Origin of the sequence: Bradyrhizobium sp. LCT2 (assembly GCF_009931255.1) — a bacterium.
Lineage (GTDB): Bacteria > Pseudomonadota > Alphaproteobacteria > Rhizobiales > Xanthobacteraceae > Bradyrhizobium > Bradyrhizobium diazoefficiens.
Genome location: NZ_CP034432.1, coordinates 7,920,078 through 7,977,748 on the forward strand (window position 1 = coordinate 7,920,078; position 57,671 = coordinate 7,977,748).

47 protein-coding genes and 1 pseudogene (2 of these 48 cut by a window edge) are annotated in these 57,671 nt (G+C 66.5%); 21 read left to right on the forward strand and 27 right to left on the reverse strand.

Annotated features, from left to right (window positions below):
• Positions 1-44, forward strand: partial view of a benzoylformate decarboxylase gene (gene mdlC / locus EI171_RS37410; RefSeq protein ID WP_161536257.1) — the 3' portion only. Its footprint begins 1,579 nt before the window's first position; the window shows 44 of its 1,623 coding nt (coding positions 1,580-1,623); its start codon lies off the left edge, out of view; the stop codon is at positions 42-44.
• Between the two features lie 173 nt (positions 45-217).
• On the opposite strand, the gene EI171_RS37415 is transcribed toward mdlC, so the two are convergent.
• On the reverse strand, positions 218-994 hold the full coding sequence (locus tag EI171_RS37415) for an SDR family NAD(P)-dependent oxidoreductase (protein WP_161536258.1): 777 nt from the start codon (positions 992-994) through the stop codon (positions 218-220).
• A 75-nt stretch (positions 995-1,069) separates the two neighbouring features.
• Between EI171_RS37415 and EI171_RS37420 the strand changes: the two genes are divergently transcribed.
• Positions 1,070-1,531 carry a MarR family winged helix-turn-helix transcriptional regulator gene (locus EI171_RS37420; protein WP_161536259.1) on the forward strand — a complete coding sequence of 154 codons (462 nt, stop codon included), beginning with the start codon at positions 1,070-1,072 and terminating at the stop codon, positions 1,529-1,531.
• A 168-nt stretch (positions 1,532-1,699) separates the two neighbouring features.
• Here the strand turns inward: EI171_RS37420 and EI171_RS37425 are convergent, their stop codons facing one another.
• Together EI171_RS37425 and EI171_RS37430 are read right to left on the reverse strand one after the other, a co-directional pair.
• Positions 1,700-2,494, reverse strand: coding sequence for an SDR family oxidoreductase (locus tag EI171_RS37425; RefSeq protein ID WP_011089986.1), 795 nt, complete (start codon positions 2,492-2,494; stop codon positions 1,700-1,702).
• A gap of 84 nt (positions 2,495-2,578) precedes the next feature.
• Positions 2,579-3,274 carry a hemolysin III family protein gene (locus EI171_RS37430; protein WP_011089987.1) on the reverse strand — a complete coding sequence of 232 codons (696 nt, stop codon included), beginning with the start codon at positions 3,272-3,274 and terminating at the stop codon, positions 2,579-2,581.
• A 179-nt stretch (positions 3,275-3,453) separates the two neighbouring features.
• Here EI171_RS37430 and EI171_RS37435 point away from each other — a divergent pair, with 179 nt between their 5' ends.
• Complete coding sequence (locus EI171_RS37435) at positions 3,454-4,923, forward strand: YcjX family protein (protein ID WP_161536260.1); 1,470 nt, start codon at positions 3,454-3,456, stop codon at positions 4,921-4,923.
• A complete protein-coding gene (locus tag EI171_RS37440) occupies positions 4,920-5,951 on the forward strand; it encodes a YcjF family protein (RefSeq protein WP_028172938.1) in 1,032 nt (343 codons plus the stop codon). The genes EI171_RS37435 and EI171_RS37440 overlap by 4 nt, the downstream gene beginning before the upstream one ends.
• A gap of 114 nt (positions 5,952-6,065) precedes the next feature.
• Here the strand turns inward: EI171_RS37440 and EI171_RS37445 are convergent, their stop codons facing one another.
• On the reverse strand, positions 6,066-7,631 hold the full coding sequence (locus EI171_RS37445; RefSeq protein WP_246740650.1) for a glycosyltransferase family 39 protein: 1,566 nt from the start codon (positions 7,629-7,631) through the stop codon (positions 6,066-6,068).
• Positions 7,632-8,105: 474 nt separating this feature from the next.
• Here EI171_RS37445 and EI171_RS37450 point away from each other — a divergent pair, with 474 nt between their 5' ends.
• The 4 genes from EI171_RS37450 (at position 8,106) to EI171_RS37465 (ending at position 12,081) form a co-directional block, all read left to right on the forward strand.
• Positions 8,106-9,836, forward strand: a complete 1,731-nt coding sequence (locus EI171_RS37450; RefSeq protein ID WP_161536261.1) for an adenylate/guanylate cyclase domain-containing protein — start codon at positions 8,106-8,108, stop codon at positions 9,834-9,836.
• A gap of 326 nt (positions 9,837-10,162) precedes the next feature.
• Positions 10,163-11,362: a molybdopterin-dependent oxidoreductase gene (locus tag EI171_RS37455; protein ID WP_161536262.1), complete on the forward strand. Its 1,200-nt coding sequence runs from the start codon at positions 10,163-10,165 to the stop codon at positions 11,360-11,362.
• A 12-nt stretch (positions 11,363-11,374) separates the two neighbouring features.
• Complete coding sequence (locus EI171_RS37460) at positions 11,375-11,683, forward strand: sulfite:cytochrome C oxidoreductase subunit B (protein ID WP_028172935.1); 309 nt, start codon at positions 11,375-11,377, stop codon at positions 11,681-11,683.
• Between the two features lie 197 nt (positions 11,684-11,880).
• A complete protein-coding gene (locus tag EI171_RS37465; RefSeq protein WP_008563500.1) occupies positions 11,881-12,081 on the forward strand; it encodes a cold-shock protein in 201 nt (66 codons plus the stop codon).
• A 172-nt stretch (positions 12,082-12,253) separates the two neighbouring features.
• Here the strand turns inward: EI171_RS37465 and EI171_RS37470 are convergent, their stop codons facing one another.
• Entirely contained in the window at positions 12,254-12,715 is a 462-nt protein-coding gene (locus EI171_RS37470) for an Lrp/AsnC ligand binding domain-containing protein (protein ID WP_122401136.1), read from the reverse strand.
• Between the two features lie 114 nt (positions 12,716-12,829).
• On the opposite strand from EI171_RS37470, the gene putA reads away from it, so the two are divergent.
• Both putA and EI171_RS37480 read left to right on the forward strand, forming a co-directional pair.
• Positions 12,830-15,829, forward strand: a complete 3,000-nt coding sequence (putA, locus tag EI171_RS37475; protein ID WP_161536263.1) for a bifunctional proline dehydrogenase/L-glutamate gamma-semialdehyde dehydrogenase PutA — start codon at positions 12,830-12,832, stop codon at positions 15,827-15,829.
• Positions 15,830-15,941: 112 nt separating this feature from the next.
• A complete protein-coding gene (locus tag EI171_RS37480; RefSeq protein WP_038965460.1) occupies positions 15,942-17,147 on the forward strand; it encodes a CaiB/BaiF CoA-transferase family protein in 1,206 nt (401 codons plus the stop codon).
• Between the two features lie 6 nt (positions 17,148-17,153).
• On the opposite strand, the gene EI171_RS37485 is transcribed toward EI171_RS37480, so the two are convergent.
• The 5 genes from EI171_RS37485 to EI171_RS37505 form a co-directional block, all read right to left on the reverse strand.
• Positions 17,154-18,689 (reverse strand): hypothetical protein, encoded by a 1,536-nt coding sequence (locus tag EI171_RS37485; RefSeq protein WP_161536264.1) that lies wholly within the window; start codon positions 18,687-18,689, stop codon positions 17,154-17,156.
• Positions 18,690-18,782: 93 nt separating this feature from the next.
• Positions 18,783-19,772, reverse strand: a complete 990-nt coding sequence (locus EI171_RS37490) for a hypothetical protein (protein ID WP_161536265.1) — start codon at positions 19,770-19,772, stop codon at positions 18,783-18,785.
• Positions 19,773-20,183: 411 nt separating this feature from the next.
• A complete protein-coding gene (locus EI171_RS37495) occupies positions 20,184-20,681 on the reverse strand; it encodes a TPM domain-containing protein (protein WP_060910642.1) in 498 nt (165 codons plus the stop codon).
• Positions 20,682-20,686: 5 nt separating this feature from the next.
• The gene (locus EI171_RS37500; RefSeq protein WP_161536266.1) at positions 20,687-21,574 is read right to left on the reverse strand and encodes a YgcG family protein; all 888 of its coding nucleotides are present in this window, start codon (positions 21,572-21,574) and stop codon (positions 20,687-20,689) included.
• 132 nt (positions 21,575-21,706) lie between these two features.
• Positions 21,707-22,315, reverse strand: a complete 609-nt coding sequence (locus EI171_RS37505; protein WP_028172928.1) for a LemA family protein — start codon at positions 22,313-22,315, stop codon at positions 21,707-21,709.
• Positions 22,316-22,600: 285 nt separating this feature from the next.
• Here EI171_RS37505 and EI171_RS37510 point away from each other — a divergent pair, with 285 nt between their 5' ends.
• The 3 genes from EI171_RS37510 to EI171_RS37520 are packed head-to-tail and all read left to right on the forward strand — an operon-like array spanning position 22,601 to position 25,823.
• Positions 22,601-23,455, forward strand: coding sequence for an enoyl-CoA hydratase (locus EI171_RS37510; RefSeq protein WP_028172927.1), 855 nt, complete (start codon positions 22,601-22,603; stop codon positions 23,453-23,455).
• Positions 23,456-23,460: 5 nt separating this feature from the next.
• Complete coding sequence (locus EI171_RS37515) at positions 23,461-24,609, forward strand: acyl-CoA dehydrogenase family protein (RefSeq protein ID WP_161536267.1); 1,149 nt, start codon at positions 23,461-23,463, stop codon at positions 24,607-24,609.
• 17 nt (positions 24,610-24,626) lie between these two features.
• Positions 24,627-25,823, forward strand: a complete 1,197-nt coding sequence (locus EI171_RS37520; protein WP_161536268.1) for an acyl-CoA dehydrogenase family protein — start codon at positions 24,627-24,629, stop codon at positions 25,821-25,823.
• A 245-nt stretch (positions 25,824-26,068) separates the two neighbouring features.
• Here the strand turns inward: EI171_RS37520 and EI171_RS37525 are convergent, their stop codons facing one another.
• The 3 genes from EI171_RS37525 to EI171_RS37535 all read right to left on the reverse strand — a co-directional run bounded on the left by EI171_RS37525 (position 26,069) and on the right by EI171_RS37535 (position 30,514).
• The gene (locus EI171_RS37525) at positions 26,069-28,393 is read right to left on the reverse strand and encodes a xanthine dehydrogenase family protein molybdopterin-binding subunit (protein WP_161536269.1); all 2,325 of its coding nucleotides are present in this window, start codon (positions 28,391-28,393) and stop codon (positions 26,069-26,071) included.
• 223 nt (positions 28,394-28,616) lie between these two features.
• The gene (locus EI171_RS37530) at positions 28,617-29,492 is read right to left on the reverse strand and encodes a dihydrodipicolinate synthase family protein (RefSeq protein WP_161536270.1); all 876 of its coding nucleotides are present in this window, start codon (positions 29,490-29,492) and stop codon (positions 28,617-28,619) included.
• 56 nt (positions 29,493-29,548) lie between these two features.
• The gene (locus EI171_RS37535; protein WP_011090008.1) at positions 29,549-30,514 is read right to left on the reverse strand and encodes a VOC family protein; all 966 of its coding nucleotides are present in this window, start codon (positions 30,512-30,514) and stop codon (positions 29,549-29,551) included.
• A gap of 183 nt (positions 30,515-30,697) precedes the next feature.
• Here EI171_RS37535 and EI171_RS37540 point away from each other — a divergent pair, with 183 nt between their 5' ends.
• Positions 30,698-31,564 (forward strand): S1C family serine protease, encoded by an 867-nt coding sequence (locus EI171_RS37540; protein WP_161536271.1) that lies wholly within the window; start codon positions 30,698-30,700, stop codon positions 31,562-31,564.
• Entirely contained in the window at positions 31,561-31,932 is a 372-nt protein-coding gene (locus EI171_RS37545) for a response regulator transcription factor (RefSeq protein WP_161536272.1), read from the forward strand. Before EI171_RS37540 ends, EI171_RS37545 begins: the two co-directional genes overlap by 4 nt.
• A gap of 10 nt (positions 31,933-31,942) precedes the next feature.
• Here the strand turns inward: EI171_RS37545 and EI171_RS37550 are convergent, their stop codons facing one another.
• The 5 genes from EI171_RS37550 to EI171_RS37570 all read right to left on the reverse strand — a co-directional run bounded on the left by EI171_RS37550 (position 31,943) and on the right by EI171_RS37570 (position 38,305).
• Complete coding sequence (locus tag EI171_RS37550) at positions 31,943-33,184, reverse strand: amidohydrolase family protein (RefSeq protein ID WP_246740343.1); 1,242 nt, start codon at positions 33,182-33,184, stop codon at positions 31,943-31,945.
• A gap of 29 nt (positions 33,185-33,213) precedes the next feature.
• Entirely contained in the window at positions 33,214-34,305 is a 1,092-nt protein-coding gene (locus EI171_RS37555) for a HAMP domain-containing sensor histidine kinase (RefSeq protein ID WP_161536274.1), read from the reverse strand.
• Positions 34,292-34,984 (reverse strand): response regulator transcription factor, encoded by a 693-nt coding sequence (locus EI171_RS37560; RefSeq protein ID WP_011090013.1) that lies wholly within the window; start codon positions 34,982-34,984, stop codon positions 34,292-34,294. The genes EI171_RS37555 and EI171_RS37560 overlap by 14 nt, the downstream gene beginning before the upstream one ends.
• 100 nt (positions 34,985-35,084) lie before the next feature.
• Positions 35,085-35,630 carry a hypothetical protein gene (locus EI171_RS37565; RefSeq protein ID WP_161536275.1) on the reverse strand — a complete coding sequence of 182 codons (546 nt, stop codon included), beginning with the start codon at positions 35,628-35,630 and terminating at the stop codon, positions 35,085-35,087.
• A gap of 338 nt (positions 35,631-35,968) precedes the next feature.
• Positions 35,969-38,305 (reverse strand): Tex family protein, encoded by a 2,337-nt coding sequence (locus tag EI171_RS37570; protein WP_161536276.1) that lies wholly within the window; start codon positions 38,303-38,305, stop codon positions 35,969-35,971.
• A gap of 297 nt (positions 38,306-38,602) precedes the next feature.
• On the opposite strand from EI171_RS37570, the gene EI171_RS37575 reads away from it, so the two are divergent.
• Positions 38,603-39,715, forward strand: a complete 1,113-nt coding sequence (locus EI171_RS37575) for a ring-opening amidohydrolase (protein WP_161536277.1) — start codon at positions 38,603-38,605, stop codon at positions 39,713-39,715.
• Positions 39,716-39,842: 127 nt separating this feature from the next.
• Entirely contained in the window at positions 39,843-41,312 is a 1,470-nt protein-coding gene (locus tag EI171_RS37580) for an amidase (protein WP_028172915.1), read from the forward strand.
• 39 nt (positions 41,313-41,351) lie between these two features.
• On the opposite strand, the gene EI171_RS37585 is transcribed toward EI171_RS37580, so the two are convergent.
• Positions 41,352-41,669: a hypothetical protein gene (locus EI171_RS37585; protein WP_028172914.1), complete on the reverse strand. Its 318-nt coding sequence runs from the start codon at positions 41,667-41,669 to the stop codon at positions 41,352-41,354.
• Positions 41,670-41,816: 147 nt separating this feature from the next.
• Here EI171_RS37585 and EI171_RS37590 point away from each other — a divergent pair, with 147 nt between their 5' ends.
• Together EI171_RS37590 and EI171_RS37595 are read left to right on the forward strand one after the other, a co-directional pair.
• Positions 41,817-42,740 (forward strand): PaaI family thioesterase, encoded by a 924-nt coding sequence (locus EI171_RS37590; RefSeq protein ID WP_011090019.1) that lies wholly within the window; start codon positions 41,817-41,819, stop codon positions 42,738-42,740.
• Positions 42,741-42,808: 68 nt separating this feature from the next.
• Positions 42,809-43,174, forward strand: coding sequence for a hypothetical protein (locus EI171_RS37595; RefSeq protein ID WP_028172912.1), 366 nt, complete (start codon positions 42,809-42,811; stop codon positions 43,172-43,174).
• On the opposite strand, the gene poxB is transcribed toward EI171_RS37595, so the two are convergent.
• The 3 genes from poxB to EI171_RS37610 all read right to left on the reverse strand — a co-directional run bounded on the left by poxB (position 43,171) and on the right by EI171_RS37610 (position 46,550).
• Complete coding sequence (poxB, locus tag EI171_RS37600; protein WP_161536278.1) at positions 43,171-44,907, reverse strand: ubiquinone-dependent pyruvate dehydrogenase; 1,737 nt, start codon at positions 44,905-44,907, stop codon at positions 43,171-43,173. The two genes, EI171_RS37595 and poxB, sit on opposite strands and share 4 nt — an antisense overlap.
• A gap of 80 nt (positions 44,908-44,987) precedes the next feature.
• Positions 44,988-45,620 (reverse strand): 2-dehydro-3-deoxy-6-phosphogalactonate aldolase, encoded by a 633-nt coding sequence (locus EI171_RS37605; protein ID WP_161536279.1) that lies wholly within the window; start codon positions 45,618-45,620, stop codon positions 44,988-44,990.
• A 15-nt stretch (positions 45,621-45,635) separates the two neighbouring features.
• Positions 45,636-46,550, reverse strand: a complete 915-nt coding sequence (locus EI171_RS37610) for a 2-dehydro-3-deoxygalactonokinase (RefSeq protein ID WP_161536280.1) — start codon at positions 46,548-46,550, stop codon at positions 45,636-45,638.
• Positions 46,551-46,766: 216 nt separating this feature from the next.
• Between EI171_RS37610 and EI171_RS37615 the strand changes: the two genes are divergently transcribed.
• Positions 46,767-47,864 (forward strand): LLM class flavin-dependent oxidoreductase, encoded by a 1,098-nt coding sequence (locus EI171_RS37615; protein WP_161536281.1) that lies wholly within the window; start codon positions 46,767-46,769, stop codon positions 47,862-47,864.
• Positions 47,865-47,921: 57 nt separating this feature from the next.
• Entirely contained in the window at positions 47,922-48,476 is a 555-nt protein-coding gene (locus EI171_RS37620) for a flavin reductase family protein (protein WP_028172907.1), read from the forward strand.
• 183 nt (positions 48,477-48,659) lie between these two features.
• Here EI171_RS37620 and EI171_RS37625 read toward each other — a convergent pair whose 3' ends face one another.
• The 5 genes and pseudogenes from EI171_RS37625 to EI171_RS46855 all read right to left on the reverse strand — a co-directional run.
• Complete coding sequence (locus EI171_RS37625) at positions 48,660-50,528, reverse strand: sigma-54-dependent Fis family transcriptional regulator (RefSeq protein ID WP_161536282.1); 1,869 nt, start codon at positions 50,526-50,528, stop codon at positions 48,660-48,662.
• Between the two features lie 220 nt (positions 50,529-50,748).
• Entirely contained in the window at positions 50,749-54,054 is a 3,306-nt protein-coding gene (locus EI171_RS37630) for a carboxyl transferase domain-containing protein (protein ID WP_161536283.1), read from the reverse strand.
• Positions 54,055-54,066: 12 nt separating this feature from the next.
• Positions 54,067-55,788, reverse strand: a complete 1,722-nt coding sequence (locus tag EI171_RS37635) for an AMP-binding protein (RefSeq protein ID WP_161536284.1) — start codon at positions 55,786-55,788, stop codon at positions 54,067-54,069.
• 148 nt (positions 55,789-55,936) lie between these two features.
• On the reverse strand, positions 55,937-56,608 hold the full coding sequence (locus EI171_RS37640) for an aspartate/glutamate racemase family protein (protein ID WP_161536285.1): 672 nt from the start codon (positions 56,606-56,608) through the stop codon (positions 55,937-55,939).
• Positions 56,609-56,620: 12 nt separating this feature from the next.
• Positions 56,621-57,671, reverse strand: a pseudogene (locus EI171_RS46855) (methyl-accepting chemotaxis protein); it runs 631 nt beyond the window's last position.

A 57,671-nucleotide genomic window follows, 5' to 3' on the forward strand; every position in this document is an offset into this window, starting at 1 on the left:
TCGTGGATTCGGCGGTGCCGGTGCTGTACGGGCAGAAGCATTAGGGACGCGCTGTATCTCCTCATCGTCGTCCCGGCGAAGGCCGGGACCCATAACCCCAGGGAGTAGTTGTGGTGCGAAGGTGCCCACTACCAGTCTTCGTCAAACTCCTCCCTGTGGGTATGGGTCCCGGCCTTCGCCGGGACGACACCAAATTTGTCGCGTCACCACCGCAAGGCTACGACGCCAGAAATCCCCCGTCCGCGGCCAGCACGTGCCCGACCACGTAGGACGCGGCGTCGGACGATAGCCACACCACCGCTTCCGCCACCTCCTCCGGGCTCCCCATCCGCCGCAACGGCAGGCCTGCGGCTACCGTCGCGACGTCGCCGACGCCGGCACGCAGCATCATGTCGGTGACGACGCGGCCGGGGGCAATGGCGTTGATGCGGATGCCGCGCGGGGCGTTCTCCATGGCGGCTGAGCGCGTCAGCGAGATCGCCGCGGCTTTCGAGGCCGAATAGAGCGAGAAGCCGGGATTGGGATTGCGCACACCACTGACGGAGGCATTGACGACGATGCTGCCGCGACCTTGCGCCAGCATCGCCGGCAATTGATGGCGCAGGCACAGGAACAGCGCGCGGACATTGGTGTCGAACACGCTGTCGTAGATCTCCGTGCCCTGCTCTTCCAGCGGCGCGCGGCGCTCCTGGAAGCCGGCATTGTTGAAGGCAACATCGAGCCGGCCGCAACGCTCGACGGCGGTTCCGACGAGGCGCGCGACGTCGTCCTCGCGCGTGATGTCGGTCTTGAGCGCGATCGCGGCCGCGCCGACCTCGCGGCACGCCGCAGCGGTCGCCTCGATCTCGGCTTCGCGCCGGCCCGCAATGATGAGCGCTTCCGCGCCTTCGGACGCCATCCGTAGCGCGGTGGCGCGGCCGATGCCGCTGCCGCCGCCCGTCACCAGACAGACCTTGCCCCTCATCCGCTGACCAGCCGGCAAAGTTCCGCTCATGGGCCACTCCAAAAGGCTTGCGGGCGCCGCTGCACGCATATAGTTGTATGATACAACTATATGCCGGGAGTCAAGATGGCCGGGCTTTCTCTGATCGACGACATCCGCGCCGCCTCGCGCCTGATGGTGCGCGAGCTCGGCTTCATGGATGCGACGGTGGCGGCGTCGGACTATCCGCCCTCAGCCGTGCATACCATTCTGGAGATCGGCATCCGCGGGCCGATGACCTCGGGCGAGCTCGGCGATTTCCTGCGGCTGGAAAAATCCAGCGTCAGCCGCCTGGTGCGCAAGCTGATCGATTGCGGGGAACTGAAGGAGACGCCTGACGGGCTAGACGCACGCAGCAAGCTGCTGTCGCTGACGGCCAGGGGCCGGCGCACGCTGGAGGCGCTGCATGAATTCGGACGGCAGCAGGTGCGCGGCGCACTGGCGGCATTGACGGAGGCCGAGCAGCGCACGGTGCGCGAGGGCATGATGCTCTATGCCCGGGCGTTGCGGCAGAGCCGGGCGGAGGATGGGGCGGAGTCGGCGGCGTAGCCCGAGCCTCGCCATCGTCGTCCTGGCGAAAGCCAGGACCCATTACCCCAGGGAGTAATTTGGCGAAGACTCGTCGTTCGGTACGACGACCTCCCACAATAGATAGATCACGCGGTATGGGTCCTGGCTTTCGCCAGGACGACACCGAGATGGCGGCACCAGCCTTCCCTATTTCCCGAACTCTTCCCGCATCTTCGCCTGGATCTTCGCCATGCCGCCGATCCAGCGGTCGTAGTTCTCGGTCTTCTTGCGCATGTAGCCGAGCACCTGGGGGTGCGGCAGGATCAGGAAGGTTTCCTGCGCCAGGCCCGCGAGCACGTCACTTGCGACCTGCTCGGGCGTGAGATCGCCGTCGCCGGATTGCGGGCCCTTCGGGATCGAGCGCAGCATGTTGGTGTCGACGCCCTGCGGGCAGAGGATCGAGACCTTGATGTTGTCGGCCTTGTGCGAGATCGCGAGGTTCTCGGCAAAGCCGACCGCGGCGTGCTTGGTGGTGGAATAGGCGGGGCTGCCGACCTGCGACAGCAGGCCCGCGGCCGAGATGGTGTTGAGGAAATAGCCGCCGCCCCGCGCCTTCATCCGCGGGACCAGATGCCGGGCCGCGTAGACATGGGCCATGACGTGGATCGCCCAGCTCCGCTGCCACGGCTCGTCGGAGGCGCCGCCGGCATTGACCGACATCGGATCGAAACCGCCGCCGATGCCGGCATTGGAGCAGAACAATTCGATCGGGCCGAACTGCCGCTCGGTCTCCTCGATGACGTGGGCGATCTCTTTTTCCTGCGCGACATCGCATCTGAAGGCTGCACCATCAACCATGGCAGCGACGGCCCTGGCGTTGGCGGCGTCCATGTCCGCGACGACGACCTTGGCTGCGCCCGCCTTGTGAAACGCCTCGCACAGCGCCTTGCCGATGCCATTTGCGCCGCCCGTGACGACCACGACCTTGCCGGTCACCTGCATGCGACGTCTCCTCTTTTCTTATAGCGCTTCGCTTGTCTTATACGCTCTTATACCGCTTGGCTTATTCCGCGTCGCGGGTCCTGCTCAGCTCAACACGAGGTCGAGCACCGCGGTATAATGGCACGCCGCACCGGCCAAGACAAAGCCGTGCCAGATCGCATTCTGGAAGCGCAGCCGCCGCCAAGCATGGAAGATCACGCCGAAGCTGTAGAGCAGCCCGCCCGCAAGTATGAAGCCCAGCACCAGCGCAGGCAGCGCCTTGACCACGGCGTCGTAGAGCATCACGCCGCTCCAGCCCATCGCGAGGTAGATGCCGACCGCGACGCGGTCGAACCGGCCGGGATAGCGCAGCTTCAGCACGATACCGACGATCGCCACGCACCAGACGCAGACGAGCAGCGCCAGCGCGAAGACGCTGGCTTTCAGCTCCAGGATGAACGGCGTGTAGGTCGCGGCGATCAGGAGATAGATCGCCGAATGGTCGAAGCGCCGCAGCAGCCATTTGACCGGCGAGACCGGCCAGAGATTATAGGTCGCCGACAGCACCAGCATCGAGAGCAGGCCGGCGACATAGATCGAGACCCCGACGATGTCGGTGGCGTCGGCATAAAGCACCGCAAGCACCACCAGAACGGTCGCGGCGACGGTACCGGAGAACACACCAACCGCATGGATGATCCCGTCGGCGATCAGCTCGGCCCGGTCGTAGTTCCAGCCGATCGCGTCGGCTGCAGCATGGACGGAGGTGGATGCAAACTGTTTCAATTGGAAGACGGTCATGGCAATCCGCAAGGCAAGACAATGCCCTTGTTGTATGGGTCTTTCGGGATCGGCGCGTCGTTCAAACGGCTGATTTACCGACAAAGGCGGTGGAAGTATGAAGCTTGATTTTCCTCATGCAATTGCCACCTTTGTGAACAGCTTCACTTTTCCGCCCGCCGAGATCCCCTAACGTTCACATGGCATTCAGTTTCCAGGATATGGTCGAAGAGGCGCGCCTGTCGGCCCGGGCGCTGATCGACTATGGCGAGCACTTCTTCAATCCGACGGTGCGGCTCGGGGTCACCGGCCTGTCGCGGGCCGGCAAGACGGTGTTCATCACCGCGCTGATCCATGGGCTGACGCGCGGCGGCCGGTTTCCGGTATTCGAAGCCTATGCCTCGGGCCGGATCGCGCGGGCGCACCTCGCGCCGCAGCCGGACGATGCCGTGCCGCGCTTTGCCTATGAGACCCATCTGCGCGCGCTGGTCGAGGAACGGCACTGGCCGAATTCGACCGTCGACATCAGCGAGCTTCGGCTCGTCGTCGACTACCAGCGCCACAACGGCGCCGATCGCACCCTGACGCTCGATATCGTCGACTATCCCGGCGAGTGGCTGCTCGACCTGCCGCTGCTGCAAAAGAGCTACGAGCAATGGTCGGCGGAGAGTCTTGCGCTCTCGCGCGAGGCGCCACGCGCTCATCTTGCCGCCGGCTGGCACGCGCATCTTGCCACGCTCAAGCCTGACGCGCGCGAGGACGAGCAGGCGACACTGACAGCCGCAAAGCTCTTCACCGATTATTTGCGCGCGTGCCGCGAAGAACGCTTTGCCATGAGCCTGCTGCCGCCCGGCCGCTTCCTGATGCCCGGCAATCTCGCAGGCTCCCCGGCGCTGACCTTCGCGCCGCTCGACGTGCCCGTCGGCGGCCAGGCGCCGGACGGCTCGCTGTGGGCGATGATGGTGCGCCGCTTCGAAGCCTACAAAGACGTCGTGGTGCGTCCTTTCTTCCGCGATCACTTTGCGCGCCTCGATCGCCAGATCGTGCTGGCCGATGCGCTCGCCGCGTTCAACTCCGGACCCGAGGCGCTGCACGATCTCGAAGCCGCGCTCGCCGGCATTCTCGACTGCTTCAACATCGGCCGCAGCACCTTCCTCACCAGCCTGTTTCGGCCGCGCATCGACCGCATCCTGTTCGCGGCGACCAAGGCGGACCACCTGCATCATTCCAGCCACGACCGTCTCGAGGCCGTGCTCCGCCGCGCCGTGACGCAGGCGGTGGCGCGCGCGGAAAATACCGGCGCGCAGATCGACGTGGTGGCGCTCGCCGCGGTGCGCGCCACGCGCGAGGCGCAGGTCGCCCACGGCCGCGACAAATTGCCGTCGATCCTGGGAACACCGGCGGCGGGCGAAAGCGCCGGCGGCGAGTTCTTCGACGGCAACACGGAGGTTGCGACCTTTCCCGGCGACCTGCCCCTGGATCCCGAGCCGCTGTTCAACGGCACGGATGCCTTCCGCGGCCTCTCGACCGAGGCCGCCGAGAAGAGCGACTTCCGCTTCCTGCGCTTCCGCCCGCCAAAGCTCGCGCGCGAGGGTGACGGCGAGCCGGCGCTGCCACACATCCGCCTCGACCGTGCCTTGCAGTTCCTGATCGGAGACAAGCTCTCATGAACGAGCGATCCCCGCCGCGGCGGCCGGCGACGTTCCGGCTCGACGATCCCGGCGTCGTCGTCACCGAAGCCGACGAGACGGCGCGGCTCGGCCGCGGCACCATCCAGATCACGCCGGAGCACGATCCAGCGACATTGCCGGTGCCGATTGAAGCCGTGCTGCCCGCACGACGCGGCCTCCCCTGGGGCGCGCTGTTCTGGTCCGGCCTTGCCGGGCTGACGCTGCTCGGCGTCGGGCTCGGCGTGGTTCATCTGATCGAGGATTTGTTTGCGCGCAGCGAAAGCCTCGGCTTCGTCGGGCTCGCCTTCGCATTCGTCACCGCGCTTGCGCTCGCGGTGGTGATCGGGCGCGAGGCGTATGGACTGGCGCGCCTCGCGACGATCGAGAAACTGCATCAGCGCGCAGCCGCAGTCCTTGCCAGCGACGACCGCAAGGAGAGCCGCGTCATCGTGCAGGACCTCCTGAAGATCGCGCACCAGAATCCGCAGCTCGCACGCGCCCGCGCCACGCTGGAGAGCCACACCGGCGAGATCATCGACGGCGCCGACATGATCCGCCTCGCCGAGCGTGAATTGATGTCGCCGCTGGATGCGGAGGCGCGACGGCTGGTGTCGTCAGCGGCGCAAAAGGTCTCGATCGTCACGGCCGTTTCGCCCCGCGCGGCGATCGACGTGATGTTCGTGTTCGTCGCCGCGCTGCGTCTGATCCGCCAGCTTGCGTACCTGTATGGCGGACGGCCCGGCGCGCTCGGCATGATCCGCCTGCTCCGCCACGTCATCGCCCATCTCGCCATCACCGGCGGCATGGCCGCGAGCGACAGCCTGGTGCAGCAGATGCTGGGCCACGGGATTGCAGCGAAGCTGTCGCAGCGGCTGGGCGAAGGCGTGCTCAACGGATTGCTGACGGCGCGGCTCGGATTGGCCGCGATCGAGGTGACACGCCCGCTGCCCTTCGCGGCGCTGCCGCCGCCGAAGCTGTCGGATCTCGCGACGGATCTGCTGCGGAAGAAAGAGGGCGAGGAGGAGTAGCTTCTTCGCCTCTCCCCGCTTGCGGGGAGAGGCCGGAGCGCATCGCCAGATGCGATCCGGGTGAGGGGGACTCTCCGCGAGTCCAACTGTCACCTCCTCCGCGGAGACTCCCCCTCACCCCAACCCTCTCAGCGCGAGCGAAGCTCGTCGCGCATCGGCCTTCGCCAAGGCTTCGGCGGACAAGAGCGGGGAGAGGGAGAGGAAAGCCAGCACCCGCCACTGGAACAGCGGCGAATCCTTCGGCGGGGACAGCTCCGGGGTCCAGCCGGTGAGCTTTTCAAGCACGTAGGTATCGGTCAGAACACCGCGCCAGCGGCGTTCGACCCGACCGAGCTGCTCGCGCTTGGCGGGAATGTCCTCCCACAGCGATAAACGATTGTCGGGCTCGCGCCCGACATAGATGCCGGCGCGGCCCTTGATCCGATCGATGCCGGGATCGCGGAAATCCTGGAAGCGGCCGCGCTCGTTGATCTCGATGACAGGCACGCGGCCCCTGAACAGCCAGCGCATCATGGCATAGGTGCGGTAGTCCGTGGTCGCGATCCAGGTCGCGCCGGTCTCGTCCAGCGCAGCCTGCGCGCGCGCTGCAACCTGCTCGTAGCCGGCTTCGGCGCCGATCGGATCGATCTTGCCGAGGAAATTCCAGGGCGCGGCGACGTAGTAGAGGAACACGATGACGACGAAGGCGATGCCCGAGACGATCGCCGTATTCGCCCAGAACAGGCTCGACCGGATCATCCGCGCCGACCATTTTTCACGCGGCAGCATGGCGAGGTTCACCGCCGCAGCCGCGGAGCCGACCGGCCACATGAACATCGGCCAGGTGTCGCCGACCCGGAGCGTCAGCGATTTCGCGAGGAAATAGAGGAACGGCACCAGCACCGCGGTGGACAGCAGGATCGCGACCGGCTCGCGCGTGCGATAGCCGCGCCATGCCGTGATGACGAGGCCCGACAGTACCACCGGGAACATGACGAAGCCGACGAGACCGAATTGCAGGCCGATGTAGTCACCGACGGTGCGGAGCGAGATGCCGTAATTGGCGGTGGCGCGCACGCCCTGGAACCGGAACGAGGCCCAGTCATGCTGCGCATTCCAGATCAGCACCGGCGAGAACACGGCGATCGCAACCAGCACGGCCAGATAAGGGTAAGGACTGCGCAGCCAGCGCCAGCGCCAATCCGGCACGAGAAGAAAAGCGGCCACCGCCGGCGCGAACATGATCACGGTGAATTTCGACAGCATCGCCAGCCCGGCGAACAGGCCGGCCGCCAGCCACCAGCGTCCATCATCGCTCTGCGCCAGCCGCACCAGCGACCACATCATCGCCACCGCGAACGGGATCATCGCGACGTCGGGGGCGACCTTGGCCATCAAGAGGCCGTAGTAGAGCGCAGCCTCCGGCATCAGCACCGCCAACACGACCGCACGCGCATCATGGGTGAGGCGGCGGACGATGTCGGCGAGCAGGAGTTGCGTCACCAACATCGCGACGATGCCGCCGAAACGAACGCCGAGCGCAGTGTCACCGAAGATCGCGGTGCCGAAACGGATGAGCCAGGCGATGCCCGGGGGATGATCGAGGAAGCTGAGCGCCGCCTCCTTCGACCAGGTCCAGTAGTAGGCCTCGTCGGTGCGCAGCTCGATCGCGGAGGCGTAGACGATGCGCAGCAGCGTCATCGCGGCGATGACGAGCACGGCAGCAAGGATGAGACGGCGTTCGGCGCCGTCTGGCTTCGCGGAGATGTCGGGAGCGATCGTCACGGCCGCGCTTTTCCCCGACTTGGGAGGGGGAGTCAATGTGGGGGATATTGCCGCCATCTGCTGTCGTCCCGGACCAACGAGCGAAGCGAGTGCAGATCCGGGACCCATACCCACAGGGAGGGGTTTGGCGAAGACTCGGAGTTACCAGCCTGCCCGCAACTACTCCCTGTGGTATCGCGACGAGCGCAAGCGCTCGCGCGGGGGACCCGGATCGGCGCGCGCCTGTGGGCGCGCTTGTCCGGGACGACAGCGGAGGCTGACCGCGGCAGCGCGCCTTTGCCCACCCTACGGTTTCGTAACCTTGCCGCGCATGTGATCCCGAAAACTGTCCACCGCTGGAATTAAACGCTAGGCTGGCTGTTCTCCTTCATGAACTGATACAACCGAATCATGGCCACCGCTCCTGTCCACATGCCCGAACTCGTCCGCGCGACCAGCGTGCGGCAGGTGCGGCTTGTCTGCGGCGTCATCCTGTTCTCCTATGTGATCAGCCATTTCCTCAACCATGCGCTCGGCAACGTCTCGGTCGATGCCATGGAGGTCGGGGTCTACTACCACACCGCATTCTGGCAGTTCCTGCCGGTCGCGATCGTGTTCTACGCCGCCGCGCTCACCCATATGGGGCTCGGCATCTATGCGCTGTATCAGCGGCGGCAGTTCCGCTGGCGAACGATCGAGCCGCTCCAGCTCGTGCTGGGCTTGAGCATCCCCGCCCTGGTCATGGCGCACGTGATCGGTGTGCGGCTCGGCCAGACGCTGTACGGACACCAAAAACTCTATCCGCAGGAACTCTACCTGTTCTTCGTCGCGTCGAACCGCATCTGGACCATGACGATCCTGCTGATCATCGCCTGGATCCACGGCTGCATCGGCATTTATTTCTGGCTCCGCCTCAAGCCATTCTTCACGCGCGCCGCGCCCTATCTGCTCGCGGCCGCAGTGCTGATCCCGACGCTGGCGCTGCTCGGCGTCTATCAGGGCGGCCGCAGCGTAGCGATCGAAGCCGACGACGGGGAATGGCGCACGCACAATCTCACCCGCCGCCAGGTCGGCACGGTCGCGGAAGCCGACACGCTCGACCGCATCACCGGCGGCCTCACCATCGGCTATGTCGGCCTGCTCGGACTGGCGCTGGCCGCGCGCGGCGTGCGCGCCTTGCGCGAGCGGCGCGGCGGCATGATCGCGCTGTCCTACGGCAACGGCAAGACGGTGCGGGTCCCCAAGGGCCTCTCCGTGCTGGAAGCGAGCCTGCGCCACAATGTGCCGCATGCCAGCGTCTGCGGCGGCCGCGCCCGCTGCTCGACCTGCCGCATCCGCATCATCGGCGATCATGGCGCCCTGCCCGAGCCGTCACAGCGCGAGGCCTTCGTGCTCACCCGTGTCGGTGCCACCGACCCTTCGATCCGCCTCGCCTGCCAGCTGCGGCCGACGTCGGATCTCTCCTTCTTCCAGCTCTTTACGGCCCATACGCTCTCAGCGAGCGGGCAGGCCTCGACGCCCGCCAGGATCGGCCAGGAGCGCTATCTCGTCAGCCTGTTCGTGGACATGCGCGGCTCGACGCAGCTGGCCGAAAAGCGGCTGCCGTTCGACACCGTCTTCATCGTCAACCGCTTCCTCGGCGCGGTCTCGCAGGCCGTGGTCGAGAGCGGCGGCCAGCCGAACCAGTTCGTCGGCGACGGCATGCTGGCGCTGTTCGGGCTGTCGGCCGATCCGCAACAAGCCTGCCGGCAGGCGCTGAAGGCCGCCGCTAGCATCGCCACGCATATCGACGAGCTCAACGAGCTCCTGAGCCACGATCTGCGCCAGCCGATCCGCTTCGGCATCGGTATTCACGGCGGCGAGGTCATCATCGGCGACATCGGCTATCGCGATCACATCGTGTTCACGGCGCTGGGCGATGCCGTCAACGTCGCCGCCCGCCTCCAGGACATGACCAAGACGCTGGCCTGCGAGGCCATCGTCTCGGAGGAGGTCCGCCGCACCGCGGGCCTCGCCGACGACGCGCTGCCGCAGCAGGAGGTCGCGATCCGCGGCCGCGACGAGCCGATGGCCGTGCGCGTGGTTGCGGACGCCAGGGAGCTGGCGATGCTGGTCGATCGCGGCGCGCGGGTGGCGGCGTAAGACAACAACGAGCGCGGTGCGCTCCCTCTCCCGCTTGCGGGAGAGGGTTGGGGAGAGGGTGTCTCCGCAACGGGACAGTCCCCTAGAGGAAAGAGCCCTCACCCGCGCCTTCGGCGCGACCTCTCCCGCAAGCGGGAGAGGTGGAGCGCACCACCGTCGCGGCGACAGCTCGACTCTCATTACGAACGCAACACCGGCTTGCTGCAACGCAGCGGCATGGGCCTGCTGCGAAAGCACGAATTGACTTCATCGGCATCGTTGCGACAGATGAATGCAGGATCGCGGTGATGACCGCGAGCCACCGAAAAGCTCCGGGAGGGGACCAGATGTTCGATCGACGCGACCTGCTCAAGGGAGCGGGGCTTGCCGCCATGGCGGCCACACTGAATTCAACCAAAGCGCTGGCGCTGGACACCGCCACCCTGCCCTTCGCCAACGGCGAACGGCCGCTGGTGAAATATCCGCAGAAGCGGCCGATGATCGGCCTGACCAGCCGGCCGCCGCAACTCGAGACCCCGTTCGCGGTGTTCAACGACGGCCCGATCACGCCGAACAACGCGTTCTTCGTGCGCTATCACCTCTCCGACCTGCCCTACAATCTCGACCCCGACAAGTTCACGCTCGAGATCAAGGGCAAGGTCGACAAGCCGCTCAAGCTGTCGCTCAAGGACATCCGCAAAATGAAGGCGACCGAAATCGTCGCCGTCAACCAGTGCTCCGGCAACAGCCGCGGCTTCTTCGAGCCGCGTGTCGCCGGCGGCCAGCTCGCCAACGGCGCGATGGGGAATGCACGCTGGCGCGGCGTGCCGCTGAAGACCGTGCTCGATATGGCGGGCGTGCAGGCCGGCGCCAAGCAGGTCACGTTCAACGGCATGGACGGCCCGGCCAGCGACAAGACGCCTGACTTCGTCAAGGCGCTCGACATCGACCACGCCAGCGACGGCGAGGTGATGCTGGCCTACGGCATGAACGGCGAGGACCTGCCGTTCCTCAACGGCTTCCCGCTGCGCCTGATCGTGCCCGGCTATTACGGCACCTACTGGGTCAAGCACCTCAACGAGATCACCGTCATCGACAATGTCTATGACGGCTTCTGGATGAAGTCGGCCTATCGCATTCCTGATACCCCGAACAATGCAATCGAGCCGGGCACCACGCCGAAGGCGACGATCCCGATCAACCGTTTCACCATCCGCTCCTTCATCACCAGCGTGCCTGACGGCGCCAAGCTGAAGGCGGGAGCTACGACGCTGCGCGGCATCGCCTTCGACGGCGGCAAGGGCATCAAGGACGTCGCGGTCTCCACCGACGGCGGCAAGACCTGGACGAGCGCGAAGCTCGGCAAGGATCTCGGCAAATACTCGTTCCGCGAATGGAAGCTGCCGGTGAAGCTCGCGGCCGGTTCTTACGAGCTAAAGGTCCGCGCCACCGGCAATGGCGGCGAGACCCAGCCGGACACGCCGCGCTGGAACCCGGCGGGTTATTTGCGCAACGTCGTCGAAACCGTCCGCGTGACGGTGGCCTGAAGGAGAATGATCATGCAGCGCACCGTTCTCCTCGCCATCTCGCTCGCTCTCGCCGCCGGCATCACTGCCGCGACTGCGGCGCCCGTCAATTACCAGCTGCCGGACGAGGTCGCCGCCTTCAAGCCCGGCCCCAATCTCGAGGTCGTGCAAGGCAATTGCAGCGCCTGCCACTCGGCCGACTACATCAACACGCAGCCGCCGATGAAGGACAAGAAGGGCTTCTGGCAGGCCGAGGTGACCAAGATGATCAAGGTCTATGGCGCACCGATCGACGATGCCGATGTCGGCAAGATCGTCGATTACCTGGCCGCGACGTATTGACGGAGCGCGGGCCGATTGACCGCGAAACGGGCAAAACCGGCAAAAACGCCGCGAAGTTGAGCGGAATTCGGCAAAAGGCTGATGTGGTTTGAGCTACCAAGCCTGCCACAATCCGCGTATCCTGTTAGGACCGAACCGGCCGGTTGGCGGGGACTGGCGGTTCGAGATCTTGGAGGAAGACCCGCGGAGAAGTCGTGATGGCTAAAGGTACGGTCAAGTGGTTCAACCCGACGAAGGGTTATGGATTTATCCAGCCTGCGTCGGGCGGCAAGGATGTGTTCGTGCATATCTCGGCAGTGCAGAAAGCCGGTCTGTCGACCCTCAACGAGGGACAGACGGTTGAATACGAAGAGATCGCAAACCGGGGCAAGACCTCCGCAGAAAACCTCAAAGTATAAGCCCGCCAGCGTTTCGCTGCCTCCCGGATCAAATCCGGGAGCGAGGCCAAGAAAATTTAGAAGACGGCCAGTGCATTCGACGACGGGCGTTGCGACTGCACACGGATAGCTATTTTTCCCGCGAAGACCGCTCATTCAACGCCACGGCAATGACAATCGCGACGGCACTTCCCTAGCCCACCGGCAACGGTGCGTCGCGCTTGATCTCCTCCATCACCGCGTAGGTCCGCGTCTCGCGCACGCCCGGCATCGACAGCAGGGTCTCGCCGAGGAAACGCCGATACGCCGTCATGTCCGCAAGCCGCGCCTTCACAAGATAGTCGAATCCGCCGGCGACCATGTGACACTCCAGGACTTCAGGCGCGAGTTTCACCGCGCGCGCAAAGCGCTCGAAATTGTCCGGCGTGGTCTTGTCGAGCAGCACCTCGACGAACACCAGAAGCCCGAGGCCGAGCCGGTGCGGATTGAGTCGCGCGCCGTAGCCTTCGACAAAACCCTCGCGCTGCAAGCGCTTCAGCCGCTCGCCGATCGATGTCGGCGACAAGCCGATGCGTTCGGCGAGCTCGACATTGGCGATTCGCCCATCCTCCTGCAAAATCGAGAGGATTCTCCGGTCTATTCGATCAAGTTCCATATTTTATCTGGCTAAAACGGTATCTACCTTCATTTTCTAAGGCAAATCGACTAACTTGTCTATCGAACTCCGGTAACGCGGGCCTTATCCTGGATTTGAGCCACAGGACACGCCATGCCGAACATCCCGCCTCCCTTCACCGCCCGCTGCGCGCCCGATGATGCCGAGATCGCCGCGCGCCTGTTGCCGGCGTCGCATCTCAGCCCGCCGCAGGAGGCGCGGATCGACCGCACCGCGACACGGCTGATCGAGGCGATCCGCAAGCGCGACGACCGGCTTGGCGGGGTCGAGGACATGCTGCGGGAGTTCGCGCTCTCGACCAAGGAAGGCCTCGCACTGATGGTGCTGGCGGAGGCGCTGTTGCGCGTGCCGGACGCGCGCACCGCCGACCAGTTCATCGAGGACAAGCTCGGCGAGGGCGACTTCATCCATCACGAGACCAAGTCCACCGCCTTCCTGGTCAACGCCTCGGCCTGGGCGCTCGGCCTGTCGGCGCGGGTGATCCAGCCCGGCGAGACGCCCGACGGCACCATCGGCCGGCTGGTGAAGCGGCTCGGCGCGCCGGCGGTGCGCACCGCCACGCGCCAGGCGATGCGGCTGATGGGCAATCATTTCGTGCTGGGTGAGACCATCGAGCAGGCGCTGGAGCGGGGTAAGCCGCGCTCTGGCCAGAAGACGCGCTACTCCTTCGACATGCTCGGCGAAGGCGCGCGCACCGCGGCGGACGCCAGGCGTTATTTCGACGCCTATGCCAGCGCGATCGAGACGATCGGCAAGGCGGCCGGCAACCATGCCCTGCCCGACCGGCCCGGCATCTCCGTCAAGCTCTCGGCGCTGCATCCGCGCTTCGAGGCGATCAGCCGCGCGCGCGTGATGGTCGAGCTGGTGCCGCAGCTGCTCGATCTGGCGCAGCGCGCCAAGGCGCATGATCTCAACTTCACCGTCGATGCCGAAGAAGCGGACCGGCTGGAATTGTCGCTCGACGTGATCGCGGCAACGCTGGCCGATCCCTCGCTCAAGGGCTGGGACGGTTTTGGGCTCGCGATCCAGGCCTATCAGAAGCGCGCCAGCGCAGTGATCGACTATGTCGACGCGCTCGCCCGCGCCCATGACCGCAAGCTGATGGTGCGGCTGGTCAAGGGCGCCTATTGGGACACCGAGATCAAGCGCGCGCAGGAGCGCGGGCTCGACGGCTATCCCGTGTTCACGCGCAAGGCGATGACGGATCTGAACTACGTCGCCTGCGCCTCGAAGCTGCTGGCCCTGCGGCCACGCATCTTCCCGCAATTCGCCACCCACAACGCGCTGACGGTCGCGACCGTGCTGGAGATGGCCGAGGGCAGCAGCGGCTTCGAATTCCAGCGCCTGCACGGCATGGGCGAGGCGCTCTACGAGCAGCTCGCCAAGGATCACGCAGACATCCCCTACCGCACCTACGCCCCGGTCGGCAGCCATCGCGACCTGCTCGCCTATCTGGTGCGGCGACTGCTGGAGAACGGTGCCAACTCCTCCTTCGTGGCGCAGGCGGCCGATTACCGCGTCCCGGTCCCGGCGCTGTTGCAGCGTCCGGCGGATGCGATCGTCCGGCCGCAGGCGGCGGCCCATCCCAGGATTCCGCTCCCCTGCGATCTGTTCGCGCCGGAGCGGCGCAATTCGCGCGGCGTCGAATTCGGCGCGCGCACCGCGCTCGACCAACTGCTGACCGACGTCAAGGCCGAGACAGGCGACCTCAAGCCGATCGCCGATGCAACGCCGGACCAGGCCCACGCAGCGGTGGCCGCAGCGCGCGCGGGTTTCGCCGGCTGGAGCCGGACGCCCGCGGGCATACGCGCGGCGGCGCTGGAGCAGGCCGCGCACCTGTTGGAGAGCCGTAGCGCCCATTTCATCGCGCTATTGCAGCGCGAGGGCGGCAAGACGCTCGACGATGCGCTCTCGGAGCTGCGCGAGGCCGCCGACTTCTGCCGCTACTATGCCGCGCAGGGCCGCAAGCTGTTCGGCAGCGAGACGGCGATGCCAGGCCCGACCGGCGAGAGCAACGCGCTCACCATGCGCGGCCGCGGCGTCTTCGTGGCGATCTCGCCGTGGAATTTCCCGCTGGCGATCTTCCTCGGCCAGGTCACGGCGGCGCTGATGGCCGGCAACAGCGTTGTCGCAAAACCCGCCGAGCAGACGCCGCGCATCGCGCGCGAGGCCGTAGCCCTGCTGCACGAGGCCGGCATCCCCAAGAGCGCGCTGTATCTCGTCACCGGCGACGGCCGCATCGGCGCGGCGCTGACCGCGCATCCCGACATCGCCGGCGTCGTCTTCACCGGCTCGACCGAGGTCGCCCGCAGCATCAACCGGGCGCTCGCGGCCAAGGATGGGCCGATCGTGCCCCTGATCGCGGAGACCGGCGGCATCAACGCCATGATCGCCGATGCCACCGCGCTGCCGGAGCAGGTTGCCGACGACGTTGTCACCTCCGCGTTCCGTTCCGCCGGCCAGCGCTGCTCGGCACTGCGGCTGCTGTTCGTGCAGGAGGACGTCGCCGACCGCATGATCGAGATGGTCGCGGGTGCCGCGCGGGAACTGAAGATCGGCGACCCCAGCGATGTCGCAACCCATGTCGGGCCGGTGATCGACGTTGAGGCCAAGCAGCGCCTCGATGCGCATATCGCGCGGATGAAGACGGAGGCGCGGCTGCACTTTGCCGGTCCCGCGCCGGAGGGCTGCTTCGTCGCGCCGCACATCTTCGAGCTCACGGAGGCCGGCCAGCTCACCGAGGAAGTGTTCGGCCCAATCCTGCATGTCGTGCGCTATCGGCCCGAGAACCTCGAACGCGTGTTGCGGGCGATCGAGCGCACCGGCTACGGGCTCACGCTCGGCGTCCACTCCCGCATCGACGACAGCATCGAGGCGATCATCGACCGCGTCCAGGTCGGCAACATCTACGTCAACCGCAACATGATCGGCGCCGTGGTCGGCGTGCAGCCGTTCGGCGGCAACGGCCTGTCCGGAACCGGCCCGAAGGCCGGCGGCCCGCACTACCTCGCGCGCTTTGCCACCGAGCAGACCGTAACCATCAACACGGCTGCGGCCGGCGGCAATGCTGCGTTGCTGGCTGGGGAGGAGTGAGTCCCGGAAGGAGCGTTGCATCCCGCCGAAACATCGGTCTAATGCAGCCTTGATCCGACCCGCGCCAATTCCAGCGCGCGGGAAACAACAAGAGCGAGGGAGCAACGCCGCGATGGACAAGGGCATTTTTGCGGGGCTGAAGGTTCTGGACTGCGCGAGCTTCATCGCAGCGCCCGCGGCCGCGACCGTGCTGTCGGATTTCGGTGCCGACGTCATCAAGATCGAGCCGCCCGGCGCCGGCGACCCCTACCGCAATCTGCCCAACCTGCCGGGCTACCCGACCGGCGAGCACAATTTCGCCTGGCTGCTGGAGGCCCGCAACAAGAAGAGCCTCGCGCTCGATCTCTCCAAGCCGGAGGCGCAGGCGGTGCTCTACAAGCTGGTCGAAGAGACCGACGTCTTCATCACCAACATGCCGCCGCCGGTGCGCACCAAGCTCGGCATCACCTATGACCACCTCGCCCATCTCAACGATCGGCTGATCTACGCCTCCTTCACCGGCTATGGCGAGAAGGGCGAGGAAGCCAACAAGCCCGGCTTCGACAGCAACGCCTATTGGGCGCGTTCCGGCCTGATGGACCTCGTCCGCGCCGATACCGATACGACGCCGGCCCGCTCCGTCGCCGGCATGGGCGACCACCCCTGCGCCATGGCGTTGTACGGCGCGATCGTCACCGCGCTCTATCAGCGCGAGAAGACCGGCAAGGGCTCGCATGTCGCTTCCAACCTGATGGCGAACGGGGTGTGGGCGGCGAGCGTGCTGGCGCAGGCAAAACTCTGCGGCGCCAAGTTCGGTGAACGGCGCCCGCGCGAGCGCGCGCTGAATGCGGTCGCCAACCACTATCAATGCAAGGATGGCCGCTGGCTGATCCTGTCGCTGCTGAGCGAGGAGAAGCAGTTTCCGACGCTGGCCAAGTGCCTTGGCCGCGAAGACCTGATCACCGATCCACGTTTTGCCACCAAGCCCGACCGCCACGCCCGCTCGGTCGAGCTGATCAAGATTTTCGACGAGACTTTCGCCACCAAGGACCTTGCCGAATGGCGCAAGATCCTCGACGGCAACGGCCTCGTGTTCGGCATCGTCGGCATTCTGGACGACATCCCGAACGACAAGCAGATGCTCGACAACGAGGTGCTGGTGCCGTTCGAGAACGACACCATGCTCACCATCTCCAGCCCGATCTGGGTCGACGGCACCAAGAAGGTGCAGCCGCGCAAGCCGCCCGGCGTCGGCGAGCACAGTGACGAGATTTTGCGCGGAGCGGGATACGACGAGGCAGCGATCAAGCAGCTGCGGTCAAACGGGGCGGTGGGCTAGGACGCGCTAATGTGTCTTGATGAAGCACATGCCGATGCGGCGCGAGGCCGCGGCAGCCTGACAGGTCAAACCTTTGGCACAGCTCCATGACGTAAAACTCTTGTCCGGCGTTCCCGATCCCGCATCTTGCAAGGAACAATGCGCTCCCCAGCCGTCCTGATATTCGGTGCCGGCCAATTCCTGGCTGCCGCGGGTCTGCGGTCGGCTGGCGAATCCGCGTGAGAAATCAGGCCGCTGTCCGGCCGCGAACGCGGTCAGGATGTCGCGGCGGCGAAGCTGGTCGCCAAGGAAATGCGGCGAGGCCGGCACGATGGTGGCATTGGACGGCTTGTCCGCCAGCCAATCCACGCCCGGAAAATGGAAGCCGCCGATGCCGCGGGTCTGGTGACAGCCGGCGCAAGTGACGTCGTTGAGACGGCGCTGGAAGCCCGCGACCGAGCGGATGTTCTGCACGTCAGCGCGCGCGGTCGCCTGCTTCAACGCGCTAACCACATCACTGTCCGTGAAGACGGGATTGTCCTTGCCTTCGCCTTGCATCATGCCGAACTCCGGCTGCAACGCGGAGGCATCGAGGCCGGCCGGTGTCGGCACCACCGCGGCCTTGGCCAAAAATTTCTCGGGGATCAGCACCGTGCCGCGATCGAACTCGCGCAGATGGTCGGGCGCGAGCAGCCACTCTTTGAAGTCGCGCCGGAGATCATTGTCCGCAAAAATCCGGTCGCGATCGATCTGGTTCTCCAGCGTCGATTCCTCGAACGTCTTCGTCGCGGCGTCGTACTTGAACACCTTGAGCAAATAGTCCGAGCGGAAGTCGTGCAGCGCCGATTTCGGCGCGATCGAGACCTGGATGTTGGTCTCGATGCGATCGAGCATGGCATCGTAAGGATAGAAGCCGCCGCCGATCAGCCCCTGCCAGTCGCCATTGTCGAGCCAGCGCCGCGCGACCTCGGCGCAGGTGACCGGCTTGCCGTTCGAGGCGATCTGGCGGGCCTCACGCGCCTTCAGCACCAGGTTGAACGTCATCGGCAGGCGCGTCGCCGTCTTGCTCCCGTCCGGTCCGGCGTCGAAACGGGTGAGCCGATAGATCAGGCGGATCTCGCCGCAGGAATCCTCCGCGACATAGGCGCGGTCCATGCGGTTGACGATGCCGGCCAGCACGAAACGCGTGTTGGGGGATTTCAGCGCGGCCCGATCGAACAGCTGCACGTCAAAGCCTTCGCCGACGCCGATGGTCTCGCTCGGCCATGCCGCCTTGTGTCCCGCGATGTAGCGATCGAACTCCGCGTCGATTGCCGGCGGAATTGGCGCAAGCTGCGGCATCGAGGAGAACAGCAGATCGTTCGTGAGCGGAAAGTTCGCGTTGCGCTCCGGCCATAACAGGCGCGAGATCGTGAGCGCATCGTTCTGGTCGAGCCTGCGCAGGACATCGGGATCGGTGATCGCCGTGCCGCGCGTGAGCTGTGCATTCTCCGCTGCCGATAGCGACATGGCGCCACCAAGAAGCACGACGACAGCAAGGAGAATTCGCAACACGCGGCTCATGCCTTCAGTAACACCGCGCAAGGACCCCTATTCAAGAAAAAAGGCGCTTCACATGGTGGTGAAGCGCCTCTTCGAAAGTCGAATTCCGACAGCTTAGCGCGCGACGATCAGGCCCTTGCTGGTAACAACCACCCAGCGGCCGTCCTGGCGGCGGATCGCATCGACGCGGCCAACGCCGGGAATGGGATCGCCGGCATAAACCTCGTAAAGGCCGCCCCGGCCCTCGATCAGCGCGCCGCCATTGGCGACGTCGCGCAGGACCCAGCCCTCGATCGTCGGGAGCCGGCCGACCTCGGTCTTGGGCGCGGCGGGCACCGGAGCCGGTGCGGCGGCAGCGGTCGCAACCTGGGTCGGCGCGATCGAGCCGGTGGTCTCCCTGGCGGGTGTGGCGGCAGCCTGCGCGGGGGCTGCGGGCGGCGTGGCACGGAGCTTGTCCACGGTCTCGGACAGTTTTGCGATCCTGGCCATCGGCTCGGCCTGCGCCTTCTCGAGCTTGTCGAGACGGTCGTTGGCCCGGTTGAACTGGTTGAGACCGGTCTTGGAGGTGTGCTCGACATTCGCCTTGAGCGCGACGAGGTCGGCATCGATCCGCGCGACGGAGGCATCGAGCGCGCTGGTGTCGGCGACCTGCGCTGGCGCCGGAACCGGAGCTGCAAAGTGCATCATGCCGGCGGTCGCGAGCACGCCGCTGATCGCGCCGACGCTGGCGGCAATCGCCACCACCGCGGCCATCGCCGACAGGCGACGCTTGCCGCCGGCCTCGCGCGGCTCGTCCGCCTTCACGTGGGGGGCGAAATCCTCGCGGTCCCAGGCGCGATCCGAGGGGGGCATGACGATGAGCTTGCCCGGCTTCGGCTCGGGCCTGGATTCAGCCTGCGGCGTGGCGCTGAACTTCGGCACCTCGATCCTCGAGGCTTCGATCCTGGGCGGCTCGACCTTGACTGGATCGGCTTTGGGCGGCGTCTCATGGTCGGGGGCAATCGAAGGGGCCTCGATCCCGGCAGCCTCGACGGCCTGCGGCGCGGTCGCGGCGGCTTCGACGCTCGTCTGTTCGCCGGTCTCTTGGGCAGCCTGATCAGCCATTGGTTCGCTCACGGCTCAAATACTCCACGCTGGATTGACCTTTTGGTAACTTTCATTGCTTGCGAAATCCTTACCTTCGGACCCGCTTACCGAAATTTTAGGAAGTCATCAGGGGCCGAATTTGGCCGGGAAAGTGGAACCGGTGTGGCGGGCGTGAAACAATTTGTAACCAGGGGAAGATGAACGGCAGGGCAACGGTCGGGCCGCCGCCCTTCGAGGACAGCCGAAGAAGCGGCCGCCTCGAGCGACAACCGCTTCGCGGTTGCGCGGGGGTGACGGTGAGAGAGTTGGGCGCGCAATCTCGACCTCGTCATTGCGAGCGTAGCGAAGCAATCCAGACTGCCACCGCGGAAAGACTCTGGATTGCTACGCTACGCTCGCAATGACGGCGTGCGGATTACTGGCAGGCGCTCACATCGTCACGGGCGCATCCGGCAGCTCGTTGCGATGCGGGCCCTGCGGAGGAAAATGCTTTGCCAGCTCGCGCGACACGGCTGCGATGCCTTCGATCACGCCGCGCTCGAACTGGCCGGACCTGAACTCCGCCTCCATCGCGCGGCAGATGGTCTCCCAGCCCGCCGCCCCCACCTTCGCGTCGATGCCGCGGTCGGCGATGATCTCGACGTCGCGATCGGCGAGCAGGAGATAGATGAGGACGCCGTTGTTGTGCGCGGTGTCCCAGATGCGCAAATGCGAGAACACGTCGAGCGCGCGCTCGCGCGCCGGCTGGTTGCGGAACAGGGGGCCGCCGTCGAGCGCGCCTTCGACGACGAAGCGGACCTGGCCGGAATGGGTGGTCTCACCCTGCTTGATCGCCTGCTCGATGCGGGTGAGCACCTTTGGCGGAAAAATCCGCTTTGCCCGCCAATGATGCTGCACCAGATGTCTGGCAATGCGCTTGATGCTCATGACCGCTACCAGCTCCCCGAGGCGCCGCCGCCGCCAAAACTGCCACCACCGCCGCTGAAGCTGCCGCTGTCGCTGGACGACGAGCCGCTGCTCCAGCCGCCTCCCGAGGATCCGCTCGACCACGAGCCCCGACGCGACGACCCCGTACTTGGTCCCATCGCGGAAACCACATCGGCGATGAATCCGATGATGAAGCCGGCGACGCCGAGCACCATGGCAAGCCCGAAAGAACCGAGAATGAGCCAGGTCAATGCTGCGATGATGCCCCCGGTCGCCAATGATCCGAGCAGCCGCCCCAGCATGGCCCGGAAGAACCCGCCGACCCCGATCGAGGCGAACACCGTCACGAAGAAGAGCGGCCCGATGTCGTCCAGATTGCCGAAATTCACGCTGGGCGAGGGAACCGGCAGCGGCTCGCCGTCGATGACGCGGATCATGCGATCGACGCCATCCGAGATGCCGCCGCTGAAATCGCCCGTTCTGAATTTCGGTGTGATGATCTCGTCGATGATCCGCCGCGAGGTGACGTCGGTGAGCGCGCCTTCGAGGCCGTAACCGACCTCGATGCGCAAATGCCGGTCGTTCTTGGCAACGACGAGGATCGCGCCATCGTCGACCTTCTTGCGGCCGACCTTCCAGGCCTCCGCAACCCGGATCGAGAACTGCTCGATCGTTTCCGGCTGCGTGGACGGCACGATCAGCACGGCGACCTGGCTGCCTTTGCGCGTCTCGAAGTTGCGCAGTTTTTGCGTGAGCGCAGCAATGTCGCCGCTGGAGAGCGTGCCGGTCTGGTCGACCACGCGGCCGGTGAGCTGCGGCACCGCGACGTCGGCCGCGGCGGGGAATGCGAAGGCGAGGAGGAGTGCGAAGACGAACCACACACTCAGTGTCATCGCCCGGCTTGACCGGGCGATCCAGTATTCCAGAGACGGCAGCGAGATACGGAAAGGCCGCGGCGTACTGGATTCACCGCTTCCGCGGGGAATGACAGTGGTGGGCGTGGCGCGCATGAGAGGCGAACGCACTTACTTCGATGGCGCGGGCGCAGGATTGAAATCGACCTTCGGCGCGGTCGAGATCTCCTTCTCGTTCTCGACCGAGAAGTTCGGCTTCTCCTTGTAGCCGAACGTCATCGCGGTGAGGTTGGTCGGGAACGAGCGGATGGTGACGTTGTAATCCTGCACCGCCTTGATGTAGCGGTTGCGCGCCACCGTGATGCGGTTCTCGGTGCCCTCGAGCTGGGACATCAGGTCCTTGAACAGCGCGTCCGACTTGAGCTGCGGATAGTTCTCGGTGACGACCAGGAGGCGCGACAGCGCGCTGGAGAGCTCGCCCTGGGCGGCCTGGAACTTCTGGAAGGCCGCGGGGTCGTTCAGCACCTCCGGCGTTGCCTGGATGCTGCCGACCTTGGCGCGCGCATTGGTGACGCCGAGCAGCACGTCCTTCTCCTGCTGGGCAAAGCCCTTCACCGAGTTGACGAGGTTGGGCACGAGATCGGCGCGGCGCTGATACTGGTTCACGACCTCGGACCAGTTGGCCTTGATCTGCTCGTCCTCGCTCTGGATCGCGTTGTAGCCACAATTGGTGAGGCTGAGCGAGGCCAGCGCCGCCAGCACGGTCAGGATCTTGCGCATCAAAATTTCTCCCGGTGGAATCCGGCGCAAACTATCAGAAGGGCCCTGGCGAGTGTCGAGATTTCTTCTCGTCATTCCCGGGCGATGCGACGGGACCGCGCAAGCGCGGCCCGGAGCATCGAAGAATCTCGAGATTCCGGGTTCGCTTGGCGCCCCGGAATGACTGCAACAAGCATATGCGCGCCCCATCGCCAGCCGATTGACGCAAGCCCCTTGCCTATCACCGGCCAACATAGTCAACTCAACGAAACAATAAGACCAAACGGAAACGCCAGGGGGAACGCGATGTCCTCGTTCGAGACCATCCTCGTGGAGCGGCCGGAGCCGGCGATTGCCCGGGTCGTCATGAACCGGCCCGATGCGCGCAACGCGCAGAACCTGCAAATGACCTACGACCTCAACGCTGCCTTCGATGCCGCGGTGCAGGACGACACGGTCAAGGTGATCATCCTTGCCGGCAACGGGCCGCATTTCTCCTCGGGCCACGATTTGCGCCCGGGCGGCAAGAATGAAGCGGGCGTCGATTTTCCGCCGATCGGAAATTGGGGCGGCTTCGCCGAAGCCAACGCGCACGGCCGCTTCGCGCGCGAGCAGGAAATATATCTCCAGATCACGCGCCGTTGGCGCAATCTGGCAAAGCCTGTTATCGCCGAGGTGCACGGCAAGTGCATCGCCGGCGGCTTGATGCTGGCCTGGGCCTGCGACCTCATCGTCGCCAGCGACGATGCGCAGTTCTGCGATCCCGTGGTCGCCATGGGCGTCTGCGGCGTCGAATGGTTCGTGCATCCTTGGGAGCTCGGGCCGCGCAAGGCCAAGGAATTCCTGTTCACGGCCGACAGCTGGAGCGCGCAGGAGGCGCATCAGCTCGGCATGGTCAATCAGGTCGTGCCACGCGCGGAGTTGTCATCGCGCGTGCTGGAGCTGGCGCGCCGGATCGCATCAAAGCCGTCCTTCGCGCTGAAGCTGACCAAGGAGGCGGTCAATCGTTCGGTCGATGTGATGGGCCAGCCGGCTGCAATCGACCAGGCCTTTGCCCTGCATCAGCTCTGTCACGCCCATAACCTTCAGGAGTTCGGCATGATCGTCGATCCATCGGGCCTGCATCCCTCCGTGCGCAAGCCGCCGGCGGCCGCGGAGTAGACGCGATGGACCTCAATCTGAGCGACGAGCAACGGCTGCTGCGCGAAAGCGCGGAACGCTTCGTGGCCGAGAGCTACGATGCCGATCATCGCCGCAAGATGGCGAACGATCCGCTCGGCTTCAGCCCGGCGGTATGGACGCAGTTTGCCGAGCTCGGCTGGTTGGCGTTGCCGATCCCGGAGCAGTTTGATGGGCTCGGCGGTGGTGCGGTCGACATCGGCATCTTGATGGAAGCCTTCGGCCGCGGGCTAGTGTCGGAGCCTTATGTCGCGACGGTCGTGCTCGGAGCCGCGCTGATCGACAGATGCGGCAGCACGGCGCAGAAGCAGGCGAGCCTGCCGAAGATCGCGGACGGGTCGTTCAAGCTGGCGCTTGCGCATTCCGAACGCGCAGCGCGGTTCGATCTCGCCAAAGTTGCGACCGCAGCCAACAAGACCGCGCAGGGCTGGCGTCTTGCCGGCAGCAAGATCGCCGTGCTCGACGGCCATGCCGCCGACGAGATCATCGTCTCCGCGCATATTCACGATCATCGGGGGCCATCGGGGCGGATCGGCCTGTTCCTGGTGCCGGCAACGGCGCCGGGCCTCTCGATCTCCGACTATCCGCGCCTCGGCGGCGGGCGCGCCTGCAATATCGAGCTGCCCGACGTGCATCTTCCGGAGGATGCCCTGCTCGGCGACGGCAAGGATGCGCTGCCCGCAATCGAATGGGCCGTCGACCGCGCCATGGCCGCGCTCGGCGCGGAGGCCGTCGGCATCATGCAGATGCTGCTGGAGACGACGCTGGAATACACCAAGATCCGGAAGCAGTTCGGCCGGCCGCTGTCCGCCAACCAGGTGATCCGCCACCGCCTCGCCGACATGGCGATGCAGGTGGACGAGGCGCGCTCGATGGCGCTGCGCGCCGCGCTGAAGGCAGACAGCACGCCGATCGAGCGCGCACGGGCCGCGTCGGGCGCAAAGGCGAAGATCGGCAAATGTGCGCGCTTCGTCGGCGAGCAGTCGATCCAGCTTCACGGCGGCATGGGCGTCACCGAGGAGCTCGAGGTCGGCGCCTATTTCAAGCGGCTCGTCGCCTTCGACACGCTGTTCGGCGGCAGCGCGCACCACTATGCCCGCCACGCCCGGCTTGGCCGCGCCGGCGTGCCGGCCTGAACCGAAAGGAGCGCATCATGGACCTGTCGTTCAATGCCGAGGAGCGCGCCTTCCAGGACGAGGTGCGCGGCTTCATCGCCAAAAATCTCACCGAGGAGATGAAGCGCGCGACCGCGCTGACGCCGTCGGTGTTTTCCGATCCTGATATCGGCATGGCCTGGCAGCGCGCGCTGCACAAGCAGGGCTGGGGCGCGCCGGGCTGGCCGGTCGAGTATGGCGGGCCGGACTGGACGCCGGCGCAACGCTGGATTTTCGAGACCGAATCCGCACGCGCGGGGGTACCGAACGTCAACGTGATGGGCGTGAAGATGGTCGGGCCCGTCATCATCGGCTTCGGCAGCCCTGAGCAGAAGAACTTCTATTTGCCGCGGATTCTCTCCGGCGAGGATTATTGGTGCCAGGGGTACTCCGAGCCGGGCTCCGGCTCCGATCTATCTTCGCTGAAGACGCGCGCGGTGCGCGACGGCGACCACTACATCATCAACGGCACCAAGATCTGGACCACGCATGCCCACCACGCCAACCGCATGTTCGCGCTGGTGCGCACCAGCGACGGACCGCGGCAGCAGGACGGCATCAGCTTCATCCTGATCGACATGAAGACGCCGGGCATCACGACGCGCCCGATCCTCACCATCGGCGGCGACCACGAGGTCAACCAGGTGTTCTTCGACGACGTGCGCGTGCCCATGGCCAATCGGGTCGGCGAGGAAGGCAAGGGCTGGACCTACGGCAAATACCTGCTCGAATTCGAGCGCGGCTCGGGCATCGCCTCCGCCAAGCTGCGCGAAGGGCTGAAGGCGGTCGCGGACCTTGCCGAGTCGGACCTGACCGGCCGCGCGATCGACAGTCCTGACATCGCGACGCGCATTTCGGAGGTCGAGGTCGACATCGACGCGCTGGAGATGACCGAGCTGCGGGTGCTCTCGGCGCTCCAGACCGGACAGAATCCCGGCGCGGTGTCGTCGATCCTGAAGCTGCGCAACAGCGAGATCCGCCAGGCCGTGACACGGCTGGGCGCCGACGTGATTGGCCACGACGCCCTCGCCGTCGAGCCGATGCGCCCGCTCTACAAGCTCAACCACGAGCCGGCGATACCCGAGGACATGCTGACGGTGGTGCCGGAATATCTCAACGGCCGGGCCTACACGATCTTCGGCGGCACGTCCGAGATTCAGCGCGACATCATCGCGAAGATGATGCTGGGGATTTGAGGATTCGAGGCACGCCGGGCGCCACACTCTCCGCTGTCGTCCCGGACAAGCGCAGCGAAGCGGAGCGCTGATTCGGGACCCATAACCACAGGTGAATGTGGTTACGGGGACTCGGAGTTACCTGCTTCGCGCCACAACCATTCCCTGTGGTTATAGGTCCCGGATCGGCGCGCGCTTATGGCGCGCTTGTCCGGGACGACAGTTGAGTGTGCGGCGACAGCCAGCGCAACGATTCGGCGTTGCGCTTACCCGCCCGCCTTCGCGTCCCTGATCGCTTGCCAGATCTTCTGCGGCGTCAGGGGCGTGTTGAGCTGGGTGATGCCGAGCTCGGCGAGTGCGTCCATCACGCCGTTGGTGACGCAGGGCGGGCCGCCGATGGCGCCGGATTCGCCGCAGCCCTTGGCGCCGAGCGGGTTGGTGCGGCAGGGCGCGGAATCGTCCAGTGTCACCTCGATCGGCGGCACGTCGCCGGCGCGCGGGATGCAGTAGTCCTGATAGCTCGCGGTCAGGAGCTGGCCGTCGGCATCGTAGGAGACGCCCTCATAGAGCGCCTGGCCGATGCCTTGCGCGACGCCGCCATGGATCTGGCCCGTCACCAGCATCGGGTTCACGGCGACACCGACGTCGTCAACGGTGGTGTAGCGCACGACGCGGGAGACGCCGGTTTCGGGGTCGATCTCGACCTCGCAGATATGCGTGCCGTTCGGCCAGCTCGGACCGTCAACCTCCCCTTCCGAATCGACGCTGAGTTTTGCGCCGCTCTCCTTCTCGGCAAGGTCGAACAGGCTGATGCGGCGGTCGGTGCCGACCACGGTGAGCATGCCGCCCTGATATTCGATGTCCTCGACCGAGGTCTCCAGCACGTTCGCCGCCTTCTCGCGCGCCTTCTGGATCAGGTCATTCGACGAGACGGCCACGGCCGTGCCGCCGACGAACAGCGAGCGCGAGCCGACGCTGCCAAAGCCCATCGCCAGATCGGTGTCGCCCTGGACGACATCGATCTTGTCCATGGCAATGCCGAGCGTGTCGGCGATCATCTGGGTGTAGGTGGTCTGCAGCCCCTGCCCCATCGCCATGGTGCCGGAGTGCAGGACGACGCGGCCCTGCGAGGTCGCGTGCAGGCTGACCTTCTCGGTGTGGGCGCGGCCGCCGGTCCATTCGATGTACGACGTGAGCCCGCGGCCGTAGAGCAGGCCCTTCTTCTTCGCCGCCTTCTTGCGCGCGGCAAAGCCGTCCCAGTCGGCGAGCTTCACGGCACGGTCGAGCATGTGGGCGAAGGCACCGGAATCGTAAACCTGGCCCGCAGCATTGGTGTAGGGCAGCTGCGCCGGCTTGATGTAGTTGGCCTTGCGGATCGCGCGCGGATCCATGCCGATTTTTCGCGCGGCGGCGTCGAACAGGCGCTCGACGATGAACACGGCCTCGGGCCGGCCCGCACCGCGATAGGCGCCGACGGGCGCGGTGTGGGTCATCACCGACTGCACCTCGAAATGCACCAGCGGCAGATCGTAGACGCCGGTCTGCACGAACGGCCCGAGCACGAGCGGGATGATGTTGGCGGCCCCCGAAGAATAGGCGCCGGTGCAGCCGATCGACTTGACGCGATAGGCCAGCACCTTGCCCTTCTCGTCCAGCGCGAAGGACGCGGTCGAGGTGAGGTCGCGGCCGTGGGTGCCGCCGACGAACTCGTCGGTGCGGTCGCCGCGCCAGCGGATCTTCTTGCTCAGCTTGGTCGCGGCGTAGGCGACGATGCCGTCCTCGGGATAGAGGTTGGTCTTCTGGCCAAAGCCGCCGCCGATGTCGCCGACCAGCACGCGGACGCTGTCCTTGGGGCGCTTGAGCACGGCTTCCGCCAGCACGTCGCGGGTCGAGGCCGGCGTCTGCGACTGCACGTGCAGGAGGAGACGTCCGGTCTTCTTGTCGATCTCGGCGATGGTCGAGCGCGGCTCCATCGCGGAGGGCACGAGGCGCTGGCTGATGATGTCGAGCTCGACCGTGTGCGCGGCCTTGGCAAAGGCCTCGTCCACCTTGGCGGCATCGCCGTAAGCCATCGCGCCGACGATGTTGTCGGGCGCCTCCGGCCACACCACAGGCGCGCCGGGCTTCACCGCCTCGACCGGGTCGACCACCGCGGGCTGCACGTCGTATTCGACCACGATCGCTTCGGCCGCGCTCTGCGCCTCCGCGCGGGAGGCGGCGACCACCGCCGCCACCGCCTCGCCGGTGTAACGCACGACCTCATGGGCGAGCAGCCGGCGCGGCGGCACCGTCATCGGCTTGCCGTCGGGGCGCTTGAAGATGCTCAGCGTCGGGATGCTGCCGATATCGTCCCTGACGAGATCCGCACCGGTGTAGACCGCGGTGACGCCGGGCATTCCGGCCGCGGCGCTGGTGTCGATCGAGACGATCTTCGCGTGCGCATGCGGCGAGCGCAGCACGTGCAACCACAGCGCGCCGTCCTGCGGCTTGTCGTCGATGAATTGCCCCTTCCCGGTCAGCAGCCGCTGGTCTTCCAAACGCTTGACGGGCTGGCCCGCTCCGAAACGCAAATTGCCGGGAAGAATGTTCATTCCGTGGGGTCCTCGAGGTCTTTTCGAAACTGCGGGCAGCCTTTTAGCGGATCGACCGGGGGCATACCAGCCGCGGTTTTGGGCGGCGAACCCACACATTCGTCATGCCGTTGGGATCGTCATTCCGGGATGGTCCGAAGGACCAGACCTCAGGTGCGCAATTGCGCACCGGGGAATCTCGAGATTCCGGGTTCGATGCTGCGCATCGCCCCGGAATGACGGCTCAGCCCAGCTCCCTGAGCGCGGTCTCCACCACCTTGCGCGCATCGGCCGACAGCGCCGCCTGCGGCGGGATGGGATCGCCGACGTCGTAGCCCTGGATCGAAAGGCCGGCCTTGATGCAGGCGGCGAGGTTGAAGCGGGCGAAGGCTTCGTTGATCCGCCACAGCCTGCGCTGGAGCGCCATGGCCTCGTCCCAGCGGCCCGCCCGGCAGAGGTCGTAGAGCGCGACGCTCTGGCGCGGGATGATGCAGGCAGGTCCCGCCATCCAGCCGAGCCCGCCGATCAGCATCACCGCGGCCGGAATGTGGGCGGAGGCCGAGAACACGCGCAGGCGATCGCCGCAGCGGTTCATGATCGAGAGCAGCCGGCCGGTGTTGGTCGAGGCGTCCTTGATGTAGCCAATGCGCGGATGCTCGGCGAGGCGCGCGATGATTTCGAGGGTGAGGTCGGAGCGCTGGAATTGCGGATTGGTGTAGATGACGACGGGAATGTCCACGGCGTCCGCGATGGCGCGGAAATAGGATTCGACCTGGGTATCGGCGAGCGGGAAATACGCCTCCAGGATCGCCAAAATGCCGTCGGCGCCAAGCTTCTGATACGTCCGTGCCTGCGTCACCGCATCCGCGGTCGAGGTGGAGGCGACGCCGGCCACCACGGGCACGCGGCCCTTCGCGGCTTCGATCGTGGTCTGCACGACCGCCGTGCGCTGGGCGGCATTGAGATAGGCGAACTCGCCGGTCGAGCCGAGCGGCGTCAGACCATGCACGCCGGCACCGATAAGGTCGTCGCAGAGCTTTGCGAGCACGCTCGTCCGCACCGTGCCGTCGGCATCGACGGGGGAGACGAGGTAGGGGAAGACGCCGTGGAATTCGGACATGTCGGGGGCTCCGGAAGCTGGCACCCGACGGGTATTACCAATGCCCGCCCCGGCGATCAAACCTTGAGCAAGCGCACCCGCGTGCCCCAGGGATCGACCGCCTCCAAACCGTCGGCAAGCGCCGTGACCTTCACACCGCTCTTGCGCAGGCGCTCTTCCTGAGCGGCGAGCAGCTCCTGCTTCGCCATCACCAGCGAAAACCAGGCGAGACCGGTTGTGGAATCGTCGCGCAGGCCCGCGCCCTGGCTCTGCCAGACGTTCATGCCGAGGTGATGGTGATAGCGGCCCGACGACAGGAACGCCGCGCCGTTGCGCTTGCGGGTCGGGTCGAGGCCGACGGTGCCGTGGTAGAAGTTCTCGGCCTGCGCGAGATCGCCGACGCGCAGATGCATGTGGCCGACGCGCATTCCGTCCGGCGCCTTGGCATAGTCAGGAACGCGCGTATTGGTCAGCGACAGCAGGTCGGGGATGTTGAGCTCGTCGGTCGCCATCTTCACGCTGCCCTCGCTCCACTGCCATTGCGAGGGCTCGCGGTCGGCATAGACCTCGATGCCGTTACCTTCGGGGTCGTCGAGATAGACGGATTCGCTGACGAGATGGTCGGCAAAGCCCGACAGCGGCACGCGATGCGAGGCGGCGTGCACCAGCCAGCGCGCGAGATCCTTGCGGGTCGGCATCAGGAAGGCGGTGTGGTAGAGGCCTGCGGCATTGCGCGGCTCGATCGCCGCATCCGGACGCGCCTCGAGCACGAGCAGCGTGATGCCGGCCGTACCGAGCTTCGCAGCGCTGGCGGAGCGCTCCATGACGGTCAGCCCGATCACGTCGCGGTAGTAGTCGGCAACCGTGTCGAGATTCTTGACCCGGAGCGTCACCATGCCGACCCGCATCGGCGTGCGGCTGGCATAGGTCGGCCCGCCGCCTTGCGCAGTCCCCTCGGCGCGTGCGGCAGCCGCGGCCGCCATCGCGAGCGAGGTGGCTCCGGCAAGTTGGAGCAGGGTGCGGCGGGTGAGATCGATGGTCATCGGTCGGGGCTCGCTGGAAACGTCTAAGGCCGTACGGCGCAATGTCGACCGATTGCTACACGTTCCCGTGAACGGCTCCCAATCACATGTTCGTCGGCCGGCGCCGCCACTGTCCTGGCCACCCGGCCAGTTTCGCTACCGCGCGCGACATCCCAGATTGGGGACAACTTACAGGAGACCGCCATGACCGCCCCAACTCCACTGTCCTCACTGTCGTCCGCGCTCGCGGATGTCGTGGCGCGCACCGCGCCCTCCATCGTCTCCGTGCACTCGCATCGCTCCCGCGCAACCGGCTTCGTCTGGAAGCCCGGCCTGATCGTCACCGCCGACGAGGCGTTGGCCGACGAGGGCGAGGTCGAGATCGGCCTCCCCGACGGCAGCCGGGTGGCCGCCACGATCGCCGGCCGCGACCACACCACCGACATCGCGCTGCTGCGCACCGAGGCCGGCGTCGCGCCGGTCAAGCTCGCCGCGACGGTCCCGCCCCTCGGCGCGTTGTCGGTTGTCGTGGCCACCAACCGTGATACGCCGAGCGCCGCGCTCGGGATGGTATCGGCGTCCGGCAAGAGCTGGCGCTCCTTGCGCGGCGGCGACATCGATGCACGGATCGAGCTCGACGTTCGCCTGCGTCCCGGCCAGGAAGGCGGCCTTGCGCTCGATGCGACCGGTGAAGCCTTCGGCATGGCCGTGCTCGGACCAAGGCGCGTGCTGGTGATCCCGACGGCGACGATCGAGCGCATCGCGCCGCAACTCGAGGCGCGCGGCCGCATCGCGCGCGGATATCTCGGGCTCGGACTCCAGCCGGTGCGGCTCGAGGACGGCATCGGCGCCATGGTGATGAATGTCGACAAGGCCGGACCTTCGGCGGCGGCCGGCATCCGCCAGGGCGATGTGATCGTGGCGGTCAACGACCAGAAACTCTCCGGCGTGCGCGCGCTGTCGAGAACGCTGGGACCTGCGAGCGTCGGCGCTGTGGTCGATGTCGCGGTGCGCCGCGGCGGCGAGCCGATCAGCTTCAAGGTCACGGTCGGCGAGAGGCCGGAGGCGTGAGCGAGGAGAAGCTACCGGAGATCGTGCTGTCCCTGGAGGTCGACGATCCCGCCCTCGCCGATCGCCTGGCGGCGCTGCTCGGCAATGTCGCCGGGCTGCGCCTTGCCGCGCCCGGCGAGCAGGCCGCCGCGACCGTCGTCGCCCGCGATCCGCGCGGCATGCCCGAGGACATCGCCCTGACGCAGCGCGAGCTCGACGTGCTGGCGCTGATGGCCGAGGGCGGCTCCAACAAGATGATCGCGCGTCAGCTCGGCATCTCCGTGCACACCGTGAAATTCCATGTCGGCTCGCTGCTCGACAAGCTGGATGCCACCGGCCGCACCGATGCGGTGGCACATGCCGCGCGCCGCGGCGTGATCGAGCTCTGAGCGGCGCGGTTCAATCGCCGATCGCGGTCTGCGCCAGCTCGCGCATGCGGTCGGTATCGACGACGCGGCCATGGCTGATCACGATGCTGGGCGGGCTGTGGAAGCGCAGCGCCTCGGTGACGTCGGCCTGTTCGAGCACGACCAGATTGGCTGCGCAGCCGAGCCCGAGGCCATAGCGCTCGAGGTTGATCGCCGTCGCCGCGCGCGTGGTGATCATGTCGTAGAGCGTCTCGAACTCGCTTTTCTTCGTCATCCACAACAGATGCGAGGCGAGGAACGCCACCTCCAGCATGTTGTTGCGCCCGAGCGGATAATAGGCGTCCGAAATGTCGTCCTGGCCGAGGCAGACATTGATGCCGGCACCGAGCAATTCCTTCACCCGCGCGTGCAGCGGGCCGTTGTGCGGATTGCTGACGACGCTGACACGGGCCTTTCCGAGCAGCACCTTCAGCTCGCGGAGATAGTTCTCGGGATAGAGCGCCATCGCCCGGCAATGATGGGCGAGCGCCCGGCCCTCGACGCCGCGCGCGATCACCGCGCGCGCCATCATGTCGAGCGTGCGCATGTTGGCGTCGCCGACGTCGTCCAGCAGCATCGAGGTTTCGGCGCCGTGCTCGGCCGCGAGGTCGAAGCAGAACGCGACATGGCGGCGCATGTCCTCTTCGTCGGCTTCGATCCAGGGAATCCCGCCGACGACGTCGGCCCCGAGCGCCATCGCCTTGCGCATCAGGCCCTCTGCGCCGGGCTCGCGAAACAGGCCGTCCTGCGGGAATGCCACGACCTGGATGTCGACGATGCCGCGAAACTCCTCGCGGATCGCGAGCAGCGCCTTGACGCCCTCCAGCCGGGCCTTGGTGTCGACGTCGGCGAAGGCGCGGATGTGGAGGTTGCCGTGGAGCGCGGCGAGCGCCACCGCGCGCCGTGCGTTCGGGACGATCCAGGACGCGTCGTAATTTCTCTTCACCGCTGCGGCGAGATCGACCGCCTTCGCCGCCTCGCTCATGCCGCCGCCCTGATAGGCCTCTAGCGCCGCCTCCGACATCATCGGCAGGGTCCAGACCTTGCAGAGGTGCAGGTGCGGATTGACAAAGGCCGGCGTCACCAGGCCGCCCTTGGCATCGACAAAGGCCTGTGCACCGGGATCGACCCGGTTGCCGATCGCGGTGATCACGCCATCGGTGATCGCAATGTCGACGATCTCGCGGCCGCGCGTGCGGGCATTGGTGATGACGAGGTCTGGCAGGCGGGACATTGCAGGACTTCCACTCGGTACGCGTGCAATCATGCAAGTTGGGTGCCGGGCTGCGCAGGCAGCGGAAACCGGAGCTGGACCGTCAGGCCCGGCGCATTGTCATGCAGCGCAATCTCGGCACCATGAAGGCGCGCAACCGCGGCGACGAGGCTGAGGCCGAGGCCGTTGCCCGGCGTGTAGCGGCTCTGTTCGAGCCGGTAGAACCGCTTGAAGACGTGGTCGCGCGCCTCGGTCGGAATGCCCGGACCGTCGTCGGCGATCGCGATCACCGCGCCGCCATCGGCGCTGCGGCAAGTCACCGTCACCTGCCCGCCCTTGCGGCCGTGCTTGATCGCGTTGTCGACGAGATTGGCGACGGCGTCGAACAAGAGGTCGCGGTCGCCCGTGATCGCGACCTCGCGGTCGCCGCCGAGGCTGAGACGCGTCGCAACCTGCTCGGCGGCAGCGTCGTAGAGCTCGACGACCTCGCCGGCGATCTCGGCGAGATCAAGCGCGCGAAAGGCGCTCCTGCGGGCGCGGGTCTCGATCTCCGAGATCCGGGTGATGGAGGCGAACATGCCGAGCACGGCATCGAGATCGGCGATGGTGTCGCCGATCAGCGTGGCATCCGCCTCGCTGTTGCGCGGGGTGTGATAGGCCTTCTCCAGCCGGCCGCGCATGCGCGTCAGCGGCGTGCGCAGATCGTGGGCGACGTTGTCGCTGACCTGCTTGACCTCGCCCATCAGCGTCTCGATGCGGTCGAGCATCTGGTTGAGGTTTTCGGCGACGCGGTCCCACTCGTCGTGGCTGCCGCGCAGGGGAATGCGGCGGTCGAGACCGGACAGCATGATGGCACGGCTGGTGGTGTTGATCTCCTCGATCCGCCCCACCGTGCGCCGGGTCACCAGCACGGCTGCGAGCCCGGCGAGCACCAGGAGCAGCACCGCGACCGCGACCATGGCGAGTTCGATCGTGCCGGTGAAGCCGTCGCGATCGCCGGCGGAGCCGAGCCGGCTCTCCACATAGGCGAGCGTACCGAAATAGACGTAGGCCATGATCGCCGCGACGATCAGCCCGAATGCCGCGATCGCGATCAGCGCCAGACGGAAGGTCGAGGAGCGGAGGGTCTTAGCCAGGAGCACGGAGACAATATCCGATGCCGCGGATGGTGTGGATCAGCGGATAGGCCTGGGCGTCGTCGACCTTGCGGCGGACGCGCCCGACATAAACGTCGATGATGTTGGTCGAGGGATCGAAATGCAGGTCCCAGACGTGCTGGAGCAGCATCGCACGCGAGACGACGCGGCCCTCGTTGCGGACGAGATATTCGAGCAGCTGAAACTCGCGCGGCAGCAGCGGAATCTTGCGGCCGCGGCGGCTGGCGTTGCGCGCGATCAGGTCGATGGCGAGGTCGCCGACGCGCAGCAGCGTCTCCTTGGCGATGGTCTCGCTGCGGCGGCCGAGGGCCTCGAGCCGCGCAAGCAGCTCGACGAAGGAGAACGGCTTGACGAGATAGTCGTCCCCGCCGGCGCGCAGGCCACGCACGCGGTCGTCGACCTCGCCGAGCGCGGAGATGATCAGGAAGGGCGCCGCGATGCCGTCGTCGCGCAATTGGCGCATCACGGTGATGCCGTCGATGTCGGGCAGCATGCGGTCGATGGTGATCACGGCATAGTCGCGGGCGGCGCCGTGGCTCAGGGCTTCGCGCCCCGTGGCGGCGAGATCGACCTCATAGCCAGAGGTCGTCAACTCTTCGACGAGCTGGCCTGCGGTTTCCGGATCGTCCTCGACGACCAGGATGCGGCGGTGACCTCCGGTCATGCAAAACTCCGCGCGACGATCGCCACCAGACTATCCCGTTCCGGGGCTGAGCGGAACCGCCCGATGGCGATCGCGACAATGGTGCGGTACGGCGATGCGACTACCAATAGTCTCCGCACACATTGACCCATTGCCACCCATAGGGCGTCCAGCTCCTGCGCCAGCAACCGTCGTCGTAGTAATTGGCGTAGTAGAAGGGCGCGCCAACGAAGGCGAACCGGTGGAAGCGATGATGGCGGAAGAAGAATGCATGGCGGCCGATGAAGGGCCTGCCGTGCCAGCCCGTGCCGGCGAAACGCGGCCCGAAGGCGGCGCGGGTCGCGAGCGGCGCACCGGCAAAGCGCGGCCCGATCGCAGCGTGGGCGGTCATCGGCGAGCCGGCGAAGTGGGCGCCACCGAAACGAGCACCGCCCATGCCGCCGACATGCATCCCGCCAAAGCCACCGGCGTGCATGCCGCCGCCGAAATGTCCTCCGCCGCCAAAGCCGCCATGTCCTCCGCCGCCGAAGCCGCCGTGTCCTCCGCCGCCGAAACCACCACCGTGGCCGCCGCCCCCACCTCCACCTCGGGCGAGAACGGGCGAAGCGACCGCCAGCGTTGCAGCCATGGCCGCCGCGACGATGCCGGTGAGAAGCCTGCTGTTCATCTGAATATCCTCCTTGTCGCGGCGACGGTCGCGCCGCTCAAGGGGAACAGATGAGGAAAATGCGCCCTCACCTTCAACTTACAAATGCGCCAGATTCTGACGCGGGTGTTAGGGAGGCCCAACTCTCCCGCTCCCTCGCCCCGTTCTTACGGGGAGGGTGGGGTGAGGGCTATCTCCAAGAATGCGATGCGGACTGTTGGCCAAGCTTTCGTCGCGCACTCACATCGGAGTCGGATGGGCCGCCATCTTGGCAACATAGTGCGCTGCGCCTCACCCGGAATCCGCGCTGCGCGCGAATTCCGACCTCTCCCCGCAGAAGAGCGGGGAGAGGTTGGAGATCACACGCGCTTGCCGCCGCTCTTCTCGGCGGCGCGGCGCAGGGCTTCGGCGAGGGCGCCGCCGCCGGAGGATTCCTGCTTGCGCGGCGCCGACGAGGTCATGCGGGCCGCATTGCGCGAACCATTGTCGCGCTGCATGCCGGGGGCGTCCTTCTTGGCGCCGACCTCGTCGTCGAGCCGCAGCGTCAGCGAGATGCGCTTGCGGGCGACCTCGAAGTCCAGCACCTTCACCTTGACGATGTCGCCGGGCTTCACCACCTCGCGCGGGTCCTTGATGAAGGTCTTCGACATCGCCGAGATGTGCACGAGGCCGTCCTGGTGGACGCCGATGTCGACGAAAGCGCCGAAGGCGGCGACGTTGGTCACGGTACCCTCGAGGATCATGCCCTTCTGGAGGTGCTTGATCTCCTCGACACCCTCCTTGAACACGGCGGCCTTGAACGCCGGACGGGGGTCGCGGCCGGGCTTTTCGAGCTCGCGCAGGATGTCGGTGACGGTCGGCAGACCGAAGGTCTCGTCGACGAAATCCTTCGGCTTCAGCGTGCGCACGATCTCGCTGCTGCCGATCAGCGCCTTGATGTCGCTCTTGGTGGCCGCGAGAATCCGGCGCACCACCGGATAGGCTTCCGGATGCACGCCGGACGCATCGAGCGGATCCTCACCGCCGAGAATGCGCAAAAAGCCCGCGCACTGCTCAAACGCCTTCGGCCCGAGGCGCGGCACGTCCTTGAGCGACTTGCGCGACCTGAACGGGCCGTTGGCGTCACGATGTGCCACGATGCTCTGCGCAAGGCCCGAGCCCACGCCCGACACGCGGGCGAGCAGCGGCGCCGAGGCGGTGTTGACGTCGACGCCGACGGCGTTCACGCAATCTTCGACCACGGCATCGAGCGACTTGGCGAGCTTGGCCTGGCCGAGGTCGTGCTGATACTGGCCGACGCCGATCGCCTTCGGCTCGATCTTGACGAGCTCGGCAAGCGGATCCTGGAGGCGCCGCGCGATCGAGACCGCGCCGCGCAGGGTGACGTCGAGACCGGGCAGTTCCTCCGAGGCGAAGGCCGAGGCCGAATAGACCGACGCGCCGGCTTCCGACACCACGATCTTGTTCATCTTCAGCTCGGCCAGGCCCTTGACGAGATCGCCTGCGAGCTTGTCGGTCTCGCGCGAGGCCGTGCCGTTGCCGATCGCGATCAGCTCGACACGGTGCTTCAGGGCAAGCTTGCCGAGGATTGCGAGCGACTCGTTCCACTGCCGCTGCGGCTCGTGCGGATAGATCACGGCGGTATCGACGACCTTGCCGGTCGCGTCGGTGACGGCGACCTTGACGCCGGTCCGGTAGCCGGGATCGAGCCCCATGGTGACGCGGGTGCCGGCGGGCGCGGCCAGCAGCAGGTCGCGCAAATTGGACGCGAACACGCGCACGGCCTCGGTCTCGGCCGCGTTCCACAGCCGCATGCGCAGGTCGATGTTGAGATGCACCTGGATCTTGGTGCGCCAGGCCCAGCGCACCGTGTCGATCAGCCAGCGGTCGCCAGCGCGCTTGAGGTCGGCGATGCCGAACCGCTTCATGATCTTCAATTCGTAGGCGCTGGGCACGCCCGGCGGCGGCGCCTCGGCTTCGGCCTGAATCTGCAGGTCGAGGATTTCTTCCTTCTCGCCGCGGAACATCGCCAGGATGCGGTGCGACGGCAGCCTGGTCAGCGGCTCGGAGAATTCAAAATAGTCGGCGAACTTTTCGCCCTCGGTCTTCTTGCCATCGCGCACCTTGGAGGCCATGCGCGCATTGGTCCACATCTCCTCGCGCAGCGCGCCGATCAAATCGGCGTCTTCGTCAAATCGCTCGACCAGGATGGCGCGGGCGCCGTCGAGTGCGGCGGCGGCGTCAGCCACGCCCTTCTCGGCGTTGATGAAGCTTTCCGCCACGACCTTGGGATCGTTGCCGGGCTCCGCCATCAGCTGATTGGCGAGCGGCTCGAGGCCGGCTTCCTTGGCGATCTCAGCCTTGGTGCGGCGCTTCGGCTTGAACGGCAGATAGATGTCTTCCAGGCGCGCCTTGCTGTCGGCGGCCATAATCGTGGCTTCGAGGGCGGCATCGAGCTTGCCCTGCTCGCGGATCGATTCGAGGATCGCCTTGCGGCGGTCTTCGAGTTCGCGCAGGTAGCCCAGGCGCTCCTCCAGGGTGCGCAATTGCGCGTCGTCGAGCGCACCGGTCGCTTCCTTGCGGTAGCGGGCGATGAAGGGAACCGTGGCGCCGCCGTCGAGCAGCGTCACCGCTGCCTCGACCTGCTCGGCCCGAACCCCAAGCTCCTGCGCAATTTTCTGGTTGATATTTGCCACGCGAGAATCCCTCTCTCCAAGCACGCGACGCAAACCGAAATCCGGTCGCGGGACGCCGCTTATGGACCAACCCAGGTTGATTCATCAAGGTGCAGCGCGCAACCGTCGACAGACGATTTTTTTGTTGAACCGATGCGATCTCGCCACAATCGTGGGGATGCGGCGGGCGCGGTTGGTATGAAGACTCTATGCTCTTGTCGTCCTGGCGAAAGCCAGGACGACGACGGGGATTGACAGCCGCCTCCGTTCCACGGCTGTTTGCACCGCCGGACCACCGAACTCCACACGAGGACTGCAATGCGGACGACATCGGTCGGCGTCTTCAAGATCGTCACCAAGGGCCCCGGTGACGTCTCCGGCCTCATGGCCATGATCGGCTCCGGCGCGATCGATCCCAAATCGATCCTCGCCATCCTCGGCAAGACCGAAGGCAATGGCGGCGTCAACGACTTTACCCGGGAATATGCCGTCGCCGCGCTGTGCACGGCGCTGGCGCCACAGCTCGGCTTGTCCCCCGAGGAGGTCGAGCAGCGCATCGCTTTCGTGATGTCCGGCGGCACCGAAGGCGTGCTCAGCCCGCATATCACGGTGTTCACGCGCCGCGAGGTCGAGCGGCGGCCGGCGGGCTTGTCGGGCAAGCGCCTGAGCATCGGCATGGCGCACACGCGGGACTTCCTGCCGGAGGAGCTCGGACGCGCCGCGCAGATCGCAGAGACGGCCGCGGCCGTGAAGGCCGCGATGGCGGACGCCGGGGTCGCCGACCCCGCCGACGTCCATTTCGTGCAGATCAAGTGCCCGCTGCTCACCAGCGATCGCGTCGAGGCCGCAAGCGCACGCGGCAACAAGACGGCGACAACCAGCGCCTACGGTTCGATGGCCTATTCGCGCGGCGCCTCCGCGCTCGGCGTTGCGGTCGCGCTCGGCGAGACCGGCTCGGACATCAGCGACGGGGACGTGCTGCGCCGCTACGATCTGTTCTCGAAGGTGGCATCCACCTCGGCCGGAATCGAGCTGATGCACAACGTCGTCATCGTGCTCGGAAATTCGGCGGCATCGGCCAGCGAATTCGAGATCGGCCACGCCGTGATGAACGATGCGATCGACGCCGCCGCTGTGACGTCGGCGCTGAAGAGTGTCGGGCTTGGCGTCGCGCCGCAAGCGGAAGCCGGGCGCGAGCTCGTCAACATCTTCGCCAAGGCGGAGGCCTCGCCCGATGGCAGCGTGCGCGGCTTTCGCCACACCATGCTGGAGGACACCGACATCAGCTCGACGCGCCACGCCCGCGCCGCGGTCGGCGGCCTGATCGCGGGTCTTGCCGGCACCGGCGCAGTCTACGTGTCCGGCGGCGCCGAGCATCAGGGCCCGGCGGGCGGCGGGCCGGTTGCGGTGATCGCGCGACTATCGGATTGAGACGGCCGGCCTCCCCGGTCGTGCGACCTCTCCGCCCCATGCAACCCTGCCCTTCGCGCCGGCTCAGTTGATTCACGCAGGGTCCATGCGAAAGGAAGGACCGCCGCATCTAGAGGATTTGAATTTCATGACTTTGCCGATGAGCTGGAACGAGTGGGCGCAGCACGATGGCGTGGGGCTGGCGGCGCGCGTCCGCAAGGGCGAGCTGACGCCGAAGGAATTGGCCCGCCAGGCCGCTGCTGCCGTCGCCAAGGTCAATCCGGCGCTGTCGGGCGTGGTCGAGCTGTTCGAGGACGTGATCGCCGATCCGGCCAAGGACGGCGCCAACCTCGCCGGCCCGTTCGCCGGCCTGCCCTTCCTGATGAAGGATCTCGGGCCGACCATGAAGGGCCGGCTCCAGGAGATGGGTTCGCTGCTGATGCGCGGCAATCGCGCGAGCGCCGACACCTTCCTGACCGGTAAATTCCGCCAGGCCGGACTGAACCTGATCGGGCGCACCACGACACCGGAATTCGGCGTCTGCAGCTCGGCCGACAATCCGGCCGTCTACGTCACGCGCAATCCCTGGAACACCGACTACACCACCTGCGGCTCGTCGGCAGGCAGCGCCGCGATGGTTGCCGCCGGCGTGGTGCCGATCGCGCATGCGACCGACGGCGGCGGCTCGATCCGCATTCCCGCCGGCGTCAACGGTAATATCGGGCTGAAGGTCTCGCGCGGCGTGTTCTCGCTGGCCCCGCACATGTCCGACCTCACCGGGCTCGTCTCGATCCAGGGCTGCCAGTCGCGCTCGGTGCGCGACACCGCCGCCTTCGTCGATCACGCGCGCGGGCCTGCGCCCGGCGAGTTCATGCCGTTCTGGACCACGGCGCAGCCCTATTCCGAGATGATCAAGCGCGATCCCGGCAAGCTTCGCATCGCGCTGTCGCACACATGGGGCGATTACACCGCGACGCCGGAGATCGCCGCCGAGCTGGAGAAGACCGGCCGCTTCCTCGAAGGCCTCGGGCACCATGTCGACTACGCACTGCCCGAGCTCGACTTCCGTGCGGCGTTCGAGGCGCAGACGATGTGCTACATCTCGAATTTTGCGGTGGTGATCTCGAACATGCTGGCCGCGCGCGGGCTGGACAAGCCGCCGGAAGACCTCATCGAGCCGATGAACATCAGGATCTGGGAAGCCGGCCGGCACACCAGCTTCGCCGAGCGGGCGAAGATGCAAGGCGTGTTCAACACGACGTCACGCGGTTTCGGCGCGTTCTTCGAGCAGTGGGACGTCATCCTGACGCCGATCACGGCGCTGCCGACGCCGAAAGTCGGCACCAGGGAATATCTGACCATCTCCGACAATCCTGACGTGCTCGACTGGTTCGGCAACCTCTGGCGCTTTTTCGCCTTCACGCCGCTCGCCAATCTCTGCGGCATGCCGGCGATCTCGATGCCGATGGCAACCCAGGACCACGACCTGCCGCTCGGCATCCAGGCGATCGCCAAGCAGGCCAATGACGGCCTGCTCCTGCAATTCGCCGCCCAGATCGAGCGCGCGCTCGACGGCAAGTGGAACGGCGGCAGAAAGCCGAAGGTGCATGTGAGCTGAGGAGCTGCGGTCGCAATGACATGCGATCGCGCTGCCGCCTCAGTTCTTCATCGCCGGGATCTCCTCCGTCGGCTGCTGCTGCCCCTGCTTGTACATCGCGAGCGCCTTGTCGAGCGCTTCGCGCAAGGCCAGCGCGGCGGCCACGCTGCAACGCAGGTGCGCGGTCTGGACCACTTCGACCCTGACCGCGGCTCCGACCGGCATCAAGAGGTTCGCGGCGAGCTCGACCTGGATCGCGCCGTTGTGATGGCCGAAGCAGGACGCGCCGTCGAAATAGATGATCGGCGCCCGCTCGGAGCTCGAGCTCGAAATGGTGACGGGCCCCTGATTGGTGCCGGGTGTTTCGGGGTCGGCCATAAGCGCTCCTTGCGGCTAGTCGAACGAACGAAGCGCTCACCATCGGCGCTTCGGACCGCCCTGTCGAGGCCCAACCGACCGCGGGCCTACCGTGCGACCCGCATTCGGGGTTTTGCGCGGCGCCCGGCACTGGTCTAGAACATCGCCATGTCCAGCTCATCGACGTCCGGCCTACCTGCCACGCTCCCGTTCGAGGAACTGGCCGAGGCCATCAAGGGCCGCCGCTCCGACTACGGCCATATCAGCGGGCTCCAGCTCGACCGCTTCGCACCCGCCGAGGCCTGGTCCAGCCTGCCCTACCGTCCCGTCTTCGTCGGCGACACCGAGACCGGGGTGCTGCATGGCGGCGTCGTCACCGCGATGCTGGACGAGAGCTGCGGCATGGCCGTGCAGCTCGCGCTCGACGGCACGCGCGCGATCGCAACCCTCGACCTGCGTATCGACTATCAGAAGCCGGCGACGCCGGGCCTCGACATCAAGGCGCATTCGGTCTGCTACCGCACCACGCGCTCGATCGCCTTCGTACGCTCCACCGCGTATCAGGAGTCCGAGGACGATCCGGTCGCAACCGCAACGGCCTGCTTCATGATCGGCGCCAACCGCACCAACATGCTCGCCGACCGCAGGATGGATTCGCGCAGCATCCCGACCCTGGAGGCGCCGGAGGATCCGGATGGCCCGTTCGCCCGCAGCCCGTTCGCGCGCTGCCTCGGCATCCGCGTCAACGACGACGGCACCCTGACCATGCCGTTCTCGCCGAAGATCATCGGCAATCCGATCCTGCCCGCGATCCATGGCGGCATGACCGGCGCCTTCCTCGAGACCACGGCGATCATCGGGGTCGCACGCGAGCTCGGCGCCGCCGCGCCGCCCAAGCCGATCGGGCTGACCATCAACTACTTGCGCTCCGGCCGCGCGCTCGACAGCTTTGCCAATGTCTCGATCGTCAAGCAGGGCCGGCGCATCGTCGCCTTCGAGGCGCGCGCCTGGCAGGACGATGCGGACAAGCCGATCGCCACTGCCTTCGGCCATTTCATGCTGCGGCCGACGCCTGGAAACGACGAGGAATAGGCCTATTTTACTTGACGGCGGGGGCCTGGAACCACAACGATAGCGCGTTCCCCGTGAGAGGTATTGGGTTGCGGCATCCGATCGACATCATCGCCATGTTCGCCGCCATGTGGCTGCTGGCGTCGATGGTGCTCGACGCGGTGACGCCGAAGGAGCTGACCGCGGTGCTGATCGCCATCGCGATCGGGCCTGCCGTGGTCATCACCGCCGTGTTCTACTATCTGCGCTGCCCGCGCACGGATTTCGCGGTGATGTTCGCAGCGCTGTGGCTGATCTCGGACATCGCCATCGCCTTCATCTCGCCGAAGGAGCTGCCGCATTTCCTGATCGTGCTCGGCTTCGTGCCGGCCCTGCTGATCGGCAGCGTACTGCACTGGCAGCGCTTCCAGCGCCGCCACGAGCGGTTGCATGTGCCGTCGGCGAAGCGCAGCTAACGCGGCAGCAGGTTCGTCTTCGCAAGATCGAGCACCTCGTCGCCGCGGCCGTTCATCACCGCGCGCAAGACCCAGAGGCTGAAACCCTTGATCTGCTCGCTCGTGATGGTCGGCGGCATCGACAGCTCCTGCTTGGCGGTGACGACGTCGAGCAGCGCGGGCCCGTTGTGGGCCAGCATCTCCTTCACCGCGCCCGGAAGCTCACCGGGGTCCTCGACGCGTTTGGCAAAAATGCCCATCGCGCGCGCCATCGCCGCGAAATCAGGGTTTTGCAGGTCGACATTGGTGTCGACGAAGCCGGCGGCCTTCATCTCCAGCGCAACGAAGCCGAGCACGCCGTTGTTGAAGACGACGACCTTCACCGGCAGCTTCATCTGCGTCAGCGTGATCAGATCGCCCATCAGCATCGTGAAGCCCCCGTCGCCCGACAGCGAGATCACCTGGCGGCCGGGCTGCGAGGCCTGCGCCCCGATCGCCTGCGGCATCGCATTGGCCATCGAGCCGTGCACGAAGGAGCCGATCAGCCGGCGGCGACCGTTCATCTCGAGATAGCGCGCCGCCCACACCGTGGGTGTGCCGACATCGGCGGTGAACACGGCATCCTCGGACGCATGGTCGCTGACGACCTTGGCGAGATATTGCGGATGGATCGGCTTGCTGCCGGGGGTGCCCCTGGCGAGCGAGTCCAGCCCCTCGCGCGCCTTCTTGTAATGCGCGACGGCATCGTCGAGATGCTTGCGCTGGGTCTTGGTCTTCAGCAGCGGCAGCAGCGCCTCGATGGTCAGCTTGACGTCGCCGATGAGGCCGAGGTCGATCTTGCAGCGTCGGCCGAGATTTTCCGGGCGGATGTCGATCTGCGCGATCTGGCAACCGGTCGGGAAGAACTGCTTGTAGGGGAAATCGGTGCCGAGCATCATCAGCGCGTCGCAGGCGTGCATGGCGGCATAGCCCGAGGAGAAGCCGATGAACCCGGTCATGCCGACATCGTAGGGATTTTCGTATTCGACGTGCTCCTTGCCGCCGAGCGCATGCACGATCGGGCTCTTCAAGGCCTCCGCAAGCTGCATCAACGGCGCATGCGCGCCGGCGCAGCCACGGCCGCAGAACAGGGTGATGCGCTCGGCGCCGTTTAGGAGGTCCGCGAGCGCCTTCAGCTCATCGGCCTCAGGCACGACTTTCGGCGCCGACAGCGCGAGCCCCCGCGCCGTCGACAGCGCGCGCCTCGGCGGATCGCGGAACGCGACGTCGCCGGGCATGGCGATGACGGCGACGCCGCGCAGGCCCACGGCCGCACGAATGGCGTTCTCGATCACGAAAGGCAGCTGGCTCGCATCCGAGACCAGCTCGCAATAATGGCTGCATTCCCGGAACAGGTTTTGGGGATGGGTTTCCTGAAAGTAGCCGCCGCCGATTTCGGCCGACGGAATCTGCGCCGCGATCGCCAGCACGGGGACGCGGCTGCGATGCGCGTCGAACAGGCCGTTGATCAGATGCAGATTGCCCGGACCGCAGGAACCTGCGCAGACCGCAAGGCTTCCGGTCATCTCGGCTTCGCCGGCGGCTGCGAACGCCGCAACCTCCTCATGCCGGACGTGGATCCATTCGATGGTGCCGCGACGCCGCAGCGCCTCGGTAAAAGCATTCAGGCTGTCGCCGACGATGCCGTAGATTCGCTTGACGCCGGCCTGTTCGAGCGTTGCCACGAACAGATCGGCCACGTTGTTGATCGCCATGTCGGTCTCCTGATCTCGCTGATTCAGCAAGATAGGATAAAGCGCGGCCGTGACGGGATCACGGCTGGTTTATTGCAGCTTCAGTCTTTCACAATCGCCCGATCGTAGGCCGCGATCGTCTGCTTTGCGCGCGCTGCGACATCGGCCGCCGACATGCCGGGCTTGTAGAGGCTGGAGCCAAGCCCGAATGCGGTGACGCCGCCCTTGATATACTCCGCAAAATTCTGGTCGGAGACACCGCCGACGGCAGCGATCATCACGCCGGCCGGCAGCACCGCGCGAATCGCGGCGATACCGGATGCGCCGAGCACGCTTGCCGGAAAGAATTTCAGGCCCGATGCGCCAGAGCGCGCGGCAAGCAGCGCCTCGGTCGGCGAGAACACCCCCGGCAACGTCACCATGGCGTATTGATGCGCACGCGCGAGCACCTGCGTATCCACATTCGGCGAGACCATCAGCTTGCCGCCGACGTCATTGAGACGATCGACATCTGCGGTGGCTAGCACGGTGCCGGCGCCGATCAGCACGCCGGCCGGCGCGAGCTTCACGGCGGTGGTGATGGAGCGGAACGGATCGGGCGAATTCAGCGGAATTTCGATCGCGGTCATGCCGGCCTCGATCAGCACACTGACGATGGACTCGGCCTCCTCCGGCTTGACGCCGCGCAGGATCGCGACGAGCGGACGCTTCATCGACGGAAAGGGAACACTCATCTCAGGAAATCCTTCTTAACTCGTCCAGATCGCCGCGGCCGCCATCGACAGGCCGTGGCGAACGGCGTCGTCCGCATCGACCAGCCGCGGGGTCACCGACAGCGCATCGAAAGCCAGCTGATACAGCGTCGCCAGCCGCCCTGACGCAACCAACGTGATGCCGGTTTTGGGCACATTGCCAGAGAGACCCGCCGCCAGCTCGGTGCCGATCAACGTGCCCGACAGCGTCTCGCGCGCGGCGGCCGGCGTGCCGCCGAACAGCAACTGCCGCGACCGCGCACCGAAGAGCAGGTTGGCGGCGAACGCCGGCGCCTCGAACGCGGGTTTCACCGCCGCCTTGAAGCTTGCAACATCCTCGGCGTCATCGGCGCCTGCGACCGCGAGTGACAGAATCGTCTCGCGCGAGATCACACTGAACAGCTCGCCGGTCATGAAGGTGGAGAAATGCTCGACCGTGCCGTCCTTCACCCGCACCCATTTCGAATGCGTGCCGGGCATGCAGACCAGCGCTTCGCCGGCGGCCTTAAGGCCGAGCGCGCCGAGCAACTGCGTCTCCTCGCCGCGCATCACGTCCGGCGCGCCTGCGTCGCGCTGCGCGATGCCGGGCAGGATGCGGATGTCGCGCGCCTCGCCCGGCACCCGCACGGCCTGCTTCAGGATGGAGGTGAGCGGTGCCGGCGTGTCGACATAGCCGGCCTCGACCCAGCCGGTTTTGGCGCCGGCCATACCGCAGACGAGAACGGGCAGATGATCCGGTGCTTCGACGGCGGAAAGATGCGATTGCAGCACGCCGGCAAATCCGGTCTTGGCCGCGGCCAGCATGCCCTCGCCACTGCGGCGTTCGGCCAGGACCTGGCCGGCCCGATCGACCAGCCACAGGCGGAAGCTGCTGGTGCCCCAGTCCACCGCGACATAGGCGGGTTCGCTCATCTCGGTTCTCGTCCTCGTCTCACCGGCAAGACGCCGTCTCGCGACAATGAGACGGCGGCTGGCAAATTCGCCCCGGGATATCGGCTATTGCCGCCGCAAACCAGCGTTTTATCGCAGGTCTGAGACGCTGCCGCGCTGGCACACCGCTTGCTCATGCATCCCCACTCACATCCGTGAACCGCGCACCAAGACGCGTCAATTGTAGAGAGGAAACCCATGGAGATCGGCTATTTCACGATGCCTTCGCACCCGCCGGAGTGCGGCCTGAAGGAAGGAAACGACTGGGACCTGCAAGTCATGCGCTGGCTCGACGAGCTCGGCTATCAAGAGGCCTGGGTCGGCGAGCACCACACTGCGCCCTGGGAACCCAATCCCACGCCGGATCTCCTGATCGCGCAGGCCTTGATGCAGACCAAGCGCTTGCGCATCGGGCCGGGCGGCTTCCTGCTGCCCTATCACCATCCGGCCGAGCTCGCCAACCGCGTCGCGATGCTCGACCATCTGTCCGAGGGACGGCTCAATTTCGGCGTCGCGGCTAGCGGCCTGCCGAGCGACTGGGCGATGTTCAACGTCGACGGCATGAGCGGGCAGAACCGCGACATGACCCGCGAAGCGCTGGAGATCATCCTGAAGATGTGGACCGATCCCGCGCCCTGGACCTACAAGGGCAAATTCTGGACGGTGACCAAGCCGGACACGATGTTCGACTTCCTCAAGCCTCACATCAAGCCGTTGCAGGCGCCGCATCCGCCAATCGGCGTTGCCGGTCTGTCGAAGAACTCGGACACGCTGAAGCTCGCCGGCGAACGCGGCTTCATCCCGATGAGCCTCAACCTCAACCCGGCCTATGTCGGCAGCCATTGGGACTCGGTCGAGATTGGCGCGGCCAAGACCGGGCGCAAGCCGAACCGGCAGGACTGGCGGCTGGTGCGCGAGGTCTTCGTTGCCGACACCGACGAAGAGGCCTGGAAACTCTCCACCGGCGACATGATGGGCCGGATGATGCACGAGTACTTCTTGCCCCTGCTCGGCCATTTCGGCTTCAAGGACTATTTGAAGCACGCGCCCGACGTGCCCGACAGCGACGTCACCGTCGAATATTGCGCCAAGCGGAACTGGATCGTCGGCTCGCCCGCGACCGTCGCCGAGAAGATCGAGAAGATCTACGACGAGGTCGGCGGCTTCGGCGTGCTGCTGGTGTTCGGCTTCGACTACAAGCACAAGGCAGAGGCCTGGCACCACTCGCTCTCGTTGCTCAGCAGCGAGGTGATGCCGCGCCTGAAGCATCTCGGCTCCGCGAAGAAGGCGGCTTGACCCGACGCGGATGCGGCGCGATCGTGCCGCATCCGCACCCGTTTCGGAGATCTCCGCGTGAGCGTGGACGCAAAGGATTTCAAGCAGGCGATGCGCCAATGCGCCGGTGCCGTCGCGCTGGTCACGGTCGGTGCCGAGCACGGCAAGCGCACCGGGCTCACGGTCACCTCGGCCTGCTCACTGTCGGACAATCCACCGTCGCTGATCGTCTGCGTCAACCGCAACGCCAGCGCACATACGCGGATCCGCGAGGAAGGCGCCTTCGCGATCAACTTCTTGCACGAGGACCACGCGCTGCTGGCACTCACCTTCAGCGGCCAGAAGGGCGTCAACGGTGACGACCGCTTTGCGTTCGGGCAGTGGACGCGCGGAGCCACCGGCGCACCCGTGCTGACCGACGCGGTGGCCGCGTTCGATTGCGAGCTGGCGCAGGAATTCGAAACGAAGACGCATTCGATCTTCGTCGGCGAAGTCCGCGGGGTGTCGCATTCCGACGGGGCCGCCCCGCTGGTCTATCTGCGCAGCAGCTTCCACGTACCTCACGAAATCCGCGGCACCGTTACAGTCGGCGATCTCGATTCAAGGCATCTGAGCTGGACGGATTTTTCGTAAGGGCGGCGGCGGTGCGCTCACTCGCCCCGCTTGTGGGGAGAGGGGGAGTCTCTCCGAGGATGGTGACAGTTGGACTCGCGGAGAGTCCCCTCACCCGCCGCGCTTCGCGCGTCGGCCTCTCCCCGCACGCGGGGAGAGGCGAAAGCCCGCGGCTCGCTCCTCGTTCATCTCCAACCGAAAGCACTACTGCGCGGTCTCGATCTTCAGGTGCTTGATCTTGCGATACAGCGTCGCGCGGCTGAGCTTCAGCGCACGCGCCGCCTCGGTCACACGACCGCCATGCTTGCGCAGCGCCTCGACGATCGTCGCGCGCTCGGCCGCCGCGAGGTCCGGCTCCGCCGCACGGCCGCCGAACAGCGGCAGATCGAGATCGGCATCGGTGACGACACCGTTCTCCGCCGTGCAGCCGGCAAGCCGCAGCACATGGCGGAGCTGGCGCATGTTGCCGGGATACGGATAGGCCGACAGCAGCGCCCAGGCCTCGTCCGAGAGGCGGCAATTCGGCGCTTCCTCGCGCGCGATCTGGCGAATGATGTCGTCGCGGTCGGCGCGCTCGCGCAAGCTCGGCAGCTTCACCTCCATGCCTCGGAGACGAAAATAGAGATCGGCGCGGAAGGCGCCCTCCTCCGCCATGCGGCCGAGATCGCGATGGGTGGCGCTGATCAGGCGGATGTCGACCGGCACCGGCTTGAGCGCGCCGAGCGGCCAGACCTCGCGGTTTTCCAGCACGCGCAAGAGACGCGTCTGCAGCGCGATCGGCATGTCGCCGATCTCGTCGAGGAACAGCGTGCCGCCGTCGGCCTGCACGATCAGGCCCTTTGAGCCCTCGCGCCGCGCGCCGGTGAAGGCACCGGCCTCGTAACCGAACAGCTCGGCGTCGATCAGGCTCTCCGGCATCGCCGCGCAGTTCAGCGCGACATAATGGTTGCGGGCACGGTTGCTCGCCGCGTGAATGGCGCGGGCGAACACGTCCTTGCCGACGCCGGTCTCGCCATGCAGCAGCACCGGCAGATTGTGATCGCCGATGCTTCGGAGCCGCTTCACGCTTTTGATCAGGCCAGGATCGCGGCCGGCGAGGCGGCTCAGAGCATCGAAGCGATCGACAGGCGCATCGCGGCGCGGAGCGTGTGGACCCGTGAAGGATTTGGCGCGCAGCGGCGGGGCGACATGGCCCTCGCCCAACGGACTGCCGTCGGCGCGGCGCAGCTCGACAACATCGTCCGCACTGCGCGCGGCGTGGTGATCGAACTTGACGTAACGCGACAGATCGATGCCCGATGCGATCATGCCGTCGGTGAGGCCGAGCAGCGCACGCGCGGAACGGCAGGCGCCGACGATGCGGCGGTCGTCGTCATAGGCGATGAGGCCACTGCCGCCGTCACCCGGCACCGTCGCGATCCAGGCGTTGCGGAAATGGCCGCGGAAGATCGCACCCTCCATCCGCCGCGTCGCCTCCATCGTCACCGCGAGCGCGAGCTGATGCGCGGCGCGCTCGAGATCCTCGCGGCAGGAGGTGATGTTGATGGCGCCGGCGAGCCGGCCGGCCTGGTCGAACAGCGGCGCCACGGCGCAGGAGAACATGTGCCACTGTGCGCGAAAATGCTCATCGCGATGCACCAGGATCGGCTTCTGCTCGGCCAGCGCGGTGCCGAGCCCGTTGGTGCCCTCGAAAGTCTCGGCGAAATTCGAGCCGGTGTAGATCTTCCAGTCCAGAAACATCTTCGCATCGGCTTCGCCCGGAAGCCGGCTGAACAGCATGGTCGCGTTCACATCGGCCAGATTCACACAGTAGCCGGCGTCGCGCAGCACGCGGGCGAGGTCGTCGAGCTCGGGCGTTGCGAGCCGGATCGTCTCCTCCATCGGCTCGGCGACATGCCGGATCTCGGCCTCGGTGAGTGTTTGCGGCGGGCCCTGACGGGCGGGATCGAGCTTGTGGCTGATCAGGCAGCGCCGCCACGAATTGGCGATCCGCGAAGAGGCATCGACGTCGGCCACATGATTGGCGACGGACAAGACACGGGCGACATGGTTCGAGGCCGAAAGGCTGGCCATCGCGGACGTCTCCACCCTGTATTATTGTGCAAAGTCTGGCAGCACGGGCGGGGATGTCAATCGGGAACCCCCTCGTCATTCCGGGGCGGCTCGAAGAGCCGAACCCGGAATCTCGAGATTCTCAGGTGTGCAATTGCACACCATGGTTCGATGCTTCGCATCGCCCCGGAATGACGGCTGAAGCAATAGCCGCAACGCAATCAAAATTGCTGCACTGCGCTCACCACGTATCGATGCAGGGCCTCTTCTTCTCCGTCCGCGCGGGCGGCTTCGGCGCCGACCTAAGCCCCGCCATGATCCAGCGCCGCGTCTCGGCGGGGTCGATGACGTTGTCGATCTCGAACACGGACGCGATCGAGACCGCCTTGCCGTTGGCATAGAGCTCGGCGACCTTGTTGCGGTAATAGGTCTCGCGCTCTTCGGGGTCGGCGATCGCCTCCATCTCCTTGCGGAAGCCGAGGCGGACATAGCCCTCGAGGCCCATGCCGCCGAACTCGCCGGTGGGCCACGCCGCAGTGAAGAACGAGGCGTGGAAGCCGCCGCCGATCATCGACTGTGCGCCGAGGCCGTAGCCCTTGCGCAGCACGATGCCGAACAGCGGCACGGTGAGGCTCGCGCCGGTCACGAACATGCGCGAGACGTGCCGCACGATCGCGGTCTTCTCGGCTTCCGGGCCGACCATGAAGCCGGGCGTGTCGCAGAGCGAGACGATCGGCAGATCGAACGCGTCGCAGAGCTGGAGAAAGCGCGCGGCCTTGTCGCCGGCATCGGCATCGATCGCGCCGCCGAGATGGCGCGGGTTGTTGGCGATCAGGCCGAACGGCTTGCCCTCGATGCGGATCAGCGCGGTGATCATGCCGACGCCGTAGTCGCGGCGCAGCTCCAGCACGCTGTCCCTGTCCGCGACGAGATCGATCACGCTGCGGATGTCGTAGACGCGCAGGCGGTTCTCCGGAATGGCGCGGCGGAGCAGACGCTGGTCGGCGGCCTGCCAGTCGGTCACCGCGCCCTGGAAATAGGACAGGTATTTTTGCGCGACGCGCGTCGCCTCCTCCTCGTCCTCGACGAGGATGTCGATGACGCCGTTCGGCGACTGGAACGAGACCGGGCCGACCTCGGCCGGATGGTAGACGCCGAGGCCGCCGCCCTCGATCATCGCGGGGCCGCCCATGCCGATCGAGGCGTTCTTGGTGGCGATGATGACGTCGCAGCAACCGAGCATCGCGGCATTGCCGGCAAAGCAATAGCCGGAGACGACGCCGATGACGGGCACCAGGCCGGAGAGCCTTGCGAACTGCACGAAGGACGGGCCGTCGAGCCCGGTCATGCCGAGCCGGTCGGTATCGCCGGGCCGGCCGCCGCCGCCCTCGCCGTAGAACACCAGCGGCACGCGCCAGTCTTCCGCCAGCGTCAGCATGCGGTCGATCTTCTTGTGGTTCATGTGGCCCTGCGTGCCCGCGAGCACGGTGTAGTCATAGGCCACGACGATGCAGCGCGCGCCCTCCGGGCCGAACTTCTCGCCATTGACGGTCGCAACGCCCATGACGAGGCCGTCGGCCGGCGTGTTCTTGATGAGGTCGTCGAGCTTGCGCCGGCGGCGCTGGGCCGCGATCGCGAGGCTGCCGTACTCCATGAAGGAGCCGTCGTCGACGAGCTGCGCGACGTTCTCGCGGGCGGTGCGCTGGTTGGTGTTGCGGCGGCGCTCGACCGAGGCCGGCCGGTTCGCATCGAGCGTGTTGGCCTGGCGCGCGATCAGCTCGGCGAGATCAGGACGGATGTGGTCGAGGTCGACATCGGCTTCCGCCGCCGACGCGTCGGCCGCGACGTCGAGCGGCTCCAGATACAGGATCGGTTCGCCGTGCATCAAAGTGGCGCCGTCTCCGGCGACGAGCTTCGTGACCCTGCCGCCCTGCTCGGCCATGACGAGATGCTCCATCTTCATGGACTCGATCACGGCAAGCTGCTGGCCGGGGCGCACGACTTCGCCTTCCTTCACCTGGATGGTGACGATGGTTCCCTGCAGGGGTGCCGCGACCATCACCGCGCCTTCAGGCACGGCCTGCGTAATGTGCGTCTCCATGCCGTGACCGCCGCCTCGCTCGGTCGGGGCGAAGTAGAGCGGCTTGGCTGCGCCATCGGCCGCCTCGACCAGTTTCGCGATGTTGCGATCGATGAAATCGGTCGCGATCCGGTTGGTCCTGAAATCGGGATGCGCGAGCACCGCCTGGAGGAAGGCGATGTTGGTGACGACGCCGTCGATCCGGAATTCGCGCAGGGCGCGCGAAGCCTTGGCGACCACGTCATGCCAGGCCTCGCCCGGCGTATGCACGATGACTTTTGCGAGCAGCGAATCGAAGGCCGCGCTGGTCTTGTAGCCCGCATAGCCAAAACTATCGACACGGACGCCGGGCCCCGACGGCGGCTCGAACAAGGCGAGCACGCCGCCGGTCGGATGCGTCGCGCCAGTCTCGTCCAGCGTCTCCATGTTGACGCGGAGCTGCATGGCGTAGCCGCGCGGCTTCGGGATCGATCCCTGCGCAAGGTCGAGCGAGGCCAGCGTGCTGCCTGCTGCGACCGCGAGCTGGGCGCGGACGAGGTCGAGGCCGAGCACCGCTTCCGTCACGGTGTGCTCGACCTGGAGCCGCGGATTGGCCTCGATGAAGGCAAAGCTATCCTCCGCCGTGCCGTCGACCAGGAACTCGAAGGTACCGAGATTGTCGTAAGCCGCGGCGGTCGCGAGTTGCCTCGCCGCCTCGATGATGCGGCCGCGCAAGGGCTCGCTCAGCGACGGGCTCGGCGCCACCTCGACCAGCTTCTGGTGCCGGCGCTGGATGGTGCATTCGCGTTCCCAGAGATGAGAGACCGCGCCATGACGGTCGCCGATGATCTGCACCTCGATATGACGCGCCTGGCGGATCAGCCGCTCGGCATAGACGCCGTCGAAGCCGAATGCCGCCTTGGCCTCGGACTGGCAGCGCGCATAGGCTTCCGCCAGATCGGCCGCATTCTCGACCACGCGCATGCCGCGGCCACCGCCGCCGGCCATCGCCTTGATCACGATCGCCGCGTTGCCGCCAAGCGACGTGAAGAACGCCGTGATCTCCTCGAGCGACGAAGGCCCGCTGGTGCCGGCGATGATCGGCACGCCGCAGCGTTTGGCCAGTTGCCGTGCCGCGACCTTGTCGCCAAACAGTTCGAGCGCTGTCACCTTTGGCCCGACAAAGGTGATCCCCTGCTCGCCACAGGCCTTGGCGAACGCGGCATTCTCGCTCAGAAAACCGTAGCCGGGATGCACGGCATCGCAGCCGGCGCCCTTCGCCGCCGTCACCACGGCCTCGATGTCGAGATAGGCCCGCGCGCCGCGGCCAGGGATCTCGAGCGCCTCGTCGGCGACACGCACATGCAGCGACAGCGCGTCGTCTGCAGGGTGGATCGCTACCGTCGCGATGCCGGCATCGGCCGCCGCGCGCGCGATGCGGATGGCGATCTCGCCGCGATTGGCTATCAGGAGTTTCTTGAACGACATGATGTCTCTCACTCAGACTGCGGCGGGCAGATTTGGATCGAGGTCCTGCTTCTTCACCTTGCCCGTCGCCGTCAGGGGCAGAGCTTCGATGATGCGAATCTCCGGGACCTTGTAGACGGCCATGCGCTCGGCGCACCAGGCACGCAGGCTCTCTGCCGAGATGGTACCGACCGCCTCCGGCTTGAGCTGGATATAGGCCACCGGCACCTGCCCCTTGTCGGGATCGTCGCGTCCGACCACGCCCGAGCCCAGCACCTTCGGATGCTGACCCAGCAGCGCCTCGATCTCCGGCGGGAAGACGCTCATGCCCTTGACCTTCAGCATCTCCTTGCGGCGGCCGAGGAAGTGCAGGAAGCCGTCCTTGTCGATGCTGCCGATGTCGCCGGTGCGCAGCCAGCCATCGACGAGCGACTCCGCGGTCGCCTCCGGCTTGTTCCAGTAGCTCTTGAGCAGCGACGGGGTGCGCACCCGGATCTCGCCTTCCGCACCGAGCGGCAGCAGCGCGCCGGTCTCGAAATCGGTGATCTTGAACTCGGCGCCGGGGACGGGCAGGCCGACGAAGATCGGCTGGTTGTTCAGATCGAAATCGTCGTCCTGGAAGCCTGATGTGAAGGTGTTGGAGGTGTGGGTCTCGGTCATGCCCCAGGCCGCCTCCATCAGGATCGTGCCGGTGAGGTCCTTCCAGCGCCTGCGATAGTCGGCGTTGAGCTTCTTGACGAAGGAGACGACGCGCACCTGCTTCAAGGACGACAGGTCGAACTCGCTCCAGCGCGGATGGTCCATCAGCTCCACCGCTCCGTCGACCGGCATCGCGGTGATCGTAACCTTGTACTTGTCGATCGCGGCCATCGCGCCGACGGCATCCCAGCGCGCCAGCAGAACCAGCGTCGCGCCGGAAAACAGCGGAAAAATCAAGCCAAAGTTCTCACCGGCAATCCAGAACTCCGGAAAGAACGACAGGAACACGCTGCTCTCGTCCGACAGGACCGAGATGCCGTAATTGGCGGCGGCGGTATAGACCATGTCGCGATGGGTGTGAACGCAGCCCTTGGGCATGCCGGTGGTGCCGCCGGTGTAGTTGAGCGCAGCGACCTCATCGAGGCCGGGCGGCGGCAGCGGCGACGGCGCGGGCATCGCGGCAAGCGCCGGCAACAGATCGGTCGCGCCTGCGGCCGCGATCCGCGGCGCGCGGATCGATTCCGGCGTGGGAAACGCAGGCGCCGCCGGCACGACATCGGCAAAGCTGGTGACGATGATCTCGCGCAGCCGCACCTCGCCCCTCACCTGCTCGACAACGGAGATGAGCTGGTCCAGTGCCACGATTACGTCGGCCTGGGTATCGTTGAGTTCGTAGGACAGCTCGAACGCGCGCGACAGCGGGCTGACGGGGACGTGGACCGCGCCGAGCTTCAGGATGCCGAAGAACACGATGTGAAATTGCGGGCAGTTCGGCAGGAAGACGGCGACGCGATCGCCCTTGCGCACGCCCTTGGCCTGCAACAGGGCCGCGAAGCGGTCGCTCTGCCGGTCGAGATCGGCGTAGGTAGTGACGTGCCCGTAGAAGATCACCGCCGGACGCTCCGGGCTCCGCCTCGCCCAGGCGCGCAGATATTCCGTCAAGGGAACTTCGCCGTGCAGATAGTTCGGCGAATGCGGCAGGCCCTTCGGCCAGGCCTTGTCCCACAACCCGCGCAAGGTGGCGAGGTAGTCCTTCTCGTTGAGGCCTGCACTCATGGCGTCTTTCCCGTGCTGTTTTTTCTTTTCGCGAGGGCACGCGCGTGCCCTCGCTCGGCGTCGTTACACGTCGAGCACCGCACACTTCATGTCAAGGAAAACAGTTTTCCGCATCACGGCCGATGCCGCGGCGCGGAAAAAGCGGACGTTACGCCGCGACGAGGCGAATGATCCGCCTCACGGCCGATGGGATCGGCGCGATGACAGGGACAGTGAACATCGGCTGAAGCTCGCGCGCGGCTTCCCCCAGCGGCCCGCCGCCGATGATGACAGCTTCCGCCCCGTCCTTCGCGATGCAGGCCTCGACCGCGCCGGCGAGGGCTGCGCGCAGCTGCGCCGGATCGCGCATCAGCTCTTGCGGATCGCCTTCGGCAAAGCGCGTGCCGGTGTAGCGCGATCGCAGCCCCAGCGCCTCCGGCAACGCGTCGATCTTCGACTTGAGCAGCGGTGTCGTGGTCGCCACACCGAAGCGACGGCCTCCTGCGGCGGCCTCCAGCATCGACGACTCGCCGATGCCGACCGCAGGCAGCTTCATCGCAGCCCTGATTCCGGCGAGACCGGGATCGCCGAACGCTGCGACGATGATGCCGTCCGGGGAAGCTCGATGCGTCCGCGCGATCTCCTCGACCTCGGCGGCGGCCGCCTCCAGCGCCTCCGCCGACACGATCATCGACGGCGCGCGCGTTGCCGTGGCGCCGACGATGTCGAAACCGGCCACGGCGGCCGACCTCGCGATGGCCACCATCATCGCGGTGGTCGCCTCGAGACTGTTCGGATTGATCAGGAGGATGCGCGCACGCCGATCAGGGTTTTGGTCCATCCCACCGCTATACTAGGCCGCCCGCACGCCGGCAACGAAGGCGCTGACCTCGTTCTCGAGCGATTGCAGTTTCTGCGTCAGCCGGCCGCTGGATTGTAGCACGAGGCCGGCGGCCTGGCCGGTCTCGGCGGTCGCATCGGTCACACCGGAGATGTTTTGCGAGACCTGATCCGTGCCGGACGCCGCCTCCTGCACGCTGTGCGCGATGGCCTGCGTCGCCGCGCCCTGTTCCTCGACGGCGGCTGCGATCGACGAGGAGATCTCGTTGACCTCCATGATGGTGGCGCGAATGCTCTCGATATTGCCGACGACCTGATTGGTCTCGGCCTGGATCGCGTTGATCTGCGCGCCGATCTCGTCGGTCGCCTTCGCGGTCTGGCTCGCCAGCGACTTCACCTCACTCGCGACCACCGCAAACCCCCTGCCGGATTCGCCCGCACGCGCCGCCTCGATGGTGGCGTTGAGCGCGAGCAGATTGGTCTGCGAGGCGATCTGGTTGATGAGGTCGATGACCTCGCCGATCTTGTGCGCGGCGGCGGCAAGCCCCTGCACCGTATCGTTGGTGCGCTGGCCGTCGGCGGCCGCCTTGTCGGCCACCGTCGCGGCCTGCGCGACGCGCTGGCTGATCTCGGTGATCGAGGACGACAGCTGGCCGGCGGCGGAGGCCACCGTCTGCACGTTGCTCGACGCCTGCTGGCAGGCCGTTGCCACGAAGCTGGCGCGATCGGTCGCCTTGTTCGCGGTCTCCGACATGCCTTGCGCAGCCTGCTGCATCGCGCGCGCCTCATCGAACACGTCGCGGACCACGGCCTGGACACTCGCCTCGAACTTGCCGGCGAGATCGGCCATCGTCCTGCGCTTCTCGTCGTCGGCTCGCTGCTTCGCCTCCTGCTGCTCGGCATGCATCCGGCCCACGGCCGACGCATTGTCCTTGAACACGGCGAGCGCGTTGGCGAGCCCGCCGACCTCATCGCGCCGATCGTGTAGGGCACGTCGAACGCACTGTCGCCGGCGGCGAGGCGTTCGGTCAGCGCCGTAATTCCTGCCAGCGGCTTCGTGACGC

Bases quoted from the DNA above. Each gene is read 5' to 3' on its own strand.
- EI171_RS37560 (WP_011090013.1), bottom strand. From the start codon at position 34,984: ATGACCGGAGGTCACCGCCGCATCCTGGTCGTCGAGGACGATCCGGAA.
- EI171_RS37425 (WP_011089986.1), bottom strand. From the start codon at position 2,494: ATGCAGGTGACCGGCAAGGTCGTGGTCGTCACGGGCGGCGCAAATGGC.
- EI171_RS37520 (WP_161536268.1), top strand. From the start codon at position 24,627: ATGGACCTGTCGTTCAATGCCGAGGAGCGCGCCTTCCAGGACGAGGTG.
- EI171_RS37530 (WP_161536270.1), bottom strand. From the start codon at position 29,492: ATGTCCGAATTCCACGGCGTCTTCCCCTACCTCGTCTCCCCCGTCGAT.
- EI171_RS37470 (WP_122401136.1), bottom strand. From the start codon at position 12,715: ATGGAACTTGATCGAATAGACCGGAGAATCCTCTCGATTTTGCAGGAG.
- EI171_RS37605 (WP_161536279.1), bottom strand. From the start codon at position 45,620: ATGAGTGTTCCCTTTCCGTCGATGAAGCGTCCGCTCGTCGCGATCCTG.
- putA (WP_161536263.1), top strand. From the start codon at position 12,830: ATGCCGAACATCCCGCCTCCCTTCACCGCCCGCTGCGCGCCCGATGAT.
- EI171_RS37630 (WP_161536283.1), bottom strand. From the start codon at position 54,054: ATGTCGTTCAAGAAACTCCTGATAGCCAATCGCGGCGAGATCGCCATC.
- EI171_RS37580 (WP_028172915.1), top strand. From the start codon at position 39,843: ATGACTTTGCCGATGAGCTGGAACGAGTGGGCGCAGCACGATGGCGTG.
- poxB (WP_161536278.1), bottom strand. From the start codon at position 44,907: ATGGCGATCAACAACGTGGCCGATCTGTTCGTGGCAACGCTCGAACAG.
- EI171_RS37505 (WP_028172928.1), bottom strand. From the start codon at position 22,315: ATGCGCAAGATCCTGACCGTGCTGGCGGCGCTGGCCTCGCTCAGCCTC.
- EI171_RS37585 (WP_028172914.1), bottom strand. From the start codon at position 41,669: ATGGCCGACCCCGAAACACCCGGCACCAATCAGGGGCCCGTCACCATT.
- EI171_RS37450 (WP_161536261.1), top strand. From the start codon at position 8,106: ATGGCCACCGCTCCTGTCCACATGCCCGAACTCGTCCGCGCGACCAGC.
- EI171_RS37500 (WP_161536266.1), bottom strand. From the start codon at position 21,574: ATGACACTGAGTGTGTGGTTCGTCTTCGCACTCCTCCTCGCCTTCGCA.
- EI171_RS37615 (WP_161536281.1), top strand. From the start codon at position 46,767: ATGGAGATCGGCTATTTCACGATGCCTTCGCACCCGCCGGAGTGCGGC.
- EI171_RS37625 (WP_161536282.1), bottom strand. From the start codon at position 50,528: ATGGCCAGCCTTTCGGCCTCGAACCATGTCGCCCGTGTCTTGTCCGTC.
- EI171_RS37460 (WP_028172935.1), top strand. From the start codon at position 11,375: ATGCAGCGCACCGTTCTCCTCGCCATCTCGCTCGCTCTCGCCGCCGGC.
- EI171_RS37540 (WP_161536271.1), top strand. From the start codon at position 30,698: ATGACCGCCCCAACTCCACTGTCCTCACTGTCGTCCGCGCTCGCGGAT.
- EI171_RS37635 (WP_161536284.1), bottom strand. From the start codon at position 55,788: ATGAGTGCAGGCCTCAACGAGAAGGACTACCTCGCCACCTTGCGCGGG.
- EI171_RS37435 (WP_161536260.1), top strand. From the start codon at position 3,454: ATGGCATTCAGTTTCCAGGATATGGTCGAAGAGGCGCGCCTGTCGGCC.
- EI171_RS37495 (WP_060910642.1), bottom strand. From the start codon at position 20,681: ATGAGCATCAAGCGCATTGCCAGACATCTGGTGCAGCATCATTGGCGG.
- EI171_RS37420 (WP_161536259.1), top strand. From the start codon at position 1,070: ATGGCCGGGCTTTCTCTGATCGACGACATCCGCGCCGCCTCGCGCCTG.
- EI171_RS37440 (WP_028172938.1), top strand. From the start codon at position 4,920: ATGAACGAGCGATCCCCGCCGCGGCGGCCGGCGACGTTCCGGCTCGAC.
- EI171_RS37510 (WP_028172927.1), top strand. From the start codon at position 22,601: ATGTCCTCGTTCGAGACCATCCTCGTGGAGCGGCCGGAGCCGGCGATT.
- EI171_RS37465 (WP_008563500.1), top strand. From the start codon at position 11,881: ATGGCTAAAGGTACGGTCAAGTGGTTCAACCCGACGAAGGGTTATGGA.
- EI171_RS37455 (WP_161536262.1), top strand. From the start codon at position 10,163: ATGTTCGATCGACGCGACCTGCTCAAGGGAGCGGGGCTTGCCGCCATG.
- EI171_RS37550 (WP_246740343.1), bottom strand. From the start codon at position 33,184: ATGTCCCGCCTGCCAGACCTCGTCATCACCAATGCCCGCACGCGCGGC.
- EI171_RS37485 (WP_161536264.1), bottom strand. From the start codon at position 18,689: ATGAGCCGCGTGTTGCGAATTCTCCTTGCTGTCGTCGTGCTTCTTGGT.
- EI171_RS37610 (WP_161536280.1), bottom strand. From the start codon at position 46,550: ATGAGCGAACCCGCCTATGTCGCGGTGGACTGGGGCACCAGCAGCTTC.
- EI171_RS37590 (WP_011090019.1), top strand. From the start codon at position 41,817: ATGTCCAGCTCATCGACGTCCGGCCTACCTGCCACGCTCCCGTTCGAG.
- EI171_RS37535 (WP_011090008.1), bottom strand. From the start codon at position 30,514: ATGACCATCGATCTCACCCGCCGCACCCTGCTCCAACTTGCCGGAGCC.
- EI171_RS37490 (WP_161536265.1), bottom strand. From the start codon at position 19,772: ATGGCTGATCAGGCTGCCCAAGAGACCGGCGAACAGACGAGCGTCGAA.
- EI171_RS37565 (WP_161536275.1), bottom strand. From the start codon at position 35,630: ATGAACAGCAGGCTTCTCACCGGCATCGTCGCGGCGGCCATGGCTGCA.
- EI171_RS37640 (WP_161536285.1), bottom strand. From the start codon at position 56,608: ATGGACCAAAACCCTGATCGGCGTGCGCGCATCCTCCTGATCAATCCG.
- EI171_RS37575 (WP_161536277.1), top strand. From the start codon at position 38,603: ATGCGGACGACATCGGTCGGCGTCTTCAAGATCGTCACCAAGGGCCCC.
- EI171_RS37515 (WP_161536267.1), top strand. From the start codon at position 23,461: ATGGACCTCAATCTGAGCGACGAGCAACGGCTGCTGCGCGAAAGCGCG.
- EI171_RS37525 (WP_161536269.1), bottom strand. From the start codon at position 28,393: ATGAACATTCTTCCCGGCAATTTGCGTTTCGGAGCGGGCCAGCCCGTC.
- EI171_RS37480 (WP_038965460.1), top strand. From the start codon at position 15,942: ATGGACAAGGGCATTTTTGCGGGGCTGAAGGTTCTGGACTGCGCGAGC.
- EI171_RS37415 (WP_161536258.1), bottom strand. From the start codon at position 994: ATGAGCGGAACTTTGCCGGCTGGTCAGCGGATGAGGGGCAAGGTCTGT.
- EI171_RS37430 (WP_011089987.1), bottom strand. From the start codon at position 3,274: ATGACCGTCTTCCAATTGAAACAGTTTGCATCCACCTCCGTCCATGCT.
- EI171_RS37445 (WP_246740650.1), bottom strand. From the start codon at position 7,631: ATGACGCTGCTGCGCATCGTCTACGCCTCCGCGATCGAGCTGCGCACC.